Origin of the sequence: Azospirillum melinis, from assembly GCF_013340935.1 — a bacterium.
GTDB lineage: Bacteria > Pseudomonadota > Alphaproteobacteria > Azospirillales > Azospirillaceae > Azospirillum > Azospirillum melinis.
The window spans coordinates 55,769-111,294 of the sequence record NZ_WHOS01000002.1 but is presented as its reverse complement, the minus strand read 5'-3'; the positions used below and the strand labels follow the sequence as shown (position 1 = coordinate 111,294).

The window sequence follows — 55,526 nt, the reverse complement described above, 5'->3', positions numbered from 1 at the left end:
CATGGAGCTTCGCCATTTCGTTGTCGCTCATGTCCAGAACCGGGCAGTCCAGACCGCGCAGAAGATCGATGATCAGGCGCTTTTCCGCATCGCCCTCGGTCAGCTGGACGCCGACGAAGATCTGCGCCTCGCGGTCGTCGGCATAGCGGTAGTTGAACTCGGTGATCGAGCGCTTGCCGAGCGCCTGGATGAATTGCCGGTAGGCGCCCGGCCGTTCCGGGATGGTGACGGCCAGCAACGCCTCGCGCCGCTCGCCGATCTCCGCCCGTTCGGCGATGTGGCGCAGCCGGTCGAAGTTCATGTTGGCGCCGCTGCCGATGGCCACCAGACCCTTGCCTTGGAGCCTTTCGCGCTCGGCATATTTCTTCAGGCCGGCCAGACCGACGGCACCCGACGGTTCGGTGATGGCGCGGGTGTCTTCGAAGATGTCCTTGACGGCGGCGCAGATCTCGTCGGTGTTGACGGTGATGACCTCGTCCAGCAGCTCGCTGCACAGCCGGAAGGTTTCGCTGCCGACCTGACGGACGGCGACGCCGTCGGCGAACAGCCCGACCTGATCCAGCTGCACGCGCTTTCCGGCAGCGATGGCGGCGCCCATGCTGGCCGCGTCGTCGGGCTCGACGCCGATCACCTTCACGTCAGGGCGCAGGAACTTGACGTAGGCGGCGATCCCGGCGGCCAGCCCGCCGCCGCCGATCTGCACGAAGATGGCGTCCAGCGGGTGCGGGTGCTGGCGCAGGATCTCCATGCCGACGGTGCCCTGGCCGGCGATCACGTCGGGATCGTCATAGGGGTGGATGAAGGTCAGTCCCTTCTCCGCCTCGATCTGACGGGCGTGGAGATAGGCGTCGTCGAAGACGTCGCCGTGCAGCACGACCTTGCCGCCGCGGCTCTTGACCGCCTGGACCTTGATGGCCGGCGTCGTCCGCGGCATGACGATCACTGCCTTGATGCCCAGCTTCTGCGCCGACAGCGCCACGCCCTGGGCATGGTTGCCGGCCGACGCGCAGACCACACCGCGCTCCCGCGCTTCCGGCGGAAGCCCGACCATCTTGTTGTAGGCGCCGCGCAGCTTGAAGGAGAAGACGGGTTGCAGATCCTCGCGCTTCAGCAGGGCGATGTTGTTCAGGCGCTGCGACAGCCGCGGCATCGGATCGAGCGGGCTTTCGATCGCCACGTCGTAGACGCGGGCGGTGAGGATTTTGCGGACATACTCGTGCATGAACATCGGCCTTCCTGAACAAGTCGCGGACACCATAGCAAAGCCGTGGCGAAGCCGCCGCCTTTTGACGCTATGGCGCCTGCACCGCGCGGAAGGCGAGGGGCACGGCGACGCGCATCACCTCGATGAAGCGGCGCAGGCGGGCCGGCTGGTGGCGGGCGGGATGATAGACCAAGCTGACGGGCAGGGTGGGCGCCTGCCAGTCCGGCGCCAGCTGCACCAGCCGGCCTGCCGCCAGATCGTCCACCAGCGCCCATTGCGAGGCGATGGCTGCCCCCAGCCCCAGGATCGCCGCGTTGCGGATTGCCTGCAGCCCGTCGGTGGACAGGCGCGGGCGGATGGGGAAGCCGACCGTCTCGCCGGTCCCGGCATGGGTCAGCGTCACCTCGCCCCGGTAGAAGGTGCGCAGGGCCAGCCAGGGCAGGTCCGCCAACTCGTCCGGATGCTGCGGCACCGGCCGCCCGCCGAGCAGGGTGGGGGAGGCGACGGCGATCCGCGGCACTTCCGCCAACCGCAGGGCGACCACCGACGGATCGGCGATCTCGCCGACGCGGATGGCGCAGTCGATGCCCTCGGCGATGAAATCCGGCATGCGGTCGTGCAGGAGCCATTCCACCGTCATCCGCGGATAGCGGCGCAGATAGTCCGCCACTGGCCCGATCAACTGCTGCTGTCCGAAGGCATGCGGCGCCAGCACCCGCAAATGTCCGGTCGGCTGGTCGTCGGCGCCCCGGACATCGCTTTCCAGCATCTGCCAGCCGGCCAGCAGATCCTTGGCCCGCTCGTAACAGAGGGTGCCGTCCTCCGTCAGGTTCATCCGGTGGGTCGAGCGGTGCAGCAGCCGGACGCCAAGCGTCCGCTCCAGCAGTTGCAGGCGGCGGCTGACCGTCGGCTGGGTGCTGCCCAGCTGTGCGGCCGCGGCCGACAGATTCCCCGCCTCCACGATGCGGACGAAGGTCTCCAGCAGGGCGATGCGGTCGCTGCCGACCGCCGAGAGGTCATTGCTCATACGTGAAGCGTATAGCAAATCTACACCCGGTCCGGCTACCGTGACCTGCGACCCGCAGTCATATTCCCCCTCAACCAAGCCACTGTCTGCCCTTGAGGGGATCGAACGATGACAACCATTCAAACCGCGCATGCAACGCCGCTGGCAAGTCCAATGCCGCTTGCTCCTGCGCATGACAGCGGGATGAGCCGGCCGCTGGTGTTCCTGATGGCCGCTGGCGCCGGTCTGGCGGCGGCGACTCTCTATTACAGCCAGCCGATGCTGGGCGTGCTCGGCACCGACATCGGGGCGGCGGACCGGACGGTCGGTTGGGTGCCGACGCTGACGCAACTGGGATATGCTTTCGGCATCCTGCTGCTGGCTCCGCTGGGCGACCGCTTCGACCGCCGCCGCATCATCCTGGCGAAGGTGTCGGTGCTGGTCGCGGCCCTGCTGGCGGCGGGCTTCGCGCCTTCCATCGGCGGATTGCTGGCGGCGAGCCTGGTGATGGGTCTTTCGGCCACGCTGGCGCAGGACATCGTCCCCGCCGCCGCGACCCTGGCCCCGGCGGAGCATCGCGGCCGGGTGGTCGGCACGGTGATGACCGGCCTGCTGCTGGGCATCCTGCTCTCTCGGGTGGTCAGCGGCGTCATCGCCGAACAGTTCGGCTGGCGCGCCGTGTTCGTCGTCGCCGCCGGCAGCATCGCCCTGCTGGGTGCCGCGCTGTGGCGCGGGCTGCCGCGCTTCAAGCCGACGACCGACCTCGGCTACGGCGAACTGCTGGGTTCGATGGTCACGCTGTGGGGCCGTCATCCCGGACTGCGCCGGGCGGCGATGGCGCAGGGGTTGCTGTCGCTGGGCTTCAGCGCCTTCTGGTCGACCCTGGCGGTGATGCTGCATGGCGCGCCGTTCCATCTGGGCGCCGCCGCAGCGGGCGCCTTCGGTCTGGCCGGTGCGGCCGGTGCGCTGGTGGCGCCGATTGCCGGCCGCATCGCCGACAGCCGCGGTCCGGCGCTGATGACCCGGTTGGGTGCCGGTCTGGCCGTGCTGTCCTTCGCCGCCATGGCGCTGTCGCCGCTGCTGCCCGAAGGTGGCCGCCTGTGGCTGCTGGTTGCGAGCGCCGTCGGCTTCGACCTGGGCGTCCAGGCATCGCTGATCGCCCATCAGACCATCGTCTACGGCATCGATCCGGCCGCCCGCAGCCGCCTGAACGCGGTGCTGATGGTCGGCATGTTCATCGGCATGGCTGCCGGCGCCACGCTGGGCAGCCAGGCCCTGGCCGCCTGGGGCTGGAACGGTGTGGTCGCCGTCGCCACCGCCGCCTCGGCTGGAGCATTGATCCTGCGGCTCCTCACCCGGTCGGACCGCTGAACCATCCCTTTTCCTAAGATGACCGCAAGCCCCCCGGAGCCATGCCGAAACGCATGGCTCCGGGGGGCTTTTCGTTGCGATTTCGTCGATTGGCGGACCCAAGGAGCATGGGTCCGCCCCCAATTGGCCATCGCCCGCATCGTCAGCGCGGATTAGGCTGAGCGATCCCGCATTTTGAAATGGGGGGCGACATGGCTGACGTGGACAAGGCATTCGCGGGGGCGATTCCGGCGCTCTACGACCGTTATCTCGGCCCCCTCCTGTTCGAACCCTATGCCGGCGATATGGCACGACGGCTTACGGGCGTGGAAGGACGGATTCTGGAAACGGCGGCCGGAACCGGGATCGTGACGCGCGCCCTGGTCCAGACCCTGCCGGCAAGCGTCGAACTCGTTGCGACGGACCTCAATCAGCCGATGCTCGACCATGCGGCGCAGAAGCTGGATGCGTCACGCGAGACCCCACGAGTTATTTGGCAGCAGGCGAACGCCCTGAGCCTGCCTTTCGAGAGCGACAGCTTCGATGCGCTCGTCTGTCAGTTCGGCGTGATGTTCTTCCCGGACAAGTCCGCGGGGTTTGCCGAAGCCCGCCGGGTGCTGAAGCCGGGAGGCCGCTTCCTGTTCAGTGTGTGGGACCGGATCGAGGACAATGAGATCGCCGCGGTCGTCAGCGCCGCCGTCGCCGCGGCCTTTCCCGACGATCCGCCCGGCTTCATGGCACGGACGCCGCACGGCTACCATGACACCGGGCGCATCCGCGACGACCTCCACGGAGTCGGCTTCACCGACATCGGGATCGAGACCGTGACGTTGCGCAGCCGGGCGGCGACGGCCGCCGATCCGGCGACCGGCTTCTGCCAGGGAACGCCCATGCGCCTGGAGATCGAGGCGCGGGATGCAGGCCGTCTCGACGAGGTGACGGACCTCGCCACCCAGGCCATCGCCCGGCATTTCGCCGACGGCCCCATCGACGGCAGGATTCAGGCGCATGTGATAACGGCGGTGGCCTGAGCCGGGGACACAATGGTCAGTGCCGGGGGCAGTGCCGGGCCGCCACGACCTTGCCCGGATTCATCACTCCCAGCGGGTCGAACAGCTGCTTGATGCCGTGCATCAGCGCCATCTCCGCCGGTCCCTTGAAGGCGGCAAGCGCGTCGCGCATGCTCTGGCCAATGCCATGCTCGGCGCTGATGGTGCCGCCGAGCGCGATTGCCTGCTCATGGACCGCGGCGCTGATCGTCTGGGCGATGCGGTCCAGCGGCTCGCCCGATGTGCGGAGGCTTTCCGGCAGAATGGCGACCAGATGGATGTTGCCGTCGCCGATGTGCCCCACGGCCACGACGCGGGCATCGGGCCGCACCGCCGCGACCGCCGCGGTAGCGCGGGCGACGAAGTCGGGGATGCGGGCGACCGGCACCGCGGTGTCGTGGCCGACGACGATGCCGCTCTTGCGATTGGCCTCCGACACGCTGTGGCGCAGCTTCCACATCCCATTCGCCTGGGCCTGGCTGCGGGCGACCGCCGCGTCGGCGATGCGTCCGTCCTCCAGCCCGGTTGCCAGCAGATCCTCCAGCCGCGCGGCCAGATCCAGCCCCTGCATCGGGTCGGTGACCTCGACCAGCAGATACCAGGGCATGATTGTGCCGAGCGGCCTGACCGTGCCCGGCACATGGGCCAGCACCGACGCCAGTTGCGCCTCCGACAGGATTTCCGCCGTGGTCACCCGGTCACCCAGCGCACCGCGCAGTTGGGCGAACACTTGCAGGGCCGCGTCCAGCGAGGGCAGGGCGAGGAAGCCGGTGGCAACACTTTGCGGCCTTGGGAACAGCTTCAGCGTCGCCGCGGTGACGATGCCCAGCGTGCCCTCCGCCCCGATGAACAGGTGCTTCAGGGCGTAGCCGGTGTTGTCCTTGCGCAGCGCCCGCAGCCCGTTCCACAGCGTGCCGTCGGGCAGCACCACCTCCAAACCAAGCACGAGGTCGCGCATCGGGCCATAGCGCAGGACGGCGGTTCCGCCGGCGTTGGTGGCGATGGTGCCGCCGATCTGGCAGCTGCCCTCGCTGCCCAGACTCATCGGGAACAGCCGCCCGGCCTCCTCCGCGGCGGCCTGGACCGCGGCCAGGGTGCAGCCGGCCTCCACCGTCAGGCTGTCGCCGATGGGATCGACCTCGCGGACCCGGTTCAGGCGCGACAGGCACAGGACGAGGCTCCGTCCGCTGTCGTCGGGAATGGCGCCGCCGACCACCCCGGTGTTGCCGCCCTGCGGAACCAGCGGCGTGCCGGTCTCCGCGCACAGCCGGACGATGGCCGCCACCTGAGCCGCATCGGCCGGACGGACCACGCCCAGCGCTGCACCGCGGTAGCGCCCGCGCCAATCCGCCAGGAAGGGGGCGGTGTCGGCCGGATCGGACAAGACATGCGCCGGCCCGAGGATCGCCCGCGCCCGCTCCACCACCTCTGTACCGGACATGCCCGTCACAGCCCGAGATAGGCGGTCTTGATGCGCGGATCGGCCAGCAGGGTCTGGGCCGAATCCTCCATCACCACCCGCCCGGTCTCCAGCACATAGGCGCGGTCGGCCAGACGCAGGGCCAGATCCACCCGCTGCTCGACCAGCAGGATGGTGATGCCGGTACCATGCAGGTTCTTGATGGTGTCGGCCAGCGTGTCGACGATGATCGGCGCCAGCCCCAGCGTCGGCTCGTCCAGCATCAGGCATTTCGGGTTGGCCATCAGGCCGCGGCCGAAAGCGACAAGCTGCTGCTGCCCGCCGCTCATCGTGCCGGCCTTCTGGGTGCGGCGTTCGGCCAGGATGGGGAACAGCTCGTAGACCCAGCGCAGCCGTTCGGCGAAGCCCATGCTGCCGGGCCGGCCGCGGAGCGCGCCCAGCTCCAGATGCTCCAGCACCGTCATCTCGGGGAAAAGCTGGCGGCCCTCCGGTACATGGACCAGCCCGCGCTCGATCACCTGATGGGGCGCCAGCCGGTCGATGCGCTCGCCGTCGAAGGTGATCGTCCCGCCGCTCGGCCGCAGCAGGGCGGAGATCGCCTTCAGCGTCGTCGTCTTGCCGGCGCCGTTGGAGCCGACCAGCGTGACCAGCTCGCCGTCCTCGACGGTCAGGGAGACGTCGTGCACCGCCTCGCGGTGGCCGTAGCGGACCTTCAGACCTTCGACCTTAAGCATCGACCGGCTCCCGTCCCAGATACACGCGGATCACTTCCGGATCGTTCAGCACCTTGGCCGGCGGTCCCTCGGCGATCTTCACCCCATGGTCCAGCACCACCAGCCGGTCGCAGACGCTGGCGACCACGCGCATGTGGTGCTCCACCAGCAGCACTGTGACGCCGCGGGCGCGGATGCGGCGGATCATTTCGACCAACCGCTGGCCCTCCTCCGGGTTCATGCCGGCGGCCGGCTCGTCGAGGAGGAGCAGGCGCGGCTCGGCGGCCAGCGCGATGGCGATCTCCAGCCGGCGCTGCTCGCCGTAGGACATGGCGTCGGCCAGCGTGTCGGCGCGGTGGTCGAGGTCGCAGAAGGCCAGGATCTCCAGCGCCTTGCGCCGCAGCTCCGCCTCTTCCCGCCGATAGGCGGGGCTGCGCAGGATGGCGGCCCCCCAGCCCGCCCGCGTCGTGCGGTAGGCGGCGCTGCGCACATTGTCGAGCGCGGTCAGGCTGGGGAACAGGCTGGTGATCTGGAAAGTGCGCGACACGCCGCGCTGGCCCATGACGTGCGACGGCGCGCCGGTGCAGTCGGTGCCGGCGAAGCGGATGCTGCCGGATGAGGGCGGCAGCGAACCGCCCAGCATGTTGAACAGCGTCGTCTTGCCGGCGCCGTTCGGTCCGATCAGCCCGACCACCTCGCCGGCCTGAACCGTCATGGTGACGTCGCGCACCGCGGTCAGGCCGCCGAAGATGCGGGTCAGGTTGCTGACGGCGAGGATTTCCTGAGCGGCGGGGTTCATTTCGCACCTCCCTCGGTGCTGGGCAAGCCGGTGGGCGTGGCCGGCTGGGTGTTCTCCGACCTGTGGGCATTCCGCCAGCGCTGCCACAGGCTGATCAGCCCGCCCGGCAGGAAGACGACGGTTCCGGTCAGCAGGGCCGCGAAGATGACCATGCGCAGCGGGCCGGCGACGCGCAGCGATTCCAGGAGGCCGATATAGACCAGCGCCCCCAGGATCGGCCCCAGGATGGTGCCGCGCCCGCCGATGATGACGACGATGATGAGGGCGGCGACATTGTGGACGCCCATGATGTCCGGGGTGATGACCCGGATGTAGTGGGCATAGATGGCGCCGCCGATGCCGGCGATGGCGGTGGCGGCAACGAAACCCATCAGCTTGGTGTGGAAGACGTTGATGCCGAGCGAGGCGGCGAGCGGCGCATTCTCCCGCACCGCCAGGAAGGCGCGGCCGGTGCGGCTGCCCACCAGAGCGTGGCAGAGATAGGCGGTCGCCAGCACCAGCGCCAGCACCAGATAATAGGTCGGGCGGGCGCTGTCGAAGGCCAGCGGGCCGATCGCCATCGGCGGGATGTCGGTGATGCCCATGGGCCCGCGCGTCAGATCGACCCAATGGTTGGTGATGGTGAACAGGATGGCGCCGAAGCCCAGCGTCAGGATGGCGAACTGCGGCCCGACCACGCGCAATGCGGCATAGCCGATGACCAGACCGAAGGCCGCGGCCACCAGCCCGGCCAGCGGCAGGCCCAGCAGCGGCGGCAGGCCGAGCTGCGTCGAGAGGATCGCCGAGGTGTAGGCGCCGACGCCGACGAAGGCAGCATGGCCGAAGGTGAGTTCGCCGAGATAGCCGATGACGATGTTGAGGCTGAGCGCCAGCAGCGCATACAGCATCCACAGAACCAGCAGATGTTCCAGATAGGCGTTGCCGGCCAGGAAGGGCAGGACGGCCAGCGCGGCGACGCCGCCGGCGATTGCCAGGGGCTGGCCGTGAGAGTTGGTGTTCATCGCAGACCCCGCGCCGTGCTGAACAGGCCGTTGGGGCGCCACAGCAGGACCGCGATGATCATCGCGTAGCCGATCGCCTCCATGAAGCCGAGGGAGATGTAGCCGCCGCCCAGCGATTCGATGACGCCGAGCAGCAGGCCGGCGAAGAGGGCGCCGGTGACGCTGCCCAGACCGCCCATGATGACGACGATGAAGCCCTTCAGCACCGCCCAGTTGCCGATGGTCGGGAAGATCATCACGGTGGGGCCGACCAAGGCGCCCGACAGCGCCGCCAGCCCGCAGGCGAGCGCGAAGGTGTAGGTGTGGACCAGCCCGATGTTGATGCCGGTCAGCGCCGCGCCGTCCGGGTTCTGCGCTGTCGCCCGCATCATCTTGCCGAAGCGCGAATAGCGGATGAACAGGTAGACGGCGATCAGCGTCACCACCGCGGCGGCGAAGACTAGCACGCGCTGCTGGGTCAGCGTCACCGTGCCGATGTCCAGCACCTCGTCGGCGAAGGGGCTCTCGACATATTTCGGATCGGCGCCGAACAGCAGTTCGCCGCCGTTGGCGATCAGCAGGGCAAGGCCCAGGCTGGACAGCAGGATGGTGAATTCATGGTCGCGGCGCAGCGGCCAGAAGATCAGCTTGTTGGCGGCGACGCCGAGCCCCGCCACCACCACGGCCGAGATCGCCGCCGCCGCGATGTAGTCGAGCCCGAACAGGGTGCCGACGAAATAGGTGATGTAGGCGCCGAGCATGTAGAACTCGCCATGGGCGAAATTCACGATGCGCAGCACCCCGAAGACCAACGTCAGCCCGGTGGCGATGAGCACATAGGCCATCCCGTTGACCAGGCCGTTCGCGATCTGCTGGGCGAAGACGGTGAAATCCATGTCGAATCTTCCTGTCGGGAGTCCCCCTCTCCCGCCCCGGGAGAGGGAAGGGGCCCGCCGCGAAGCGGTGGGAAGGGTGAGGGGTGATCCAAGGAACCAGGCGGTCCGGGATTCTTGGCCGCCCCCTCACCCTCCCCACTTCGTGGGTCCCCTCCCTCTCCCGGGACGGGAGAGGGCTTCTTGCTACCGGTCATTAATCCCGGACGCTGACGATCTGCTTCTTCTGAACCTGCACCAGATGGATCGCCTGGCTCGCCTGACCCTTGTCGGAGAAGCGCAGCTCCCCCATCACGGTCGGGACCGCCTGCGACTTCAGGGCCGCGGCGATCTTGTCGTAGGCGCGCGGGTCACCGCCGGCGGCATCGACGCCGAAGGCCAGGGTCTGCACCGCCTGGGCGCCGAGCGCGGCGATGAAGGACGGGTCGTTCTTGTAGTCCTTGCGGTACTGCTCCAGCCACGGCTTCAGCGACGGGGCGGCGCCGTCCTCGGTGAAGGGCGAGGCGGAATAAACCTGCTCCAGCGAGTTGCCGGACAGCTCGACCAGCTTCGGGTTCATGTTGCCGGCCGACGCGATGACCTTGCCGCGATAGCCGGTTTGCTTGATCTGCCGGTAGATCGTCGCGCCCTGCGAGGTGTTGATCGCCGCGACATAGATGGCGTCGGCGTTCAGCGACTTCAGCTTGGTCAGCGCGGTGGTGAAGTCCGTGTCGGTGCGGTTGTAGAACTCGTGCCCCTTCACCTCGATGCCGCAGCCGGTCAGCAGCTTGGTGTAGTTGTCCAGCTCCAGCCGGCCCCAGTCGTCGTTGACGTTCATGAATGCGATGGACTTGGGCTTGATCCGCTCGCAGATCGCCTTCGAATAGAACTCCGACATCATCGCCGAGGTGGCGTTCAGGCGGAACAGGTACTTGTGTCCCTCCTCCGTCACCTTGGGATGCTGGGAGCTGGTCATGACGGTGATGATCTTGTCGCGCGTCACTTCCTTCATCGACAGGGCGACGGCGCTGAACCAGCCGCCGATGATCATGTCGACGTTGTCCTGCTCCATCGCCCGTTTGGCGGCGCTGACGCCATCCTCGGGGGAACCCTTGTCGTCGTAGGTCAGCAGCTCGATCTTGCGGCCGCCGGCCACACCGCCCTTGGCGTTGATCACCGCGGCCATCGCCTGCGCGCCTTCCAGGCCGAGTTGGCCTTCGAAGGCGCCGGTGCCGCTCATCGGCCCGATGAGGGCGATGCGGACCGGGGGCTGCTGCGCCTGTGCGCCGGTGGTGCCGGCGACGGGAATGGTCAGGGCCAGGGCCGCCGCGGCGGCAAGGAGAGTGCGCCTACCGAACATGGGGTTCCTCCGTGGATTGGTCGTCTTTTGCGTTGCCCTTGGCCCCGGCGGGTGGTGCCCGCCGGCAAAGGATCGTCAGGCGGTCTTCAGGTAGCGCTTCTGCAATTCCTCGATCTGCGGGAAGCCGATGAAGTCGATGAAGCTGTTGTGGTCGGTCACCGGGCGCGGCAGGTCGCGGGTGGAGCGGCGTTCCGCCAGTGCGGCCAGATTCTCTTTCAGCGCCGAGGCGACGGTCATCAGCGGCACCAGCGCGTAGGTCGCCATGCCGGCCACCTCCTCGACCTCGTCGGCCGACAGCTTCTCCAGCCAGCCGAGCAGCTGCAGCGACAGCGGCGCGCCGACCGCCTCGCGCATGGCGCGCAGTCCGTCGATGTCCTTGAAGCACTTGCTGATCGGCTGGATCATGTCGGCGCCGGCGGCGACATAGGCGCGCCCGCGCTCCATGGCGGCGGCCGGATCGACCACATCGGTGCGGGCGATGATCAGCATGTTGGGATCGCGCCGGGCCTCGACCGCCGCCTGGATCTTGGCGACGCCCTCGTCCATCGGGATCACCTCGACCCCGCCGACGCAGATCGGGCAGCGCTTGGGTGCCACCTGATCCTCCATGATGACGGCCGACACGCCCGACGCCTCGAACTCGCGGATCGTGCGCATCACGTTGATGGCGTTGCCGTATCCGGTGTCGATGTCGGCGATGACCGGGACATTGACCGCCGACACCACGTTGCGGACCACCGTCAGGTTTTCCGACATGGTGTAGAGCTCGGCATCCGGCTGGCCGAGGAAGGAGGCCGAGACGCCGAAGCCCGAGGTCATCAGCGCGTCGAAGCCGGCCGCCTCAATGAAACGGGCGGACAGGGCGTCATAGGCGCCGGCCGACCAGACGGTCTTCTGCGCCAGCACACGGTTGCGGAATTCAGATCCCCGGGACATGCGCATGATCCTTTTGTTCGCGTTGCTGGGCCGCCTGCCGCTTCAGGAAGGGGACGAGGCCGCCGGCCTCGATCATCTCGGCATCCGCCTGCGGCAGCGGCTCGAAGGGAATTTCGGTGCCTTGCGTGTGGTTGCGGACCACGCCCGCCGCCCAGTCGACCTCAATCTCGTCCCAGCGCTGGACGAAGCCGAGGATTCCGGGACAGCTGACCTGCGGGAAGCCCATGCTGACCTCGCCGCGCCAGTAGCCGGGCGAGAAGGACTCCGCGATCACCCCGGTGACGCCGAGATGGCGCATCGCCTTCATCGGCGGGTAGTGCGGGTGGCCGTAGCCGAAATTGTCGGCGCCGACCAGCAGGTCGCCCGGCCGCACCGACTTGGCGAAATCCGGGTCGTAGGCCTGCATGGCGACCTGCGCCAGTTCGGCCACGTCGGTGATCTTGATGTTCTTGACGCCGACGATCTGGTCGACGTCGAAATTCACCTCGTCGAAGATGAAGGCGACGCGGCCCTTCATCGGCGGCATATTGAGCGTGGGTTCGGTCATGGCCGGCCTCACAGGTACGGGCGCGGATCGGCGATCCGGCCTTCGATGGCGGAGGCGGCAACCACCGCGGCGTTGCAGAGGTAGATTTCCGAATCCGGGCTGCCCATCCGGCCGCGGACGTTCAGCGTGCCGGTGGACACCGCGCGCTGGCCCGCCGTCATCGTCGCGATGCGGCCGAAGCAATAGTCGCAGCTGGGGGAGGAGACGAAGGCGCCGGCCTCCACCAGGGTGGACACCAGACCCTCGCGCGCCGCCGCCGCCATCAGCTCCTGGCTGGTCGGCACGATGTGCAGCGACACGCCGGTCTTGACCCGCCGGCCCTCCAGCACCTTGGCCGCCGCCCGCAGATCCTCCAGCCGGCCCGAGGCGCAGGAGCCGAGATAGCCGGCATTGATCTCCAGTCCGAGGAATTCGGTCAGGTCGCGGGTGTCCGCCGGGGTCGGCGGGACGACGACGATGGGTTCCAGATCCGACAGGTCGATGTCGTGGACCGCTGAATACTGCGCGTCCGGATCGCTCGACACCGGCTCCAGTTTCTTGCGGGCGCGCGGCAGGGCGTAGTCCAGCCGCACCGGGTCGGGATTGACGATGGCGGTCAGGGCGCCGGTGAACATGGCGAGCCCGGTGATGGTCTGCAGCCCCTCCGTCGACATCGCCGCCACCGACGGTCCGCCCAGCTCCAGCACCTGGAAGCGGCAGGAACTCGGCCCCAGCCGGCGCACCAGATGATGGAAGACGTCACGCGCCATCACGCCGGGCCGCAGGGAGCCGCGCAGATTCACCCGCACCGTATCGGGCACGCGGATCGACACCGTGTCGCTGACGAAGGCTTCCATCACGTTGCGGCGCAGCCCGATGGCGAGCGTGCCGAAAGTGCCGAGCTGGCTGACATGGCCGTCGAAATGGACGACGAAGGCGCCCGGCGTCGCATAGCCGACCTCGGCCGCCACCTGATGGCCGATGCCGTGGCGTTCGAACAGCGGCACATCGTTCTCCGCGCACCAGTTGCGCGTGTTGATGTGCAGTTCCTCCTCCTTGGCGGTGGCGGTCGGCACCATGTGGTCGATGAAGATGCCGAAGCGTTCCGGCTCGGCCACCCGCTCGATGCCGAAATCCTCCTTCATCGTCTTGAAATAGACGTCGGTGTAGCCGGGGAAGTCGTAGGCCAGCACGAAGTCCGGCTTCGCCTTGATGTCCTGTCCGGCGCGCACCGCGGGCAGCCCCGCCGCGCGTGCCAGGATCTTCTCGGTGATGGTGTAGCCCATGGCGTGGATGTCTCCGCTCCCGCCCCTCAGCGGCCGAGGCCGAGGGAGCCGGGATTCATCAGCCCCTGCGGATCGACGGCGCGCTTGACGCCCTCCAGCAGCGACCAGGTTTCGGGGGTCACGATCTCGCGGAACGGATAGTCGCGGGCGACCTGCCAGCTGACGCCGCCGAGGCTGCAATACAGCTCCTGCGTCGCACGGCGCAGTTCCGCCACCGCATTGCGCGCCGCGGGGTTGGCCGGACGGTCGCGCCAGGGCTTCACCACCTCGTCGCCCAGGCTGGCGGCGTGCAGCGGCGTGATCTCGTCGTTCCAGTAGAAGGCCGGCTCCAGGAAGAAGTCGTTGCCAACCGTCATGGTCATCACCGAATAGATGATGCCGTGCTTCTCCATGAAGCCGCGTTTCTCCGCAAAGAAGGCGTCGTTGGCGGCGACCACCTTGTCGGCGTCGCCCAGCGGGAAGATGGCGTGGATCGGGACCCAGCGCTGGCCCTCGCGCCCCAGCATGCCGCGCACCGGCCCGAAGGGCTTGGAGCGCATGACCTTGGGCACGCTGTTCTCGATCTCCTTGCCGTGGCGGGCGCCAATCTCGCGCACCGTCTGCATCGCCTCGCGCAGCTGGGTCTCGCTACGCCCCTCCACCACCAGATGGAGGGTGAAGTTGTGGTCCTTGAGGAAGGCGGTGCCGGCGGTGGCGACGCTCAGCGCCTCCTTGGCGCCCTGGAACAGCGACTTGCCGGCCTTGGCGACGTTGCCCAGCGTCTTCAGTCCGTCCGACAGCTTGTTGACGCTGGCCGAATGCTCGACCTTGGTGCGGTCGATGCCGAAGCCTTCCGACACGCAGCGCGCCCGCGCCATCTCCACCTGGGCAGCAGCCATCGCCTGCATGGTGGTGAAGCCGAAGGACAGGAAATCGGTGTGCTCCGGCCGGCGGTGCAGCCGCAGCGTCGCCGCCACCTTGAAGCCCATGGCGCCGTTGTCGCCCAGGAACAGGCCGGTTAGGTCGGGACCGCCCGAGCGGGTGAAGGGCTTGGTGCCGACGCGCCCGCCCGACCCGGTGGTGACGATGCGCCCGTCGGCCAGCACCACGGTGACGCCCAGCACGCTTTCCGCCACGGTGCCGTGCAGGGCGGAGCCGAAGAAGGCACTGTTCTGCGACAGGGCGCCGCCGATGGTGGCGTTGATGCCAGACAGCGGCCCCCAATAGCCGGTGCGCAGGCCGGTTCCCTCCAGCGCCTCGTTCAGCGCCGCCCAGGTGCAGCCGGTCTCAACCGTCACATAGAGGCTGTCGGTGTTCAGGTCGATGATGCGGTTCAGCCGGCGGCTGTCGATGACGACCGAATTCGGGCCTTCGGGCAGATAGCCCTTGGTGTAGGACATGCCGCCGCCGCGCGGCACCACCGCCACGCCGGCGTCATGGGCGGCGCGCACGGTGGCGGCAACCGCGTCGCGGTCGCGCGGCAGGGCGATGGCGAGCGGCGCGATGCCCGGCTGCCAGAACACGTCGTTGGCGTAGAAGGTCCGGCTCTTCTCGTCATCCAGCAGGCCGTCGGGCCCAAGCGCCGTGCGCAGGGTGTCGATCAGAGTGGCCGGGCCGTCGAGGGTGGCGATGCTCATGGGGATGTCCCTTTCGGGTATGATCGGGCTGAATGATCAGGCCGCGAGCGGCTCGAACCGGAAAGTCTCGGCCGTCCGGCGGACATAGCCGGTGTGGGGAGCGCCGAAATGGGCGGGGAAGACCAGGGCGCCGCGGTCGGCGGCATGGTCCAGCAGCCGGCGGCGGGTCGCCACCGCCTGCGCCTGATCCTCGCAGAAGCGGCTGTTCCAGTCGGGGCGCGCCACCTGCATCGGTTGGTGCAGGCAGTCGCCGGTGAAGTAGGCGGCGTGCCGGTCCGACTCCAGCCGGACGAACATCTGGCCGGCGGTGTGGCCGGGGGCCAGTTCCACCGACAGCCCGTCGAGGATGCGGTCGCCGTCCTCGATCAGTTCCACCTGCCCGGCTTCCCAGACCGGCAGGACGCTGTCCTCCATCACCGGGCCGTTGCCCGGCATGCCGACCAACCCACCTTCGGGGCTGCGCCAGTGCTTGAATTCCTGCGCACCGTAGATGTAGCGGGCGTTGGGGAAGGTCGGCACCCAGCGCCCGTCGACAAGCTGGGTGTTCCAGCCGACATGGTCGATGTGCAGATGGGTGTTGATGACCAGGGTCACGTCCTCCGGCTGCACGCCCGCTGCCGCGAGGTTTCGCAGATAGGGCTTGTCCAGCATGTGGAAGCGCTCGAAGCCGGGGGTGTGGCGTTCCTTGTGGTTGCCGCAGCCGGTGTCGACCAGGATCACATGGCTGTCGGTGCGGATCAGCCAGGAATGCATGCTCGACATCAGGCGCTTTGATGCCGGGTCGAGGAAGTTCGGTTCGGCCAGTTCGGGGTTCCGGGTCAGGATCGCCTCGTCGTAGGCCGGAAACAGGAAGCCGGGGTCGAAGCCCGGCGTCAGCATTTCCTCGATCCGCGTGACCGTGAACGCACCAAGGGCGATGGTGTGCATAGTCCTCCCCTCGTGCAGGATGCCGGCGGCCGGTCCGGGAAATCAGGGGACAGCGGCGTGCCGGAGCATGGGGCGCCCGCCATCCGCAAAGGCGGTGGGGCGCGCTTGTTCTGTTTGTTTGGCAAGGAAACCATTTGCGCTTGATCGTGTCAACAGGCAAAATTGGTGTCACTGTTTGACACGGACGGCGCATCGCGTTAGGGACGGTGGAAAGGGGTTGCGGAACCCCGTGCCGGCCATCAATGCTAGCCGGCGCTGCTACCGCGGCGGGATGATGGCGGTTCCGCCGTCTTCCGCCGGCTGTGCCGGACAGCGGCGTTTCCGCCTGGACTCGACACGCGGGACATCCATAAGGGGCTTGATCGTATGGACACCGAACAGGACGACAACCAGGGCGCGGACAATCAGGGCGCAGAGCTAGGTACGGAAAAGAGCGGTCTCAGCGTCCGCGCGGTGTCGCGGGCCCTGGCCGTGCTGCGCAGCTTCTATCAGGAAGGCCCGACGCTGACCCTGACGGAGGTCGCCAGCGCTGCGAAGCTCGACAAGGGGACGGCGCGGCGCATCCTGCTGACTCTGGTGCAGGACGGCTTCGCCGCCTTCGACGCACAGAGCCAGAAATACAGCCTGGGGCTCGAGATCCTGAAGCTGGCCGGGGCGGTGCCGGAACGCCGAGACCTGCGCCAGATCGCCTCCACAATCCTGTCGCGGCTGGCGAAGACGACCGGCAGCACCGTGTTCCTGTCGGTCTATCACGACGGATCGGCCGTCTGCCTGGACCAGTTCCACAGCGACCGCTCGGTCGAGGTGCGCTGGTGGATCGTCGGCGGGCAGCTGCCGATGAATTGCGGTGCGGCACCGCGGGTGCTGCTGGCCTATCTGCCGGAGGCGGAGGTCGACCGCGTGTTGTCGCGCGGGACCACGCGCCTCACCCCCCACACCACCACCGACCCCCGCCAACTGGCGAAGGAGCTGGAGGAGGTGCGGCAGCGCGGATGGTCGGTGGCGGTCGATGACGTGATCGAGGGGCTGGCCGCCATCGCCATGCCGCTGTTCGAGCCGGACGGCCGGCTGATCGCCGCCGTCAGCCTGACCGGCCTGACCCCCCACATCGTCCGCAACGGCCAGCCCAATTTCCTCGACGACATGCGCGACGCGGTGCGGGAGATCTCGGCCAACCTCTATTCCCTGTCGGCGCCGCCGCTGCACCGCGCCGCCCGCGCCCAGTCCGCCATCGGCGGCTGAGATGGGACGGCGGCAGTATCGCCTTATGACACAGGGTGCGAAACTTATGCTTCGGACTTTCCGTTGAGGAAGGCAGCGTAGCAGTCGATGGTTTCCTGTACCGCCTGGGCGCCCTGACCGGGATACCAGACGGTGGCAGGGGTCGGCGTGACCTCCGTTCCGGGCGGGGCGAGCGTCTTCGCCTCCGCCAGCCCTTCGACCAGCATGTCGGCCGGACCGGCGCAGATCAGGGCCGGACGGGTCAGGCGCACCAGGGCCGCCCGCGTGTCGTAGCGGAAGGCGGCGCGGTAGGAGCGGTCGTAATGGCTGCCGCTCGCCAGCAGTCCCATGGTCCAGTCATGCAGCACCGCCGCGGTGGGGACGCCGATATCGCGGACGGCGGCGCGCTCCTGCCGGTACCATGGCCAGAACAGGAACATGTCGCGCCGCATGTTCCAGGCCTGGAGCAGATGCAGCCCCCAGCGGTCGGCGGCCAGCGGCGGGAAGTAATGGTCGAGGATGTCGGCGCTGAAGTCTGCCGGGATCAGCACCGGCGCCTCCAGCACCGCGCGGCCGATCCGCTCGGGGTGGCGAACCGTCAGGTCGAGGGCCACCAGCGCGCCGGTATGGGTTCCCCACAGGTCGAACCCGTCCAGACCGAGCGCGTCGGCCAGCGCCAGCATGTCGTCGGCCAGCGCGCCGATGTCCACCGCACGCTCCGGCTTGTCGGACTCGCCGTTGCCGAGATAATCGGGGGCGATGACCTCCCGTTCCGCCGCCAGCCCATGCAGCAGCGGCAGCAGCGGTGCCGACGAGCCCGGTGCCGACTGGAAAGCCAGCAGCGGCCGGCCGCGCCCGGCGCGGCGCAGATGGATGCGGCCATGGGGCGTGTCGGCGTAGTCGTGCCAGACCCGCAGTGGGTCGGCGAAAGGCCGGGCTGGCGGCAGCGCAGCGGCGGCCTTCCGGCCGGCGGCCATCGGCGCGAGACGGTTGGCGACCTCCGCCAGCCCATCGATGCGACTCTCCCCGGCGGCAGAGCCGGTCTCCGCGCGCATGGCGTCCAGGCACAGCGACCACAGCGCCCCATACCGGTCCGGTGCGACGGCGGCGCTGCGCAGCATCGCATCCAGCTCAGGCGGAGCGGGCAGGGGAGCGCCGCTCCTGGCCGGATGGCTGGCATCACGCGGTTCCAGAACATGGGCGTCGCGCAGATGCGCCCACAGCACTGCCAGATGGGTGCCATCCGCACGGGGAGTCAGCGAAGCGGGGCGCAAGTCCCGTTCGCTCCACCCCTCCGCCATGGCGGTGTCGACCAGCAGCACGCCGTCCGGCTGCCACCCCGTTGTCGGCAGAGCGCGTGCCAGAGGGGCCGCAAGGTCGAAGGCCAGCAGCGGGCAGGCGGTCAGGCCGAGACGGCGGGCGGCATTGGCGATCAGGCGGGCCAGTCCGGCGACGTCGTTCGCCCAGCTCGTGACCGACCCGCCGGTTCCCGGCAGGTCGAGCGCGGTGACGGTCCAACCCGGCAGGGCACCTGCCAGCCGGTCGGCACAGACAGAGGCCGCTTCGATCAGACCGGGAAGGACCAGCAGATCCGGGCCCGATCCGCTGCGCCAGACACGCATCTGGCTGTCGGCGAGGGTCACGTAATGGGGTGTCGACATCAGTTTCCTCCCGATTGGCTGGCATCAGGCGCCTGCTCTTCGATGATGTGCGGATGTAGGGGATGGGGGCGCGAAGCGCCGGCCCTGGTCACTTCGGGCCTTATGTTCGCCATACTGACGGTGTCGCTATTTGACACTCAGTTCATAGGATGACATAGTTTCCGCAACACCGACAAGTGCGGTGCCGGTGGGGCTGCAAAGCATCGTGCCCCGGCACCGCCCGGATGCAGAAACTCCACCGTAAATTCTAATTGAATCGTCAGGGAGGAACGGCATGGCCTGGCCGGACGGGATCGGCGTTTCCAAACGGCGCGAGCTGCTTTTCGGCACGCGCCTCGTACCGTGCTACAGCGAGCGTCCAGCCACCATCGACGCCATGTTCCGCGCCGCCGTCGCGCGCCGGCCGGACGGCGAGGCGCTGGTGGATGGGGAGCGGCGTTACAGCTATGGGCGGCTGGACGCGCTGGTGACGCGCGCCGCCGCGTCCCTGCTGGCGCAAGGCGCCCGGCCGGGAGACCGCATGGCGCTTGTCCTGTCCAACCGTGCGGAATTCCTCATCGCCCTGCTGGCGGCGGCCCGCGCCGGCATCGTCGCGGTGCCGGTCAGCGCGCGGGAACAGCGGCCGGGCATCGCCGGCATCCTGAGCGACTGCGGCGCCTCCATCCTGATCCATGACTCGGGCCTCGCCGACCGGATGCCCGACGCCGCGGAGGTGCCGTCGCTCGTCTCGCGCTTCTCCGCCGGCGGAGCGGTGGACGGCTGCCGCCCCTTCGAGGAGTTGCTGGAAACCGCCGCCGACCTTCCACAGTCCGCGGAACCGCAGCGGGAGGAGGACACCGCCGTCATCCTCTACACTTCCGGCACCACCGGAAAGCCGAAGGGCGCGCTGCTGGCCCATGTGAACATCATCCACTCCGCCATGCATTTCGAGGAATGCTGGGACTATCGCGAGGGCGAGCGGGCGGTGCTGGCGGTTCCGGCCTCCCACGTCACCGGTCTGGTCGCCGTCGTCATGGCGATGATCCGCGTCGCCGGCTGCACCGTGATGATGCCCGCCTTCGAGGTCGCCGGGTTCCTGGAACTGGCGAGCCGGGAGCGCATGACCACCACCGTGCTGGTGCCGGCCATGTACAATCTCTGCCTGCTGCGCGCCGATTTCAGCCGCTACGACCTGTCGTCCTGGCGGATCGGCGGCTTCGGCGGCGCCCCGATGCCGGAAGCGACGGTGGAGGCGATGGCGGAACGGCTGCCCGACCTGCATCTGTTGAACGCCTACGGTTCGACGGAATGCGCCACCATCATCAGCGTCGTTCCCATCGGCCACACCCGCGCCTGCCTGGATTCGGTCGGCATGTGCGTGCCCTGCGGCGACCTGCGCATCGTCGACGATCAGGGCCGCGAATGCCCGCCGGGGGTGAGCGGCGAGGTGTGGATCCGCGGCCCCATGACCATCCGCGGCTATTGGAATCGCGAGGACGCCACCCGCGACAGCTTCGTCGACGGCTATTGGCGCTCCGGCGACATCGGCACGCTGGACGGGCGCGGCTATCTCCGGCTCCACGACCGCAAGAACGACGTCATCAACCGCGGCGGCCACAAGATTTACAGCGTGGAGGTCGAAAATCTGCTGGTCCGCCATGCGGATGTGGTGGAGGCGGCGGTGGTCGCTCATCCCGATCCGGTGCTGGGCGAGAAGATCCACGTCTTCGTCATTTCGAAGTCGGGCAGCCTGACCGAAGAGGACGTGCGCGACTTCTGCCGGGCCAGCCTCGCCGAGTACAAGGTGCCCGATTACGTCACGCTGCTGGGCGACGCGCTGCCGCGCAACGCCAACGGCAAGGTGACCAAGCGGGTGCTGCGCGATCAGGTGTCCGCGACCTAGGCCCGCCTCAGCCCCACCGCCGCCTCGACGAAGGCGATCAACTGCTCGGCATAGAGGTCGGGCGTGATGCCGCGGCGGCGGTGCTTGGCGCGCTTCACGTACCAGTCCTGCAGCATCGGCTTGATCAGCGCCGCCGTCATCGTCACGTCGGGCATGGCGAACAGGCCGCGGGCGACGCCGTCGGCCAGCGCGTCGGCGATCATGCTCTCCGTCAGCATCTCGCTGGTGACGGCAAGGTCGCGCCCGTCCTTGGGGAAGGACTTTGCCTCCATATAGGCGAAGACGAACCAGGGATGCATGGTCTCGGTCAGGAACAGGTGGGTGCTGAGCAGCCAGCGCAGCCGGGCGGCCGGGTCGTTCGCCAGCCCGTCGGGCGGGTGGCCCAGCACCTCCTCCACCACGCTGACGACCTGGCCCAGGATCATCATCAGCAGCGTGTCCTTGCTGTCGAAATAGGCGTAGAGCGCCCCCATGCTCAGCCCCGACTGCTCGGTCAGGTCACGCAGGCTGGTGGAGTGGAAGCCCTTGCGGTTCGCCAGCATCAGCGTGGTTTCGACGATGCGCGCCAGATTGCCGATGGCGACCGCCGGCTTCTTCACCCGGATGGTCGCGGCATGCCGCTCCAGGATGCGGGCGCACAACGCCTCCATCGACAGATCGTGCCGTGCCTGGAAGTCGCGCAAGCTGTTCATACCGGCTGTCCTATCGTTTGCGATGCTGATCGTTCTTGCACATCATCGGCGCCAAGGATATAAAGCGAGCGCTCGCTCGATTTTTAAGAGTGCCGATCGGGGCCGTGCCCCGCCGCCTCGCCAAACGATCCCGACCATGGGAGGAAGCATGAGCGTCTCCATCGATCTGACCGGCAGGACGGCACTGGTCACCGGCGCCTCCAGCGGCCTGGGCCGCCACTTCGCCGGTGTCCTGGCGAAGGCGGGCGCCCGCGTGGCGCTGGCCGCGCGGCGGACCGAGGCGCTGGCCGAAACGCGGTCCGCCATCGAGGCCGCCGGCGGCAGCGCCGTCGTCGTCGCCATGGACGTCACCAACCCCGTCTCCGTCATCGCCGCGGTCGGCGAGGCATGGGGGGCGCTGGGCCGCATCGACATCCTCGTCAACAATGCCGGCGTCACCGCCACCCGCCCCTTCCTCGACATGAGCGAGGAGGAGTGGGACCGGGTGATCGACACCAACCTGACCGGCTGCGCCCGCGTGGCGCGCGCGGTGGCGCAGCGCATGCGTGACGATAAAGCAGGCGGGGCCATCGTCAACATCGCCTCCATCCTCGGCATGCGGGTGGCGGGGCAGGTCTCGTCCTACATCGCCGCCAAGGGCGGGCTGGTGCATCTGACCAAGGCGATGGCGCTGGAACTGGCGCGCCACAACATCCGCGTCAATGCGCTGTGCCCCGGCTATGTCGAGACCGAGCTGAACGCCGATTTCTTCGCCAGCGATGCCGGCAAGGCGCTGGTCAAGCGCATCCCGCAGCGCCGGCTAGGCCGGTTGGCCGATCTCGACGGGCCGCTGCTTCTGCTGGCGTCGGATGCCGGCGCCTACATGACCGGATCGGTTCTGGCCGTCGATGGCGGCCATCTGGTTTCCTCCCTCTGAACGAACGGAGCGGTTCAATGGATTTCACCCTTCCCGCGGAGTTGGAAGATTATCGCCGCCGTGTCCGCGCCTTCGTCGAGGACGAGATCCTTCCCGTCGAGGCCGACCGCGCCAACTGGGACGAGCACGAGAACATCGCCGAAGCGCCGCTGGAGGCGCTGCGCGCCAAGGTGAAGGCGGCCGGGCTGTGGACCCTGCAACTGTCGAAGGAGGTCGGCGGCCACGGCCTGCCGATGGTCGGCGTCGCCGCCTGCTATGAGGAGATGAACCGCTCCATCTTCGGTCCCGTCTGCTTCAACGCCGCCGCACCAGACGACGGTAACATGCGGCTATTGAGCATGGTCGGCACGCCGGCCCAGAAGGAGCGCTGGCTCGCCCCGATTGTCGAAGGCCGCGTGCGCAGCGCCTTCGCCATGACCGAACCGCATCCGGGTGGCGGCTCCGACCCGTCGATGATGAAGACCAGGGCGGAGCGCAAGGGCGACCGCTGGGTGGTGACGGGTCGTAAATGGTTCATCACCGGAGCCGACGCGGCGCAGCACTTCATCCTGATGGCGCGCACGTCGGACGATCCGCGCAAGGGGCTGACCGCCTTCCTGTTCGACAAGGACCAGCCCGGCTGGCGCATCGAGCGCCGCATCCCGATCATGGGGCCGGAGGAGCATGGCGGCCATTGCGAGCTGATCTTCGACGGGCTGGAAATCCCGGACGAGAATGTGGTGATGAAGGTCGGCGACGGGCTGAAGGTGACGCAGATCCGGCTCGGCCCGGCTCGGCTGACCCACTGCATGCGCTGGACCGGCCTTGCCAAGCGCTGCCTGGAGATCGCCGGAGCTTACGTCAAGGAGCGCGAGAGCTTCGGCATGCCGTTGGCCGAGCATGAAGGCGTGCAGTGGATGCTGGGCGAGACGGCCATGCAGATCGAGATCGGCCGGCTGCTGACCATGAAGGCGGCGCACGCGCTGGACAGCGGCAGCTTCGCCCGCAAGGAGGTGTCGATGGCCAAGGTCCAGGTTGCCGACACGCTGTTCAAGGCGGCGGACACGGCGATCCAGCTTTGCGGTGCGCGCGGCTATTCGAAGGACACGGTGCTGGAATGGATCTACCGCTACGCCCGGCAGGCCAAGCTGGTCGACGGCGCGTCTGAGGTCCATAAGATGGTGCTGAGCCGCAGCTACCTCGCCGAGGGCGACGATTTCTGGGGCTGGCGGTGAGCGGCGGCGGCAAGGCCGGTCTTGCCCCCGATCAAAAGGCCGCTCTTGAAAGCTGGCTGACCGGACAGGCCGGGGCGCGGTCGGTCAGCGTGATCGACGAGGGGCGGCTCAGCGGCGGCGCCATCTCGCTCAACCTCGCGGTGACGCTGGAGATCGACGGCGGGCCGCTATCCGGTCGCCATCCTTGCGTGCTGCGCACCGGATCGGCGTCCGGCGTCTCGGCCAGCCTGGGCAAGGCGGAGGAGGCCGCGGTCCTGCGCGCCGTTTTCGCCGCCGGCGCCACTGTGCCGGAGCCGCTGTTCGTGGGCGCCGATCCGGCCATGCTGGGGGCACCCTTCTACATCATGCGGCGGGCGACGGGCGTCGCCGCCGGCTTCCGCATCGTCAAGAGCGAGGAACCGCGGCGCGAGTTGGCCCATGAACTCGGCCGGCAGCTCGGTTTGATCCACCGGGTGCGGCCGGGCCAGACGGAGTTGGCGGCAGGGCTGGAGTTTCTGGAGCTGCCGGAACCGACAGCGGCCTTGCAGGCGGTGGCGGATTTCCGCCGCTGGGCCGGGCGCTATGCCGCCAGCGATCCGGTGCTAGCCTACGGCCTGCGTTGGCTGGAGCGGAACGCACCGGCGGCCGGCGATCTCGTGCTGTGCCATCGCGACTACCGCACCGGCAACTACATGGTCGATGCTGACAGGCTGACCGCGATCATCGATTGGGAGTTCGCCGGCTGGTCGGATCCCATGGAGGATCTGGGCTGGTTCTGCGCCGCCTGCTGGCGGTTCGGCCGCAACGACCGTGAGGCCGGCGGCATCGCCGACCGCGCCGACCTCTATGCCGGCTACGAGGAAACCGCCGGACGCAGGGTGGACCCGGCCGCTGTCGCCTATTGGGAGGCCGCGGCTTGCATGCGCTGGGCGGTCATCGCCATCCAGCAGGCCGACCGCCACATCTCCGGCACCGAGCCGTCGCTGGAACTGGCGCTGACCGGCCGGATGCTGCCGGAGATCGAAATGGACCTGCTGCGCCACCTCGATGCCGTCGAGGCCGCGCCATGATCGGAGATGGGGCATGATCAACGACGATCCCGGCGCCCGCGATCTGGTCGCCATCGCACTGCGCAGCTTTCGCGAGGCGATCCTTCCGGTGGTGCCGGCCGACCAGCGCTTCACCGCACTGATGATCGCCAACGCGCTGGGGACGGCCGAGCGGGAGCTTGCCGCCGGCACCGGTGCCGAGCCCGCCCTGGCAGCCGCCGTCGGCGATCTGCTGGGCGAAACCGGCGATCTGCCGGTCCTGCTGCCGCGGCTCTGCGCCGCCATCGATTCCGGGCGCTTCGACGCACCGGACCGGCAGTTGGCCTTGCGGGCTGTCCTGACGGACATCACGCTGGCAAGGCTGGCGGTCAGCAACCCCAAGCGGCTGTCCGCGGAACGGCGGGAGCCCGGCCGATGAGCCTGTTTCCACCCCTGGAAGGAACGGTCGCCCGCCGTCGCCTCTACCTGCTGCGCCACGGTCATGTCGCCTATTACGATGCCGACGGCAAGCCGCTGAATCCGAAGCTTGCCGCACTGACCGACCGCGGACGGGAGGAGGCGCGGACGGCGGGCGCCTTGCTGGCCGGTGCGCCGCTGGACCGCGTGCTGTGTTCCGGCCTCGCCCGCACGCGGCAGACGGCCGAACTGGTGGCCGCTCCGCATGGGCTGCCGGTGGAGGATATCCCCGACTTTCTGGAAATCCGCGCCGGCCGCCTGTCGGAAGTGCCGAAGGAGCGGCGCGAGGCCGCCTATGTCTATGGCTTCGAAGCGGCGGCGGAGGATGGACGTTTCGCCGGTGGCGACGGCTTCGCTGCCGTGCGCGACCGGGTGGTGTCCGCCATCGAGGCGCTGGTGCGGCAACCGGACTGGACCCATCTGGCGCTGGTCGCCCATGACGGGGTGAACCGCATGCTGCTGTCCTGGGCCTGCGGCGCCGGTCTGTCCGCCCTGTCGGCCTTTGAGCAGGATTACGGCTGCATCAACATCATCGACATTGATGTAACGGCCGACCGGGTGGTCCGCCGCCTGATCCGCGCGGTCAACCTGACGCCCGGCAATCCCGCAAAGATCGGGCTGCACCGCAGCAGCCTGGAGGAGGCGTTCGGCCCGTTGCTGGCTCTGGATTGATGGCCCAGACCGTTATTCCTCCGGCTTCATGCCGTCGATCTGACGCCGCCAGACCGGGTCAGACAGCCGCTCGATCAGGAAATCGGCCAGCACGCCGACCTTGGCCGGCCGTGTGCGGGCCGACGGCGTTATGAAGTAGAGGCCGCCCTTGGGCAGCGACCAGTCGGTCAGGATGGCGGTCAGTGTTCCGTTGGCCAGATGCTCCGCCGCCATGAACTCCGGCAGTTCGGCAATGGCCAGCCCGTCCAGCAGCATCGGCACCAGCGCGTCGGCATTGGTGACGCGCAGTGGGCCGGTCGGGGTGACGCTTTCCTCCTCGCCGGCGCTGTTGGTGAAATGCCAGATATCCTGCCGCCGGCGATAGGCATAGCCCAGGCAATGGTGGCCGTTCAGGTCGCGCGGGTGCCGCGGCTCGCCATGGCGGGCGAGATAGCCGGGGGCGGCGAGCACCACCGGCGATACCCCGCACAGCCGCCGCGCCACCAGCGAGCTGTCCGGTAGCACCGCGACGCGCAGGGCCGCGTCGAAACCGTCCCCAACCAGATCGACGACGGCGTCGCTCAGGTGCAGGTCGATGGAAATCTCCGGATAGAGGCGGAAGAAGTCCGGCAGCAGCGGCGCCACCCAGCGCAGCCCGAAGGACATTGGCACCGCGAAGCGGATCAGGCCGCGCGGACGGCTGGACATCTCGCGCACCGCATTCTCCGCCGCCTCCGCCTCGTCATAGAGGCGGGTCGCCCGCTCCGCCAGGGAATGGCCGAAATCGGTCAGGGCCAGCCGGCGGGAGGTGCGGTTGAACAGCCGCGCCCCCAGCCGCTCCTCCAGCCGGCTGACCGCGCGCGACACAGTGGCGACCGAAACCCCCATGGCGCGGGCCGCACCGGCGAAGGAACGCTCCTCCACCACCTTGGCGAACATCGCCAGCCCTTCGAAATCCGGCAGCTTCGACATCGCCAATCCTGCAACGATGGTTTTCAGTCATTTCTATTTCGATAAGACCGTGCCGTCGATAGCTTTGTCTCCAGCGAGCAACCCAATTCCAAGGAGACTTCAAATGTCAGGCAAGCTTGACGGCAAGATCGCCCTCGTCACCGGTGCCAACAGCGGCATCGGCCTCGCCGCGGCCAAGCGGTTCGCCGCCGAAGGCGCCACCGTCTATCTCACCGGTCGCCGCCAGACCGAACTGGAGGCTGCTGTCGCGGCGATCGTCGCGGCCGGCGGCAAGGCGACCGGAGTGCAGGCGGACTCTTCCAACCTCGCCGACCTCGACCGGCTCTATGCCCAAATCCAGAGCGAGGCCGGCCGGCTCGACGTGCTCTATGCCAATGCCGGCGGCGGCGGCATGCTGCCGCTGGGTGCCATCACCGAGGAGCAGTATGAGGACACCTTCAACCGCAATGTGAAAGGCGTGCTGTTCACCGTGCAGAAGGCGCTGCCGCTGCTCGGAAAGGGGGCTTCGGTGATCCTCGCCGGCTCGACCGCCGGCAGCATGGGCACGGCGGCCTTCAGCGTCTACAGCGCCAGCAAGGCGGCGGTGCGCAACTTCGCCCGCAGCTGGATCCTGGACCTGAAGGACCGCGGCATCCGCATCAACACGCTGAGCCCCGGCCCGGTCCGCACGCCGGGGCTGGTCGAACTGGCCGGTCCGGACGCGGCGCAGCAGCAGGGGCTGGTCGATTATCTGGCCGCCCAGGTGCCGCTTGGCCGCGTCGGCGACCCTGACGAGATCGCCAAGGCCGCCGTCTTCCTGGCCTCCGACGACAGCAGCTTCGTCAACGGCATCGAACTGTTCGCCGACGGCGGCATGGCGCAGGTGTGATCGACTGGTGGTGATCGAAGTCTGAGGTTTCGTCGCGTCCGCTCCGTTGCCGGCCACCATGCGCCGGCTGCGGAGCGGACCAGTCGGTCAAGTCCCTTCTCTCGGCATGGGTAAGGTGTCATCCTTGGCATTGGGATCTCCTCAGGGAGGCAGATCGCATGCCACCGCTGGCAGACACAGACCCAGGCGTCTGCGCACCGCCGGGCAAGCCGCCCGAAGCGTCCTGGCACGCGCTGGACGCCGCCGAGGTCGCGACATGGCTGGACAGTCCGGCAGACGGGCTCGACAGCGCGGAGGCGACGGCGCGGCTGGCCCGTTTCGGCCCCAACCGCCTGACCCCACCGAAGCGGCGGCCGGGCTGGATGCGGTTCGCGGCGCAGTTCCACAATTTGCTGATCTATGTGCTGCTGGCGTCCGGCACCGTGGCGCTGCTGCTGCGGCATTGGACGGACGCCGGGGTGATCTTCGGCGTCGTGCTGGTCAACGCGCTGATCGGCTACATCCAGGAGGATAGGGCCGAACAGGCGCTGGAAGCCATCCGCACCCTGCTGTCGCCCCAAGCTGTTGTGCTGCGCGACGGTCATGCCGTGACCCTGGCGGCGGAGACGCTGGTGCCGGGGGACCGCGTGTTCCTGGTCTCCGGCGACCGGGTGCCGGCCGACCTGCGGCTCGACCGGACCAAGGGCCTGCTGGTGCAGGAGGCTGCGCTGACCGGCGAATCCGTGCCTTCATCCAAATCTGCCGCCGCGGTCGCCGCCGATGCGGCCCTGGGCGACCGTGGCGGCATGGCCTATGCCGGCACGATGGTGGTGCAGGGGCAGGGCACCGGCATCGTGGTGGCGACCGGCGATGCGACGGAGGTCGGGCGCATCGGCCATCTCCTGGCCTCGGTGACGACGGTGGCGACGCCGCTGCTGGTGTCGATGGCGCGGTTCGGCCGCTGGCTGACCGGCGGCATCCTGCTGCTGGCGCTGGTCACCATCCTGTTCGGCATGCTGGTGTATGGCGAGCCGTGGCAGGACATGGTGCTGACCGCGGTCGGGCTGGCGGTGGCGGCGATCCCGGAAGGGCTGCCGGCGGTGATGACCATCACCATGGCGGTGGGTGTCACCCGCATGGCGCGGCGCAACGCCATCATCCGCCATCTGCCGGCGGTCGAGATGCTGGGCAGCGTCCGCACCATCTGCACCGACAAGACCGGCACGCTGACGCGCAACGAACTGCTGGTGACCAGCATCGTCACCGTCGACGCCAGCTATCGTGCCGGCGGCAGCGGCTATGCGCCGGAGGGGGAGATCGGCCGCGGCGGGAATGGGGATTGGCGGCTGGTCGATCCGGCCGGGGAGCCGTTGCTGCTGGACTTGGCGCGTGCCGCCCTGCTGTGCAACGACGCCACCCTCCACCGCGACCCCGGCGGCGAGTGGCAACTGGCCGGCGATCCGACCGACGGCGCGCTACTGGCGCTGGCGATGAAGGCGGGGCTGGACCCGGCCGGCGAGGCGACGCGCTTTCCGCGCCGCGACGCCTTGCCTTTCGAATCCGAACGCCAATACATGGCGACCCTGCATCACGACCATGCCGGCTACGGCATCCTGGTGGTGAAGGGTGCGCCGGAGCGGGTGCTGGCGCTGTGCGGGCGGGAGCGGCGCGGCGCTGGCACGGCGCCATTGGACCGGGAGCACTGGTCCGCCGTGACCGCCGAACTGGCCGGACAGGGCCAGCGTGTCCTGGCGCTGGCGATGCGCCGCACATCGGTGGAGTTGCCGGAACTGATCGCCGAGGATCCGATCACCGAGGATCTGATCGTCAAGGATCTGGGGGAGGAGGGGCTGGAACTGCTCGGACTCTGCGGCCTGATCGATCCTCCGCGGGAAGAGGCTCTGGTCGCGGTCGCGGCCTGCCGGCAGGCCGGCATCACGGTGAAGATGATCACCGGCGACCATGCCGCCACCGCCGCCGCCATCGGCCGGCGCTTCGGCCTGCCGGACGGTGTCATCGGCGGGCCGGAGCTGGACAGGCTGGACGGGGCCGGCTTCGCCGCGGCGGCGCAGGCCAACAGCGTCTTCGCCCGCACCACCCCGGAACATAAGCTGCGCCTGATCGCAGCACTCCAGGCGGCGGGCGACACGGTCGCCATGACCGGCGACGGCGTCAACGACGCCCCGGCGCTGAAGCGGGCCGACATCGGCGTCGCCATGGGTCGCAACGGCACCGAGGCGGCGAAGGAGGTGGCGGCGATGGTGCTGGCCGACGACAATTTCGCCTCCATCGTCCATGCGGTGGAGGAGGGGCGCACCGTCTACGACAATCTGCGCAAGACCATCCTGTTCATGCTGCCGACCAACGGAGCGCAGGCGGTGGTGATCCTGCTGGCGGTGCTGTCGGGCAGCATCCTGCCGATCACGCCGGTGCAGATCCTGTGGGTTAACATGGTGACCGCGGTGACGCTGGGGCTGGCGCTGGCCTTCGAGGCGCCGGAACCCGGCGTCATGGCCTGCCCGCCGCGCCCGCGCGACGAACCGATCCTGACCGGCCGGCTGGTGCGGCGGATGGTGGTGGTGCTGGCCCTGCTGGTGGCCTCCAGCTTCGGCTTCTTCCACTTCCACCGTTTGCAGGGCGACGGCATCGAGGAGGCGCGGACCATCGCCGTCAACGCCCTGGTGGTGGGCGAGATCTTCTTCCTGCTCAGCGCCCGCGACCTGCATGGCCGGGCCGGGCTGGGGTCCGCCCTGGCCGGCAGCCGGCCGGTCTGGCTGTCCATCGCGGTGATGACCCTGCTGCAACTGGCCTTCACCTATGCGCCGCCCATGCAGGCCCTGTTCGGAACCGCTCCGGTCGGCGTCACCGCCTGGGCGGCGATGGCCGCCGTCGGCGCCGCGCTGTTCGTGCTGATGGAGCTGGAAAAGCGGCTGACCGCTGCGCCTACTCCTCCTTCGCCTCGAAGCGATAGCGGAAATCGCAATGGTCGGCGCCCTGCATGATGGTCTGCGTGCGCTCCATCTTGATGCGCGGGTCGTAGCCGGTGCAGAAGGCGGCGTCGCGGTTGCAGGACAGCAGGTGCCCGATCGAGCCCAGCCCCATCTCCCGGTACATCTCGGCGTAGCGGCAGCGGGTGACATTGTAGTCGAAATGCGTGTCGTCCTGCCGCTTCACATCCAGCCGCAGCGCGTCGTCCTTGGTCCACAGCGGCTGAAGATCGGCGAAGCTCTTCAGGCTGGTGCCCTCCGGCTCGGTCTCGGCGAAGGACTTGGCGGCGGCCAGGGCCGCCTTGGTGATCGCCGCGCCCAGGATCTCCTGCGCGGTGGCTTCGCCCAGCCGGGCGGCCATCTCCTCATAGACCGGCTTCAGGATTTCCGCCTCGATGCGGCGGCGTTCGAGGATGCCCATGGTCTGGGTCATGACTGGCTTCCTTCCATGAGGTGGCGTCAATAAGCTTTCAATGGGCGTGGCCGCCGAGATAGGCCTCGGCGATGCGCGGGTCGTCCCGCAGCTGGTCGGCCGGGCCGGACAGCACGATCCGGCCATCCTCCAGCACCGCGGCATGGTCGGCGATGCGCAGTGCCGCGCGGGCGTTCTGTTCGACCAGCAATATCGACACACCTTCGGCCCGGATGCGGCCGATCAGGTCGAAGATCTGCGCCACGATCTTCGGCGCCAGCCCCAGCGACGGCTCGTCGAGCAGAAGTAGGCTCGGCCGGCGCATCAGGGCGCGGGCGATGCACAGCATCTGCTGCTCGCCGCCGGACAGCGATCCGGCATTCTGGCGCAGGCGCTCGCTCAGGATCGGGAACATCGCCAGCACGCGGTCCAGCTCGCCCAGCCCGACATCGCCGCCGCCCAGCACGAGGTTCTCTCGGACATTCATGTTGGAGAAGATCTGCCGCCCTTCCGGCGCCTGGGACAGGCCGAGCTGGACGATGCGGTGGGCCGGCATGTTGGCAATCGGCTGGCCGCGGAAGGTGATGGTTCCTTGGCGAGCCCGGTAGATGCCGGAAACCGTGCGCATCAACGTGGTCTTGCCGACGCCGTTGGAGCCGAGCACGGCGACGATGGCGCCCTGGGCCACGTCCAGGCGGACGCCGTGCAGGATCTCCTGCGGCCCCATGGCGACATGCAGGTCCGCGATGGAAAGCAGCGGCGCGGTCATTCATCCACCCCAAGATAGGCTTCGAGGACGGCGGCATCGGTGCGGATGGCGTCCGGCGTGCCGTCGGCGATCTTGCGGCCGGAGGCCAGCACCAGGATGCGTTGGCAGATGCCCATGACCAGCGTCATGTCGTGTTCGACCAGCATGACGGTCAGGCCCTGTCCGTGCAGCCGCTTGATGAAGGCGGCCAGATCGCGCGTCTCGGTGTCGTTCAGCCCGGCCGCCGGCTCGTCCAGGATCAGGAAGCGCGGCCGCATGGCGAGGGCGCGGGCGATCTCCAGATATTTGCGCTGGCCGTAGGGCAGATTGGCGGCCAGTTCCGCCGCCACATGGGTCAGTCCGACCGCCTCCAACGCTTCCCAGGTGCGGCGGCTGATCTCGGCGGAGCGGTCCCGGCCGCTCCGGTGGAGCCCGCCGAACAGCGCGCCGAACGCGCCCTGCGGCAGCGCGCCGACGGCGCCGACCGACACGTTGTCGAAAACCGACATGTTGGGGAAGACGCGCAGGTTCTGGAAGGTGCGGCTGATGCCCAGCCGCGCCACCTGATTGGGCTTGAGCCCGCTGATGGTCCTGCCGGCGAAGGCGACGGTGCCGCCCGACAGCGGGGTGAAGCCGGAGATCAGATTGAACAGCGTGGTCTTGCCGGCACCGTTCGGTCCGATCAGCCCGACCAGTTCGCCCTCGTTCACATGGGCGGTGACGTCGCCGACCGCCTGCACGCCGCCGAAGCGGCGGCTGACGTTGCGGATTTCAAGAAGATGGGTCATCGCCAGCCGATCCCTTCGCCCTTCCCATTTGCCGGGCCGGTGTTGCGCCACGCCGCCCCCAACTGCCGACGAACGAGACGCAGGGCGGAGACCTCGCCCAGCAGGCCCTTCGGCAGCAGCAGGATGGAGAGGAACATCACCAGACCGACCATGATGTTGCGGAAATCGCCCAGGGCCCGCAGCCCTTCCGGCAGCAGGATCAGCAGCAGGGCGCCGATGACCGCTCCCGGCAGGCTGCCCAGCCCCCCGACCACCACCATCGCCAGGATCAGGATGGATTCGGAGAATTTGAAGTCGCCCGGCGAGATGTAGCCGGTCATGTGCGCCCACAGACTGCCGGCGATCCCGGCGAAGAAGGCCGACAGGGTGAAGGCCTCCATCTTCAGCCGCACGGTGCTGACGCCCATGGCGTCGGCGCACTGGTCGTCCTCGCGGATCGAGCGCAGGGCGTTGCCGTAATAGGAATGGCTGAGCCGGCCGATGGCGATGACCGACAGCGTCACCACCGCTGCCACCGTGTAGTAGGCGCCAAGGCGGCCGGACAGGCTGAAGCCGAACAGCTCGAACCCCTTGGAGACGATGACGCCGTTGGGGCCCTTGGTGAAGTCCACCCAGTTCAGCATGACCAGATACAGCATCTGCCCGATGGCGAGCGTCGCCACGGCGAAATAGATGCTGACCAGCCGCATAGTCGGCAGCGCCACCAGGAAGGCGACCAGCGCCGCCACCAGACCGGACAGCGGCAGCGTGACGGTGAAGCCAAGCCCCAGCTTGGATGTCAGCAGCGCCGCGGTGTAGGCGCCGACGCCGTAGAAGGCGGCATGTCCCAGATGCAGCAGGCCTGCCACCCCCGTCACCAGATGCATGGAGGCCGACAGCAGGACGAAGATCAGCGCCAGATTGGCGATCTGGTAGAAATAGCCCTTGTCGAAGCCGGCCAGCAGCGCCGGAAGCGCTGCGAAGACCAGCAGCAGGATCAGCGCCGGGACCAGCAGCCCCCGGCGCCGGGTCAGGCCATCGGCAGGTGCCGCATTCTCAAACGCGTTCACGGCGCGCTCCGAACAAGCCGTTGGGGAAGAAGATCAGGGTCAGGATCAGGAAGCCGTAGGCCACCATGTCCGACCAGCCCGACGAGACGAAGGTCGTCGCCATGCTTTCCGAAATGCCGAGGATCAGCGCGCAGATCACGGCACCGGGGATGGAGGACAGGCCGCCCATCACCATGGCGACGAAGGCCTTGATGCCGGGGGTGAAGCCCATGGCCGGGAAGACCGCGCCATAGTACAGCCCCATCAGGATGCCGGCCGCCGCGCCCATCATCGATCCGACGACAAAGGTGGTGATGATGGTGCGGTCGGTGTCGATGCCCACATATTTGGCGCCGAGCGGGTTGTTGGAAACCGCGCGGATCGCCAGCCCGACGCGGGTGCGCGTCAGCAGATATTGCAGGCCGATCAGCATGGCGGCGGCGACGCCGAAGATGATGAAGTCGCCGGTCACCAGGATCACCGGCCCGACGCGCACCGGCGTGTTGATCAGGTACTCGAAGGGGACGGAGCGCATCTGCGACCCGAAGACGATCTCCAGCGCCTCGCGCACCACGATGGACACCGCCAGCGAGGAGAGCAGGGTCGATTCCCGCATCGCCCGCGATTTCAGCGACGCCTCGTCGGTGAAGCGGCGGAACGGCTTGAAGGCGATCCGCTCCAGCGAGAAGCCCGCAAGCGCCCCGATTGCCAGCGCGCCCAGGATCACCGCCACGATGGGCGGCGCCGTTGCCGAGATCAGCACGAGCCCGGCGAAGGCACCCAGCGTGTAGATCTCGCCATGGGCGAAGTTGACGACGTTCAGCACGCCGAAGATCAGCGTGAAGCCGATTGCCATCAGCGCGTAGGTCATGCCCAGCGACAGGCCGATGGCCAGCTGCTGGAGATAATAGGGATCGAACATGCGGGCTCTGTCGCTGCGAAGGGGGCGCTGGGGATCGTTGGCCGGGGGAGGCGTCAGTCGGCGACCGGAACGAAGGCGCCGCCCTTGACCTCGACCTTCACCAGTTCCTTCTCGGCTTCGCGGTCGGCGCTGAAGCTGGTCTTGCCGGTGACGCCGGGGAAGTCCTTGGTCTGGGCCAGCGCGTCGCGCACCTTCTCGCGGGTCGGGTTGGGCGAAGCCTTCTCCACCGCCGCCAGCATGATGCGGACCGCGTCATAGGCCTGGGCCGGGAACTGGCCGGGCACCGCGCCGTCGGAGCGCTTCTTCCACTCGTCGACGAAATGCTGGACGTTGGGCGACGGGTCGGTCGGCAGGAAGTTGGAGGTCAGATGCACGCCCTCCGCCGCTCCACCGGCCAGCTCGATCAGCTTCGGGCTGTAGGCCGCCGAGGTCGAATAAACCGGCGTCTTGATGCCCAGCTGCTGCAGCTGCTTCAGGAACTGCGCGCCGTCCTCATAGAAGAACCCGGTGTAGATCGCGTCGGGCTTGGCACGCTCGATCTTGCTGATCAGCGAGCGGTAGTCCTTCAGGCCGCGGTTGAAGAATTCCGAGAAGGCGACGGTGCCGCCGTTGGCCTTGACCGCGTCGGAAAAGCCGCTGACCACCGACTGGCCCCAGTCGGTCTGCTCCGCGATCACCGCGACGTTCTTGAAGCCCTTGGTCGCCATCCATTTGGCGTTGTAGGGGCCTTCCTGCGCCTGGGTGGCGATGTTGCGGAACTGGTACTTGGAGATCTTGGTGTAGTCGGGGTGCGAGGCAGTCTGCGACAGCTGCGGCATTCCGGCGTCCTTGTAGACCTGCGCCGCCGCCATCGACACGCCGGAGGTGAAGTCGCCCAGAACGCCGACGATCTCCTTGTCGTCCACGAACTTGCGGGCGATGTTGGTGCCCTCCTTGGCGTCGGAGCGGCTGTCCTCGAAGACGATCTCGACCTTGAACGGCTTGCCGGCGGCGTTGAACTCGGTCAGCGCGATCTCGGCGGCCTTGCGGAAGTCCTGGCCGTACTGCGCGGTGTCGCCGGTCAGCGGCAGCTGGTAGCCGAGCTTGACCGTGTCGGCGGCGAAAGCCGAACCGGCAATCCCGGCGGCGGTGAGGGTCGTCAGCGTGAGGAGACGGAAATTCATGGCGATGGCACCCTCTTATTGTCTGTCTTTGCAGGCTTTGCGGCGATGCGCATTTATTCGGCGGCTCTGGCGCCGGGCAGAACCTTCAGGCGGCAACAGCCCTCGTCGCCCGGCTTCCAGGTTTCACCTTTGAAAACGAACCCGGCGGCCTCGAACAGACCGCCGTCGATGGCGCCGGCCATCTTGCAGAGCAGTTCCAGATCGGCATCTGACCGGCCCTGCGCCTGCCAGGCTTCCTTCAGCGGGCAGCGGTGGAAATGGATTTCCAGCGCCTCGCCGTCGCAGCGCTTGATCTCCGGCGCGAACATGCTGTCGCGGTTGGGAATGCCGTCGAGGAAGGCATGGCACAGGCCGGTCAGGTCGTCGGGACCGTGCCCGGCAAACTTCACGCCCATCGCCTCGCCGAGGCGGCGGGTGGATTCCTGCCCCACCTCCAGCGCCGTTTCGGTGCCGAAACGCTCGCGCAGCACGTCGAACATGTGGGCGTAGGACGCCGCGCGCATCGCGTAGGCATTGCGGAGAAGGGTGGGGTAGTCGGGGCTGTCGGACATGCTGGCGGTCTCCTTGATCAGACTTCGCGGGCGTCGTTCCAGCGGTATTGCAGGATCTTCAGCGGCCCGATGCGTTGCAGCAGGGCGTTGAAGGGCAGGGGCGTCGGTGCGGTGAAGGGCAGGGCAAGATCCTTCGGGTCCTGGCCGATGGCGGCGCGGGCCAGTTCCCGCCCCAGCGAGACTGACAGCGCGACGCCGCGCCCGTTGCAGCCGGCCCAGGCGAAGCCGTTCAGCCCCAGCCGGTGGACACGGGGAAAGTAATCGGTGGTCATGGCGATGCGGCCATTCCACACATGATCGAAGGTAACGCCGTTCAGTGCCTGGAACATCCCGGCCAGACGGGCGCCGACGATGCGCTTCAACCGCTCCGCCCCATTCACCGGGTTCAGCAGCGCGCCGCCGGTCACCAGCCGATTGTCGGCGGTGTAGCGCATGAAACGCAGGTCGCCATGCGTGTCGGACATCGCCTGCCGGCCCGGCAGGACGGTTTTGCGGACAGTGTCGCCCAGGGGAGCGGTCGCCATCTGCCAGGACAGGACCGGCACGACCTCCGTCCGGATTTCCGGGAAGATGGCGGCGGCATAGCCGTTGGTGCCCAGCACCAGGGAGTCGGCGGTCACCATGCCCTGCGGGGTGCGGGCGACCCAGGAGTCGCCGCGGCGCTGCACCGACAAGGCGGGGGAGTTGACGTAGACCGCCGCCCCGGCCGCGACCACCTTGGCGGCGAGCCCGCGCACCAGCGCCAGCGGGTTGATGTGCCCGCCGGTCCGGTTCATCCAGCCGCCGAAATAGGCATCCGTGCCGAGAATGGCGGAGACGGCGGCGCGGTCGAGCAACTCGACATCGGCGCCGAACTTGCCCCATTGCGTTGCCCGGCGCTCGGCGATCTTGATGCGGCCCGGCGAATGGACCGGCTGAATCCAGCCGGTCTGTTCCGCCGCGCAGTCGATGCCGAGGCGGCGCACCAGATCGAACAGGGTGGAGGCGCTGTCCCGGATCAGCCCGACCAGGCGCTCCCCGCTCTCCCAACCGAAGCGGTCGATGAGGTCGGCGGGGTCGGGACGGGTCAGCGTCGGGATGACCTGCCCGTTGTTGCGGCCGGAGGCACCCCGCCCCAGCTCGGACGCCTCCAGCACCACGACGCGGCGCCCGGCCTCTGCCGCATGCAGACCGGCGGAAAGCCCGGTGAAGCCGCCGCCGATCACCAGCACGTCGGCCTGCACGCTGTCCTGCAACGCCGGCAGGGCGGGCGGCGGCGGGGCGGTGGCCTCCCACAGCGAGTCCGGACGCTGCCAGATGCCGCCCCGGCCCGGAATGTCCTGCGCCTGGCCCGCCGCCTGATGTGCCCCTTGGTTCGTCACGTCGCGCCCGTCCCTGTTTGGCTGAAATCCGCTGTGCCCTTATCCCCTTTTGGAATTAGGGCCATCCGTTTCCCGCCGAACTATGGGACAATGGACACACGTACGCAATTCCCAAGATTTTTCCGCGGAAATTTTTTCATGTCATGCGCCCTGATCGGGAAATCGGGGCGCATGACATGATCTGCATCATTTCGGCAGGACGGTTTCCGCCAGCCGAACCCAATAGCTGGTGCCGATCGGCAGCACCGCATCGTTGAAATCATAGTGCGGGCTGTGCAGGTTCCGGCCCTGGTCCGACGGTCCGGCACCAACCCAGACGTAGCAACCGGGGCGCTTTTGCAGCATGAAGGAGAAATCCTCGGCCCCCATGCTGGGCATCGGATCGAGGTCGAGGGCTTCTTCTCCGACCACGCGTGCCGCCGCCCGCCGGGCCAGTTCCGTCTCTGCGGCGCTGTTGGTGGTGGGCGGATAGCGCCGTTCGTAGCGCAGGCTGGCCTCGACTCCGAATCCGGCGGCGATGGCGGTGGCCACCTCGCCCATGCGGCGCTGAACCAGATCCTGAACCTCCGGCCGGAAGGTCCGGACGGTGCCGCGGAGAACGGCGGTGCCGGGCAGGACATTCCACGTATCGCCAGCGTGGAATTGCGTGACGCTGACGACGGCCGAATCGATGGGATGGACGCTGCGGCTGGCGATGGTCTGGAGGGCGGAGACGATCTGGCTGCCGACCATGATCGTGTCGGTCCCCATATGCGGCATGCCCGCATGGGTGCCCTTGCCGGTCAGGGTCAGCTCGAAGATGTCGTAGGCCGCCATCAGCGGGCCGGGGCGCAGCGCGATGCGGCCGACCTCGAGCCCCGGCCAGTTGTGCATGCCGAAGACTTTTTCGACGGGGAAGCGGTCGAACAGCCCTTCCTCCACCATCACCCGGCCACCGCCCTCATTCTCCTCCGCCGGCTGGAAGATGAAGACGATGGTGCCCCGGAACAGCTCGGGGTGTTCGGTCAGGTAGCGGGCCGCACCCAGCAGCATGGCGGTGTGCCCGTCATGACCGCAGGCATGCATGCGTCCGGGATTGCGCGAGCTGTGCGGAAGGTTGGTTTCCTCGTGGATGTGCAGCGCGTCCATGTCGGCACGGAAGCCGACCATCGGCCCCTCGCCATTGCGCAGGATCCCGACCAGACCGGTCTTGGCGAGGCCGCGATGAACCTCCAGCCCGAAGGAGGCCAGCTTTTCCGCCACGAAGTCGCTGGTCCGCTGCTCTTCGAAGGCGGTTTCCGGATGGGCGTGCAGATCGCGCCGCCAATCCGTCATGTCCGCGGTCAGCCCGTCGAGCCCCGTCACCATCCCGTCCATCGTCTTGTCCTTATGTTCCAGCAATTCTCTGTGGCAATCCTGCCCAAATTATACCGGGTCCGAAACGGCCGATTTCGCCGGTGGGCATGCATTCCATCGCATGGCACGGGCGGGGCGTGCGACAGCGGGGGCCGGAGAAGCGCAACAGTTCCAAACATCGCTACTGACGTTTTAAACATCATAGTATATGTTTCAGATAGCGACTTGCATGTATCAGCGGGGTATGCGGGATGATCACGGCTTCGCAGTTGCGCGCCGCCCGGGCGCTTCTTGGGATCGATCAGAAGACGCTGGCCGAACTGGCCGGACTGTCGGTGCCGACCATCCAGCGCATGGAGGCGAGCGACGGCAACGTGCGCGGCGTGGTGGAGAGCCTGACCAAGGTGGTGGAGGCTCTCGACCTCGCCGGAATCGAGCTGATCGGCGACAACGCGCAGAGCGTTGCCGGCGGTCGCGGCGTCCGCCTGAAGACACCGGCACCCAGGCCCTGAAACACTTGCGCCAAACGCTGGCGCCAAACCCATCGACCGCGCGACGGCGACCGCCGACCTGATGCCGACGATCCCGCCGCCTTATCCCAGAAGGCCGCCGGACAGATGACAGTACCGATTTCCCATCAACCGAGCTTTGCCGAGCTGTTCACGCCGAAGCTCGTCACCATCCTGCGCGAGGGCTACGGGCTTTCGAACCTCCGCGCCGACGCCATCGCCGGATTGACGGTGGCCATCGTGGCGCTTCCGCTGTCGATGGCGATTGCCATCGCGTCGGGCGCTTCGCCGGCCCAGGGGCTCTACACGGCGATCTTCGGCGGTTTTTTCGTTTCCGCCCTGGGCGGCAGCCGGTTCCAGATCGGCGGGCCTGCCGGCGCCTTCATCGTGCTGGTCGCCGCCACGGTGCAGGCGCATGGCATGGACGGGCTGATCCTCGCCACCCTGCTGTCCGGCCTGATGCTGGCGGCCATCGGCCTTCTGCAGTTGGGAACCTACATCAAATTCATGCCCTATCCGGTGACAGTCGGTTTCACCGCCGGCATCGCCGTGATCATCTTCGCCAGCCAGATCAAGGATCTCCTCGGCCTGACCCTGAGCGGGCCGGAACCCGGGCCTCTGCTTGAAAAGCTGCCGGTGCTGTGGTCGGGCCTGCCGACGGCCGATCCGGCGTCGGTCGGGTTGGCGCTGGCGTCCGTCGGCATCATCGTCGGGTTGAAGGCGGTGCGGCCCCACTGGCCGGGCATGCTGATCGCGGTCGCCGGCAGCGCCATCGTGACCGCCGCCTTCGGCCTCGACGTCGCGACCATCGGCACCAAGTTCGGCGGCATTCCGTCTGGCCTGCCGATGCCGGCCCTGCCGGCGATCACGCTCGAAAAGATTCAGGCGGTCCTGCCGAGCGCCGTGTCGTTCGCGCTGCTCGGCTCCATCGAATCGCTGCTCTCGGCGGTGGTCGCCGACGGCATGACCGGGCGCCGCCATCGCTCCAACTGCGAACTGGTCGGGCAGGGCGTCGCCAACATCGCGTCCGGCCTGTTCGGCGGCATCTGCGTCACCGGCACCATCGCCCGCACGGCGACCAACGTGCGCGCCGGTGCCCATGGGCCGGTCGCCGGCATGCTGCACGCCGTGTTCCTGCTGGTCTTCATCCTGGTCGCGGCACCGCTCGCCAGCTTCATTCCGCTCGCCAGCCTTGCCGGCGTCCTGGCCGTCGTGTCCTGGAACATGGTGGAGAAACCGGCCATCGCCGCCCTGCTGCGCGCCTCGCGCGGGGATGCCGCGGTGCTGCTGACCACCTTCCTGCTGACGATCTTCACCGGCCTGACCGAAGCCATCGTCATTGGCTTCGCGCTCGGCTCGGTGCTGTTCATCCACCGCATGTCGACGATCACCGCCATCGAGAGCCAGACGCCCTTCGTTGCGGAGGACAGCGCCGACGGCGCTCTGGTCGCCCGCAAGCCCTACGATCAGGGGGCGGCCGATCCCGAGGTGGTGATCTACCGGATTTCCGGCGTGTTCTTCTTCGGAGCGGCGGCGTCCATCGGTTCGGTGCTCGACCGCATCGCCGACACCCACCGGGTTCTGATCGTCGATTTCAGCGCCGTGCCGTTTCTCGATTCGACCGCGGCCAACACGATCGAGGGGCTTGCGCACAAGGCGGCGCGGCGCGGCGTGAAGCTGATCCTGACCGGGACCAGCCACGCCTCGCGGCAGGCGCTGTTCAGCCACGGGCTGAAGCCGCCCCTGGTCAGCTATGAGCGGACCATCGACGTCGCCCTGCACAAGCTGCGGCGGGACGAGGACGCGTCGAATGCCGGGGATGGAGCGGTGACCCAGGACGCCGTGTAGCGGCGCCGGGCGATCCCGATCACCCCAGCAGCGCCGCCACCTCCGCCAGCGTCGGGGCCGAGTCCGCAGCACCGGCGCGGGTGGTGGCGAGCGCCCCGCAGGCGGCGGCGAAGCGCACCGCGCCAGCCAGATCGTCGCCGCGGGCGAGCGCGAAGGCGAGCCCGCCGTTGAAGCAGTCGCCGGCCGCGACCGTGTCGACCGCTGTCACCGGGAAGGGCGGGATGAAGCCTTGCCGCTCCGGGCCGCGGAAATAGACGCCCTTGGCGCCCATCTTGACGATGGCGATGGACAGGCCGCGCTCGGCCAGCCGCTCCGCCGCCGCGGCGGCCTCGTCCGCGGTCGTCGGCCGCAGCCCGACCAGGGATTCGGTCTCCGTCTCGTTCGGGGTCATGGCGTCGACGGCCCGGAAGATGTCGGCGGTCAGCCCGCCATGCGGGGCCGGCGCCGGGTCCAGGATGATGCGGCCGCCGCCGGCGCGCACCGCGCTTGCCGCAGCCAGACCGGCGGCGAGCGGGATTTCCAGCTGGAGCAGCAGCACGGACGCGTCGGCGAACAGCGGGGCGGCCTGCGCCACGTCCTGTTCGCTCACCGCCATGTTGGCGCCGCCGATCACGGTGATGCAGTTCTCGCCGGAGGATTCGACGCCGATCACCGCGATCCCGGTCGGATGGGCCGGATCCGTCGACAGATGGTCGGTCCGCACGCCAAAGCCGGCCAGCCGGCTGCGCGCCATCTCGCCGAAGGCATCGCCGCCGGTCCGGCCGACCATCTCGACCGATCCGCCCAGCCGGGCGGATGCCGCGGCCTGATTGGCGCCCTTGCCGCCCAGCCCCATGGCATAGCCGGTGCCATGCACGGTCTCGCCGGGACGGGGAAGCCGGTCGGAATAGGCGCAGACGTCGATGTTGACGCTGCCGAAGACGACGATAGGGCGGTTTGACGTCATGAGAGCCTCGCACAGGGCCAGCCGACCGAGGCGCGGAGCACGAGGTCGGGCGGCAGGGTCAACAGGTCGGGCAGGGGCCGGCCGTCTTCGAGATGGTCGATCAGCAGCTCCGCCGCGCGGGCGCCCAGCAGGCCCGCTGATTGGCGGATGGTGGACAAGGGTGGGGTGAGGTAGGCGGCCAGTTCGATGTCGTCGTACCCCAGCACCGACAGGCGGTCCGGCACGGCCAACCCACGTTCGGCCGCGGCGCGCAGCACGCCGGCCGCCATCAGATCGTTGAAGGCGAAGACCGCCTCCGGCGGCTCCCCCCCGTCGAGCAGCGATGCCGCTGCCGCGTAGCCGCCGGCAATGGTCAGGTCGGCCTCGCGCAGCAGCCCCGGCTCCAACGCCAGGCCTGCCTTGCCCAATTCCTCGACGAGGCCGGCCAGCCGGGCGCGGGAGCGGGGATGGCGCCCCGGACCGGTGATGCAGGCGACGCGGCGGAAGCCGCGTTCCGCCAGCAGCCGTGCCGCCAGCCGTCCGCCCATCACCGAATCGTCGGTCACCGTGCAGGCGCCCGGATGCGGATCGGTGTCGAGCAGCAGGAGCGGCAGGTCGGGTGCCCGCGTCTGCACATTGTCGAGAAAGCCGGGATCGGCATTGCTGGTCAGCACCGCAAGACCGTCGATCCGCCGGTTGTGCAGGGCCTCGAAGGCGCGGAGCTGCTTGTCCGGCTCATCGTCGGTGTTGCACAGGATCAGGCTGTAGCCGCGGTCGGAACTGACCGTCTCCAGCCCGTGGATCACATGGGCGAAGAAGGGGTTGGAGCTGGCGGTGACGATCATCCCGAGCGTGCGGGTGCGGTTGCCTTTCAGCGCCCGCGCGATGCCGTTCGGCGTGTAGCCCAGCCGGTCGATGGCGGCGCGCACCAGCTGTTCGGTTTCCGGCGCCACGAAGCGGGTGGCGTTGATGACGTGGGAGACGGTGCTCATCGACACGCCGGCCTCGCGGGCCACATCCCTGATCGTCACCATGCCGCCGCTCTCCTCAACACGTTCCGCCCCCTCCGGCGCCAGCCTCGTCGGCCGCACCGGCAGAGGCGGGCTCGTGCTTTACTTCGTCACCATCTTCAACTCAACCGGTGTGAAGGCAGGGACCTTCTCGCCCTTCAGGACCTTGTCGGCGGTCTCGACACCCTTCTCACCGATCAGGCCGGCCTGCTGGGCGACCGTCGCCGTCAGGGTGCCGGCATTGACCGCCGCGACGCCCTCGTCGGTGCCGTCGAAGCCGACCACCGGGATCTTGCGGCCCGACGCCTGGATCGCCTTGGCGGCACCCAGCGCCATCTCGTCATTGTGAGCGAACACCACGTCGATCTTCTGCTGGGCCTGAAGGATGTTCTCCATGACGTTCAGCGCCTTGGTGCGGTCGAAGTCGGCCGGCTGGCTCGCCACCACCTTCAGGCCGCTGGCCTTGTCCACCGCCTCGTGGAAGCCCTTGCCGCGGTCGCGGGCGGCCGAAGCACCCGGCAGGCCCTGCAGCTCGACGACCGCGCCCTGGCCCTTCAGCATGTCGACCACCAGCTGGCCGGCCATCCGGCCGCCGGCGACGTTGTCCGACGCGATGTGCGACGCGACCTCGCCGCCATTGGCCGAGCGGTCGAGCGTCACCACCGGGATCTTGGCGCGGTTGGCCGAACGGACGGCCGAGCGGACGGCGTCGGAGTCGGTCGGATTCACCAGCAGAAGCTTGACCTTCTTGTTCACCACATCCTCGACATTGGCTAGCTCCTTGGCCGGGTCGTTCTGGGAATCGAGGACCAGCAGGTTGTAGCCCAGCGCCTTGGCCTTGGTTTCCGCGCCGTTCTTCAGCGTGACGAAGAACGGGTTGTTGAGGGTCGAGACGACCAGGGCGATGGTGTCGGCCGCCTGAGCGGTGGTGGCGGCGTTGGCCGAGGCGAGCAGGGCGGTGGCGGCGACGGTGGCCGCGGTCAGAAGCTTACGCATGGTTGGATTCCTTCCTCATCGTTCTTGTTCGTCTGATTGGAGCAAGCAACAGGTCCAAGAGGGCCGATCCGGGGAAGCGGTCGCCTTACGGCGACTTGCGGCTGTCGGCGAGCACCGCGAGCAGGATGACCGCGCCCTTGGCGATCATCTGGTAATAGGAGGAGACGTCCATCAGGTTCAGCGCGTTGTTCAGCACGCCGATGATGAGGGCGCCGACCAGCGTGCCGAACAGGGTGCCCTTGCCGCCGGACAGGCTGGTGCCGCCGACCACGACGGCGGCGATGGCATCCAGTTCGTACCCGGCGCCGGCGGTCGGCTGCGCGCTTTCCAGCCGGGCGGTCAAAATGACGCCGGCCAGCGCCGCCAGCAGGCCCGACAGGGCGTAGATCGTCGTCTTTTCCAGATTAACGCGGATGCCGGACAACCGCGCCACCACCTCGTTGCCGCCGACCGCATAGGTGTAGCGGCCGAAGCGGGTGCGCGTCAGGACAAGGCCGCAGACGGCGAAGACCGCTGCCGCCACGACCACCGGCACCGGAATGCCGAGCAGATAGCCGCCGCCGACGCTCCAGAAGGCGTCGGCCGCCGCACCGGTCCCGGTGGTGATCGGCCGGCCGTCGGTGAAGACCAGCGTGGCGCCGCGCAGCATCGTCATGGCGACCAGCGTGGCGACGAAGGGCTGCACGCCGCCGGTGCCGATCACGACGCCGTTGATGGCGCCCAGACCGGCGCCCAGCAGCAGGCTGAGCGGGATCGCCAGCCAGATCGACAGGTCGCCGGCCACCAGCCAGGCGCAGACGGCGCCGCAGAAGGCCAGCACCGATCCGACCGACAGGTCTATGCCGCCCGACAGGATGACGTAGGTCATGCCCACCGCGATCACCGCGTTGATCGAGGTCTGCCGCAGGATGTTCAACAGATTGTCGACGGTCATGAAGCTGGGGCTCATGACCGCGACGGCGGCCATCAGCACGATCAGGCCGACCAGCGGCTTGTTGCGGGACAGGAAGCGTTTCAGCGTGGTCATCGTCGTCTCTCTTCCTGCCCGTCAGCCGATCGCGCAGGCCATGATCTTTTCCTGGGTCGCCTCGTCCCGGCCGAAGCGGCCGGTGATCCGACCGCCCGCCATCACCAGGATGCGGTCCGACAGGCCCAACAACTCCGGCATGTCCGAGGACATCAGCAGGATGCACAGGCCCTTGGCCTTCAGATCGTTGATCAGGCCGTAGATCTCGCGCCGTGCGCCGACATCGACGCCGCGCGTCGGCTCGTCGAGGATCACGATTTTGGGCGACAGCATCAGCGCCTTGGCCAGCGAGATCTTCTGCTGGTTGCCGCCGGACAGCGTCCGCACCTCCGCCCCGATGCCATGCGCCTTGACGGCGAAGGCGGCCATGAAGCGGTCGACGGCCGTCCGCTCGTCGGCCTGGCGGACGACACCGCCGGGGCCGCAGAGCTGCTTGAGCGCCGCCAGCGACATGTTGGTGCGGATCGAATGGCCCTGGATCAGCCCCTCTGCCTTGCGGTCTTCCGGAACATAGGCGATGCCGGCGGCGACGCCGTCGCGGGGATGGCGCAGCCGCACCTCGGCGCCATCGACGCGGACGCTGCCGGCGCGCAGCCGGCTGGCGCCGAAGATCGCCTTGCCCAGTTCGGTCCGCCCGGCGCCCATCAGCCCGGCGAATCCCAGAATCTCGCCACCGGCGGCACTGAAGCTGACATCGTTCACGCCGTCGGCGCTCAATCCCTCCACCGTCAGCCGCTCGGCCCCGGCAGGACAGGGCAGATAGGGATACTGGTCGGTGATCGAGCGGCCCACCATGTGGCGGATCAGGGCCGCCTCGTCGAGATCGGCGACCGCTCCGCGATGGACCATGTGGCCGTCGCGCAGGACCGTGACGCTGTCGCACAGCGCGAAGATTTCGCCCAGCCGGTGCGAGATGTAGACGATGCCCTTGCCGTCGGCCTTCAGGCCGCGGATCACTTCGAACAGGACGGCGGTCTCGACGTCGGTCAGCGCGTCGGTCGGCTCGTCCATGACGATCAGTTCGGCGTTCAGCGACAGGGCGCGGGCGATCTCCACCATCTGCTGCTGCCCGACGCTGAGGCTTCCGACCGGACAGTCCGGATCGATGGTCTGGCGCAGCCGCTCCAGCAGGGCCTTTGCTTCGCGCCGCATGCGGCCGCGGTCGATCAGGCCCAGCCGGTTGCGCGGTTCGCGCCCCAGCCAGATGTTGTCGGCCACCGACAGGTGGGGGAGCAGGTTCAGTTCCTGATGGATCATCGCGATGCCGGCGTCGATGGCCTGCCGCGGCGCGGTGAAGCGCACCGGCTGGCCGCGGAACATCATCGCGCTGGAGCTGTCCGGCTGGAGGATGCCGGTGACGATCCGCATCAGCGTCGATTTGCCGGCGCCATTCTCCCCGATCAGGGCCATGACCTCGCCGGCACGCAGGCGGAAATCCACCCCGTCCAGCACCGTCACGCCGTTAAAGCCTTTGCCGACCCCCTGGAGGTCGAGCAGGAATCCGGATCGGGAATCCATCACGCCCTCTGCGCTCAGAAGGTTACGCCGGAATAGAGAAGGATGTTGGCGTAGGGGCTGCACTCGCCCGTGCGCACGACAGCGGCGGAGGACACGGTCAGCCGCTTGAACTCTTCATGGGGGACTTCCTCCACCGCGATCTGCCGGCCCTGCGCCGCGGCCATGCGGTCCAGCCGCACCGACAGCTGGGCGCGCAGCGACGGATTCACGATAGCCATTTCGCCCGCGATCACCACGCGCTCCACCATCATCTCGTCCGCCACCGCGTCGAGGATCTCGAGGAAGGACGGCAGGCCCGGCGTCACCGCAAGGTCGATCCGCTCCGGTCCGGCCGGAATCGGCAGCCCCGCATCGGCGATGACCAACGCCTGCGTATGGCCAAGCGAGGCGATCGCATGGCTGAGCGGGGCATTGAGAAGGCCAATCCGTTTCATCGCAAAGCGGCTCCAACTGGGCGGGACAGGCCGAAGCTAGCGCCATCGAAACGTTTGCGCAAACGTTTGCGTTGCTGCGCCGCACCAATTCCGCGCGCTTTCGCCGACGGCGCAATGCTGTGCCGTCGTTCCAGGGCATCAAGAAATGCCGGGCTTCAGTGATTTATGCGCCGGGCTTGCCTGCGCGTGTCCGGCCGCCGCTCAGACGGCGTAGGTGCCGTCGAACAGGTCGCCGAGGGCGAAGCGCGTGAGGGCCCGCAGTCGCGCCACCCGTCGATGTTCCTCGCGACCGGTCACGAGGTGGCAGCGACGGCAGAGCCGGTGACTGACCTCAGCGGCCATCCTTGCCGCTGCCGACTGACGGTAGAGACCGACAACGGCACGCGAGTGACGCAGACGGGCGTAGTCGACGACATCCGGCCAGGACGCCTGGTCGCCGTTGGCGTCGATCCACCCGTTGTCGGGCGACAGCCAACGGCCGTCGGGCAGGCAACGAAGCATCTGCCCATGTGGCCGGCCGCAATGGTCACAGCGGAGATCGATGGACGGGCTGGAGTTGTCAGCGCTGTTGACCATGGGATCGAAGACCGTGGATGGCGGGACCGGGCTCGATTCTAGCGAAGGTTCGGGCTCGTGGGAATCCCCTCCGTGCTTGCCGGCGTTTCCCTGATCGGAACCTCCGTCTGGAACACCCGCTTGTCGAAATCGTCGATCAGCACCTCAAGGCGCAACGACCATTGCCCGGCCAGCGGCAGCGTCGTGTCGTCGGCTCCGAAGAAGCCGGGACCGAAGCTCGTCAGGGCATGCCGCAGCGGAGCCACACCCGCCGAAGGAAGCTCCCAATTCATCGTCACCTCACGGGCGGCAACCGGTTTGCCGTCCTCGTTCTGAAGGTGAAGCCGGACGCCGTTGCGCCCAGGACTGGCCGGGCCGACGTCGATGAGGGCGATGAGCCCGCCTTTCACCGTGACGGCGGAAAAGCCGGCCGGCGGCTTCTCCTCGTTTGCATGGAGTGCGCGCGGCGGCGGCGTCAGGGCGAAGGCCGCCGTCAGCAGTAGGGCGGTTCCTGCCGCCGCCATCTCCAGGCCGATGCTCCGCCGCAGGGACCTGACGGCGCGGTCGCCACTCCGGTCACCGTTCCTGTCCAGGGCAGGAGTCAGGAATTGCCGGTTCCACGCTGCCAGTGCGAGCAGCAGCAGGACTGCCAGCATCTTACCCAGCCATAGCCAACCATAGCCGCTGGACAGCACGGCCTGCACCGACTGGAGTTGGATCGCGGACAGAACCATGCCGGCTCCGGCCAGAGCGGCCACGGCACCGATGGCGATGCGCGAGAAGCGGCGCGTCAGCCTCGCGGCCTCGGCCGGGGATTCCAGGCGCAGTGCCATGGACAACGGCCAGAAGGCGCCGACCCAGAAGGCCGCCATCAGCCCGTGCAGGCCGACAAGCGGTGCACTCAGCCAGCGGGGAGGAGCCGTGGCGGCGTGGCCGGTGGCGGCCAGTGAGGCAGCCCCCAGCAACGCCCCCACCACCAGCAGCGCCGGTCCCATCGCAGAGCGGGCCTCGATGGTCAAGCCGCAAGCCGAGCAGAGCAGGGCCAGCAGAGCGATGCCGGCGCTGAGGCCGACGCTGCTCCCCGCCCCGATGCTCCAGGGTGCTGCTGTCGCCAGGGCGGCCAGCGGCTGGCCGGCCAGAGTCGCCCCGGTCACTCCCACCAGCCCCGCCGCCGACAGGCCGGCCACCAGCAGCATCAGGCACAGCGCGGGTTTCAGGCGGTCGTTGAGCGGTGCCCAGCGCCCGGTCACCAGCACCAGGAACAGGCCACCCCCGGTCCCCGCCAGCAGGGCGGCATAGTGCATCGCCCGCAGCAGCAGCCCGGCGAAGGCGGCAGCCCGGGACGGATCGTCCACCGGGGGCGTGCCGGTCGTCGGTGCCGGCGTCACACCGATTCCGAACGTGAATGAACCTGCGACGGGATGGCCGTCCGCGGAGGTGACGCGATAGCTGGCGACGTACAGGCCCTTCGACAGACCCGGCGGCAGGGCGAGGCGGACGCGGTTGTTCTCCGCCAGCGCACCCTGCGGATCGGCCATGTCCTGCCCCTGCCCGTCGAGTAGTTGGATGCGGACCGGAGTGACAGGTTCATTGAACTCCAGCGACAGGGCTGCCGGCGCGGCGTCGAGGCTGGCGCCGTCGGCCGGCACGGACTCCATCAGGACGGCATGGGCCCAGCCGGTCCGCGGCAGGGCAGCGAGGAGCAGCAGGGCGAAGAAGAGGACGGACAGACCCGTAAGCCTGCGACGCGGGCTGGGATGCATGAAGATGCCTCGCTATCGGGAAGGGCGAGGGCCGGAAGAGATGTGGCCAAGGGGGAGGCGGCCAAGGGGCTGCATGCCGCTCAGCCGTCGCGGCAGCCGGCATGCAGCCCGATCTTCCGGCCGGTGCCGGGGCGCCGTCAGTGCTGCTTGGGTTCGGTCAGCTTGAGGCCCGGTGCCGGCTCCCGATAATCGTCCGCCGGTTTGCCGGCTTCGGGGATCTCGATCCAGCGGTGGACGCCCTTCTCGCACTCCTGCACCACCGGGATGTAAAGCATGGTGCCGGCGGGCTGTTTGGGCAGCACGACCTGAAAGACGAACTCGTCGTACCAAGCGTCGGGCAGGCTGCCGCCGGTCCAGGCGATTTCGGTGACGCCCTGGGTGATGCTGCGGCCGTGCGACTCATAAGGCTGGGCGTAGGGGCCTTCCTTGGTCGCCAGGGTCCAGCCCGGCTTCGGCATCGGCTTGGCCAGCACCGCCCCGTCGGGCAGGCGGACGCGGATGGCAGTGGTCGGCGAGCCGTCGCAGCCGTGGCCGACCTTGAGCACCGCCTTGTAATAGCTGCCGGCCGGCGCTTCGCGGGTTTCCAGCGTGACATGCGCAGCGGCGCTGCCGGCGGACAGGGCAAGGCAAAGGGTCCCGGCGGCGAGCGCCAGGGAAATGATGCGGGTCATGGTGCGCTCCTGAACGGAATGATGGTCCGGTGATGACGGGGGAACAGGCCGTCACACCGGCGGAGCGCGGGGATTGAGGCAGGTCAGGAAATGGTCGTCCGGGCGAATGCCGGCGGCAACCGGTGCGGCGACCGGCACGCGATGGACAGCCTGTGGCCGGACGACCGCGGAACCGGGGAGCAGGCCATGGATGCTGAGCACAAGGCAGAAGGCGCAGAGGCTGTCATGATCCATGACGGGATGGCTGGAACCGTCATGGTCTCCGCCAGCCAGCCCTTCGCTGTCCTGTGCATCGGACGGGGTGGTGCCGCAATGGTCGGCCGCCGTCGGAGCGGTCAGGAACCCGGCGGGCAATCCCGCCTGTGCCCGTGCCGCCATGGCCAGATCGGGAACCGCCACCTGGATCAGCAGAGCCAGGACGGCAAGCCAGCCAACCAGCGCGCGGCGCAGCCCGACCGTGCCGGCGGGGGCGCCGATCCGGAGGGAGGCATGCGGGTTGCGCGCGGTCTGGCGGCGGGCCATACGGGGGAGCCGGCTGTTGCGGAAAGCCGTAACCAACCTTCACGCGCAGCCGGGTCCAGTCAAGCCATTCGGCGGTGGCGGGACGATTTGACCACCCTCTCCGATGGTGTGCGGGCGGTCGCCGGCAGCCCGTGCCCTGGGTTGTGCTGTCTCCGCGTGGTCTCGCACCACTCGCGAGACGCCACTCACACAATCAGCTTATCCCATTGTCGCATTCCGCTTCTTCCTGGCCTGTGCTCAGATCGAGCGTGCCTTGCGCAACCCAAGGGAGGAAAAATCATGAAACGGAACAGCCTTATCCCCATTCTGCTGCTGTGCGTGGGATCGTTCGTCACGACAGCGCAGGCCCAGACGGCGCAGACGCTGAAGTTCTGGAACCTGACCACCGAAACCATCACCGAGCTGAAACTCGCCGAACCCGGCACGAACAAGTGGGGCAAGAACCAGACGCTGAACGACAAGGACAAGACGGTCGAGGCCGATGAGCGGCTGAAGCTCAGCGACGTCAAGCCGGGAACCTGGGATGTCAGAATGAAGGACAAGAAGGGACGCACCTGCGTCCTGCGCAATGTCGCCCTGTCGGGGACCGAGGCCTATGCCTTCTCGATCAGCGAAGACGATGTGAAGACATGCGCCCGCAAATGATTGGCCGCCATCCCTGACTGCGGACAGCACCGGGACGATGCCGGACCGGACAGCCGACGGGAAGCGTCGGTGCCGATCCGGCTTCCGCTGAATTGACGGGGCCGGCTCCTGTGAACGGCTCCGTCCGTCCGTTCAGTCCGCGTCCTCGAACGCGAAGGTCTCGGTCTCGTCATCGTAGGTGAACAGCTCGGCATAGCGTGCCCAGCTGGTGACCGCCTTCAGCGTCTCCTCGGCATAGCCCTCGCTCATGAAAGGCGTCAGGTCGGCGCGGATGCGGTTGCTCGGCACGCGCTGCGTCACCGATTCCTTCAGCAGGCCGTGGATGTGGGCAGCAAGCGGCACGTAGCGGATCAGATGCTCCGCGAACAGCCGCTTGCGGTCCTCCAGGCCGGATTCGGCGAACAGCCGGCCGGGCTCGGTCAGGTGGATGTCGCCCTCCGCCACCTCCGCCAGTCCCAGCATCTGCAACGTCTCGGCGATCGGGAACAGGTCGTCGATCTCATGCTGGAGCGCCGCGGCCAGATGCGGCAGGTCCGCCTTGCCATGGTAGGCCGGCGAAGCCAGCGTCTCCAGCAGGCCGGCCAGCAGGTTGGTCGACACATGCTCGAGCGGCACGGCATGGGCCGGCGGCTGCTTGGCCGCCGGCGACGATGCCACCAGGGGCTTGCGCGCGGTCATCCGGCCATAGATGTCGTCCACCATGGCGCGGAACTGCGGGTCCAGACGGTTGCGCGGGTGGGGGATGTCCACCCGGATCTCCGCCGCCACCCTGCCGGGGTTGGAGGAGAAGACCAGGATGCGGTCGCACATCAGCACCGCCTCCTCGATGTTGTGGGTCACCATCAGGATCGACTTGATCGGCAGCCGCCGCTCCATCCACAGGTCGAGCAGGTCGGTGCGCAGAGTCTCCGCCGTCAGCACGTCCAGTGCCGAGAAGGGCTCGTCCATCAGCAGGATTTCCGGATGGACCACCAGCGCGCGGGCGAATCCCACCCGCTGGCGCATGCCGCCGGACAGCTCCTTGGGATAGGCGGATTCGAAGCCGGACAGGCCGATCAGGTCGATGGCCTCCTCGGTCCGTGCCTCGGCCTCCCGAACCGGCACGCCCTTGGCCTTCAGACCGGCCATGACGTTCTCCCACACCGTCAGCCAGGGGAACAGTGCGAAGGTCTGGAAGACCATCGCCACCCCGTCGGCCGGGCCGGCGACCGGTTCGCCATGATGGCGGACGGAGCCGCCGGTCGGCTTGACCAGCCCGGCGACGATGCGCAGCAGAGTCGATTTGCCCGAGCCGGAGCGGCCGAGCAGCCCGACGATCTCGCCGTCGCGCAAGGTCAAATCGACGTTGTCGAGCACGACGTAATCCTGCCCCGACGGCTTGGCATAGGCCTGACGGACGCCGCTCAGTTCGAAGATGGTGGTGTTGCGGGTGTTCAGCATGGCGGGGTCCTCCTCAGGCGAGGCGCAGGCGGCGTTCGGCGAACGCATAGAGCGGACGCCACAGCAGACGGTTGAACAGGATGACGAACAGCGACATGACGGCGATGCCCAGCACGATGCGGGGGTAGTCGCCGGCCTCGGTGGCCTGGGCGATGTAGCTGCCCAAGCCATGGGCGGTCAGCCGGGTGTCGCCCCAGTTCACCGCCTCCGCCACGATGCTGGCGTTCCACGACCCGCCGGACGCGGTGACCGCCCCGGTGACATAGTAGGGGAAGACGCCCGGCAGCATGACGTCGCGCCACCATTGCCAGCCGCGGATGCGGAAATTGGCCGCCGCCTCCTTCAGGTCGCCGGGAAAGGCGGTGGCCCCGGCGATGACGTTGAACAGGATGTACCACTGGGTGCCGAGGATCATCAGCGGGCTGAGCCAGACATCCGGGTTCAGGTCGAAGCGGACGATGGCGATCACCGCCACCGGGAACAGCAGGTTGGCCGGAAAGGCGGCGAGGAACTGGGCCGCCGGCTGGACCTTCTCCGCCAGCCGGGGCCGCAGCCCGATCAGCACGCCCAGCGGTACCCAGACCAGCGTCGCCACCGCGATCAGCACGATCACCCGCAGCAGCGTGGCACCACCGAGCAGAAGCACGGTGCCGACATCGCCCAATTCGACGCCGGAGGAGACGAAGGCGATCATCGACCAGCCGGCCCACAGGCCCGCCACCGCCAGGAGCAGATACCAGACCACGTCGACGGCCTGCGCCGGCACCCGGTCGAGCAGCCCGCCGACCGTCCGCAGGCCGCCCGCCGCACCGCGGCTCGCACCGCCCACCGGCAGGCGAAGCCAGACCAACTGGCCGAGCATCCGCTCGAACGGTGCGAAGACGGCGCGGAAGAAGCGGGTGCGCTGGAACAGGGTGAGCAGCCAGGACTCCGGGACCTCCTGCGCCCCGGTCAGTTCGACCCGGAACTTGTCGGCCCAGGCGACCAGCGGGCGGAACAGCAGCTGGTCATAGGCCAGGATCACCAGCAGCATTGCCAGCACCGCCCAGCCGACGGCGTCCAGCCGCTGCCCGTCGATGGCCTTGGCGAGGTAGGAGCCGATGCCGGGCAGGGTGATGGTGTGGTCGCCGACGGTGATCGCCTCCGACGCGACGACGAAGAACCAGCCGCCGGACATCGACATCATCATGTTCCACACCAGTCCGGGTGCGGCATAGGGCGCTTCCAGCGTCCAGAAGCGCTGCCAGCCGGAAAAGCCGAAGCCGGTCGCCGCCTCGTCCAAGTCGCGCGGGACGGTGCGCAGCGACTGGTAGAAGCTGAAGGCCATGTTCCAGGCCTGGCTGGTGAAGATGGCGAAGATCGCCGCGCATTCGGCTCCCAGCACGCTGCCCGGGAAAAGCCCCAGGAAGAAGACGACGGTGAAGGAGATGTATCCCAGCACCGGCACCGACTGGAGCACGTCCAGCACCGGGATCAGCAGCATGCCGGCCCGCCGGCTCTTGGCCGCCAGCGTGGCATAGGTGAAGGTGAACAGCAGCGAAGCCGCCATCGCCGCCAGCATCCGCAGTGTCGAGCGCAGGGCGTATTCCGGCAGCATCCAGGGGTCCAGCGTGACCGGCACCTCTTCGACGCTGTCGAGCGGCAGGGCCATCTGATGGCCGCCGATGGCGAGCAGGGCCAGCAGGCCGATGACCAGCGGCAGGGCGACGACGTCCCACCGGTTCGGCGCGGCGTCGGCCGCCTTCACCGAGACATTCGTGTTGATCCAGACCATGACTATCCATCCTGCGGTCCCGTCGTGGGACCGGCCGGCAAGGAAAACGGTGGCGGCGCGGCAGAGGCGCCGATGCGGATTTTCAGGAGGAGTGGCGTGGGGTCAGCGACTTGGCGGGCGCAGGTCGCCCGTCACGGAAAAGCACCCGCGCCCATCGGAGCGGCGGCGCATGGAAACCGGGATGGTGAGGAGCTTCACCATGGTCCACCTCTGATCGGCCCGAAGACGACGGGCCGCGGGTGAACCCCTTCAAGAGGTCAGCCCGCGAACGGTGTCGTCAGGGGAATGTGAGTAGATCGACTACTGGGGCTGTCCATCTCTTGCCTTTTCGATCCGGCCGCCGACCCGGCGGGCAGGGCGGACAAGAACGATCATGCGGTGACGATGCCGCCCCTCTACTCCCCTGGCCGGCCAAGGTCAAGAGCGGGAATCGGCTTGCGGCCACCCGTCATCGAATCGTCATGAAACCTGTGTCGGCGGCTGTCGCGGGGCGGTCGGCGGGAAACGCGCAGTCGCTTCAATCCGGTGCGCGCAGCCGGTATCCGACCCCCGTCTCGGTCAGGATGTGATGGGGCCGCTCAGGATCGGGCTCGATCTTCTGCCGCAACTGGCGGATGTAGATCCGCAGATATTGGATGTCGGTTTCACCGCCCCACACCTCCTTGAGGATGAAGCGGTGGGTCAGCACCTTGCCGGCATGCGCCACCAGAAGCCGCAGCAGGTCGTACTCGCGCGGCGACAGCTTCACGTCCTCGCCGCGCACGGTGACGATGCGCCGGACCAGATCGACCGTCAGGTCGCCGCTGCGGAACAGCGGGCGTTCCCCCTGCTGTTGCAGCTTGTGGCGCATGGCCGTGCGGATGCGGGCCAGCAGTTCCTCGACCCCGAAGGGCTTGGTCACATAGTCGTCCGCACCTAGATCGAGCGCCTCGACCTTTCCGGCCTCGTCGACCCGGCTGGACAGCACGATGATCGGCAGGGTCGCGCCGCTTCCGCGCAGGCGGCGGATG

52 protein-coding genes (2 of these 52 running past the window's edge) are annotated in these 55,526 nt (G+C 68.4%); 14 read left to right on the top strand and 38 right to left on the bottom strand.

What is annotated here, in order from left to right; all coding sequences use genetic code 11:
* Positions 1–1,258, bottom strand: the 5' portion of a protein-coding gene (gene ilvA / locus GBZ48_RS02195; RefSeq protein WP_174469507.1) for a threonine ammonia-lyase, biosynthetic. Its footprint begins 302 nt before the window's first position; 1,258 of the gene's 1,560 nt are visible here — the first part of the coding sequence; its start codon is at positions 1,256–1,258; the stop codon falls past the left edge of the window.
* A gap of 34 nt (positions 1,259–1,292) precedes the next feature.
* On the bottom strand, positions 1,293–2,231 hold the full coding sequence (locus GBZ48_RS02190; RefSeq protein WP_174469506.1) for a LysR family transcriptional regulator: 939 nt from the start codon (positions 2,229–2,231) through the stop codon (positions 1,293–1,295).
* A 183-nt stretch (positions 2,232–2,414) separates the two neighbouring features.
* On the opposite strand from GBZ48_RS02190, the gene GBZ48_RS02185 reads away from it, so the two are divergent.
* On the top strand, positions 2,415–3,581 hold the full coding sequence (locus GBZ48_RS02185; RefSeq protein ID WP_246306936.1) for an MFS transporter: 1,167 nt from the start codon (positions 2,415–2,417) through the stop codon (positions 3,579–3,581).
* 179 nt (positions 3,582–3,760) lie between these two features.
* Complete coding sequence (locus GBZ48_RS02180) at positions 3,761–4,591, top strand: class I SAM-dependent methyltransferase (RefSeq protein ID WP_246306935.1); 831 nt, start codon at positions 3,761–3,763, stop codon at positions 4,589–4,591.
* Between the two features lie 16 nt (positions 4,592–4,607).
* Here GBZ48_RS02180 and GBZ48_RS02175 read toward each other — a convergent pair whose 3' ends face one another.
* The 11 genes from GBZ48_RS02175 to GBZ48_RS02125 all read right to left on the bottom strand — a co-directional run bounded on the left by GBZ48_RS02175 (position 4,608) and on the right by GBZ48_RS02125 (position 16,044).
* Positions 4,608–6,050 (bottom strand): FAD-binding oxidoreductase, encoded by a 1,443-nt coding sequence (locus GBZ48_RS02175; RefSeq protein WP_174469504.1) that lies wholly within the window; start codon positions 6,048–6,050, stop codon positions 4,608–4,610.
* Positions 6,051–6,055: 5 nt separating this feature from the next.
* On the bottom strand, positions 6,056–6,763 hold the full coding sequence (locus tag GBZ48_RS02170; protein WP_174469503.1) for an ABC transporter ATP-binding protein: 708 nt from the start codon (positions 6,761–6,763) through the stop codon (positions 6,056–6,058).
* Entirely contained in the window at positions 6,756–7,541 is a 786-nt protein-coding gene (locus tag GBZ48_RS02165; protein WP_174469502.1) for an ABC transporter ATP-binding protein, read from the bottom strand. Before GBZ48_RS02165 ends, GBZ48_RS02170 begins: the two co-directional genes overlap by 8 nt.
* A complete protein-coding gene (locus GBZ48_RS02160; protein ID WP_174469501.1) occupies positions 7,538–8,542 on the bottom strand; it encodes a branched-chain amino acid ABC transporter permease in 1,005 nt (334 codons plus the stop codon). Before GBZ48_RS02160 ends, GBZ48_RS02165 begins: the two co-directional genes overlap by 4 nt.
* Positions 8,539–9,417 (bottom strand): branched-chain amino acid ABC transporter permease, encoded by an 879-nt coding sequence (locus tag GBZ48_RS02155; protein ID WP_174469500.1) that lies wholly within the window; start codon positions 9,415–9,417, stop codon positions 8,539–8,541. Before GBZ48_RS02155 ends, GBZ48_RS02160 begins: the two co-directional genes overlap by 4 nt.
* A gap of 193 nt (positions 9,418–9,610) precedes the next feature.
* Positions 9,611–10,753, bottom strand: a complete 1,143-nt coding sequence (locus GBZ48_RS02150; protein WP_174469499.1) for an ABC transporter substrate-binding protein — start codon at positions 10,751–10,753, stop codon at positions 9,611–9,613.
* 75 nt (positions 10,754–10,828) lie between these two features.
* Positions 10,829–11,689, bottom strand: a complete 861-nt coding sequence (locus GBZ48_RS02145) for an isocitrate lyase/PEP mutase family protein (RefSeq protein ID WP_246306934.1) — start codon at positions 11,687–11,689, stop codon at positions 10,829–10,831.
* Entirely contained in the window at positions 11,673–12,236 is a 564-nt protein-coding gene (locus GBZ48_RS02140; protein WP_246306933.1) for a 3-isopropylmalate dehydratase small subunit, read from the bottom strand. Before GBZ48_RS02140 ends, GBZ48_RS02145 begins: the two co-directional genes overlap by 17 nt.
* Before the next feature lie 8 nt (positions 12,237–12,244).
* Positions 12,245–13,501 carry a 3-isopropylmalate dehydratase large subunit gene (locus GBZ48_RS02135; RefSeq protein WP_174469497.1) on the bottom strand — a complete coding sequence of 419 codons (1,257 nt, stop codon included), beginning with the start codon at positions 13,499–13,501 and terminating at the stop codon, positions 12,245–12,247.
* A gap of 26 nt (positions 13,502–13,527) precedes the next feature.
* Entirely contained in the window at positions 13,528–15,117 is a 1,590-nt protein-coding gene (locus GBZ48_RS02130) for an FAD-binding oxidoreductase (RefSeq protein ID WP_174469496.1), read from the bottom strand.
* Between the two features lie 36 nt (positions 15,118–15,153).
* Positions 15,154–16,044: an MBL fold metallo-hydrolase gene (locus tag GBZ48_RS02125; RefSeq protein ID WP_174469495.1), complete on the bottom strand. Its 891-nt coding sequence runs from the start codon at positions 16,042–16,044 to the stop codon at positions 15,154–15,156.
* Between the two features lie 366 nt (positions 16,045–16,410).
* On the opposite strand from GBZ48_RS02125, the gene GBZ48_RS02120 reads away from it, so the two are divergent.
* Positions 16,411–17,286 (top strand): IclR family transcriptional regulator, encoded by an 876-nt coding sequence (locus tag GBZ48_RS02120; RefSeq protein ID WP_174469494.1) that lies wholly within the window; start codon positions 16,411–16,413, stop codon positions 17,284–17,286.
* A gap of 44 nt (positions 17,287–17,330) precedes the next feature.
* Here GBZ48_RS02120 and GBZ48_RS02115 read toward each other — a convergent pair whose 3' ends face one another.
* On the bottom strand, positions 17,331–18,926 hold the full coding sequence (locus GBZ48_RS02115; protein ID WP_174469493.1) for an alpha/beta fold hydrolase: 1,596 nt from the start codon (positions 18,924–18,926) through the stop codon (positions 17,331–17,333).
* A 274-nt stretch (positions 18,927–19,200) separates the two neighbouring features.
* On the opposite strand from GBZ48_RS02115, the gene GBZ48_RS02110 reads away from it, so the two are divergent.
* Complete coding sequence (locus GBZ48_RS02110) at positions 19,201–20,808, top strand: class I adenylate-forming enzyme family protein (protein ID WP_174469492.1); 1,608 nt, start codon at positions 19,201–19,203, stop codon at positions 20,806–20,808.
* Here the strand turns inward: GBZ48_RS02110 and GBZ48_RS02105 are convergent.
* Positions 20,805–21,500 (bottom strand): TetR/AcrR family transcriptional regulator, encoded by a 696-nt coding sequence (locus GBZ48_RS02105; protein WP_098736486.1) that lies wholly within the window; start codon positions 21,498–21,500, stop codon positions 20,805–20,807. The genes GBZ48_RS02110 and GBZ48_RS02105 overlap by 4 nt on opposite strands.
* A gap of 148 nt (positions 21,501–21,648) precedes the next feature.
* On the opposite strand from GBZ48_RS02105, the gene GBZ48_RS02100 reads away from it, so the two are divergent.
* Genes GBZ48_RS02100 through GBZ48_RS02080 form a run of 5 tightly spaced genes read left to right on the top strand, consistent with a single transcriptional unit; the run spans position 21,649 to position 25,786 of the window.
* The gene (locus GBZ48_RS02100) at positions 21,649–22,416 is read left to right on the top strand and encodes an SDR family NAD(P)-dependent oxidoreductase (protein ID WP_174469491.1); all 768 of its coding nucleotides are present in this window, start codon (positions 21,649–21,651) and stop codon (positions 22,414–22,416) included.
* Between the two features lie 17 nt (positions 22,417–22,433).
* Positions 22,434–23,630 carry an acyl-CoA dehydrogenase family protein gene (locus tag GBZ48_RS02095; RefSeq protein WP_174469490.1) on the top strand — a complete coding sequence of 399 codons (1,197 nt, stop codon included), beginning with the start codon at positions 22,434–22,436 and terminating at the stop codon, positions 23,628–23,630.
* A complete protein-coding gene (locus GBZ48_RS02090) occupies positions 23,627–24,679 on the top strand; it encodes a phosphotransferase (protein ID WP_174469489.1) in 1,053 nt (350 codons plus the stop codon). Before GBZ48_RS02095 ends, GBZ48_RS02090 begins: the two co-directional genes overlap by 4 nt.
* A 13-nt stretch (positions 24,680–24,692) precedes the next feature.
* Positions 24,693–25,076, top strand: a complete 384-nt coding sequence (locus GBZ48_RS02085) for a DUF6285 domain-containing protein (RefSeq protein ID WP_174469488.1) — start codon at positions 24,693–24,695, stop codon at positions 25,074–25,076.
* Entirely contained in the window at positions 25,073–25,786 is a 714-nt protein-coding gene (locus tag GBZ48_RS02080; RefSeq protein WP_174469487.1) for a histidine phosphatase family protein, read from the top strand. Before GBZ48_RS02085 ends, GBZ48_RS02080 begins: the two co-directional genes overlap by 4 nt.
* Positions 25,787–25,798: 12 nt before the next feature.
* On the opposite strand, the gene GBZ48_RS02075 is transcribed toward GBZ48_RS02080, so the two are convergent.
* Positions 25,799–26,737, bottom strand: a complete 939-nt coding sequence (locus tag GBZ48_RS02075; RefSeq protein ID WP_174469486.1) for a LysR family transcriptional regulator — start codon at positions 26,735–26,737, stop codon at positions 25,799–25,801.
* 103 nt (positions 26,738–26,840) lie between these two features.
* On the opposite strand from GBZ48_RS02075, the gene GBZ48_RS02070 reads away from it, so the two are divergent.
* Together GBZ48_RS02070 and GBZ48_RS02065 are read left to right on the top strand one after the other, a co-directional pair.
* Positions 26,841–27,605: an SDR family NAD(P)-dependent oxidoreductase gene (locus GBZ48_RS02070; protein ID WP_174469485.1), complete on the top strand. Its 765-nt coding sequence runs from the start codon at positions 26,841–26,843 to the stop codon at positions 27,603–27,605.
* 158 nt (positions 27,606–27,763) lie between these two features.
* Positions 27,764–30,586: an HAD-IC family P-type ATPase gene (locus GBZ48_RS02065; RefSeq protein ID WP_174469484.1), complete on the top strand. Its 2,823-nt coding sequence runs from the start codon at positions 27,764–27,766 to the stop codon at positions 30,584–30,586.
* Here the strand turns inward: GBZ48_RS02065 and GBZ48_RS02060 are convergent.
* From GBZ48_RS02060 to GBZ48_RS02020, 9 genes are all read right to left on the bottom strand, one after another.
* Positions 30,528–31,004 carry an L-2-amino-thiazoline-4-carboxylic acid hydrolase gene (locus GBZ48_RS02060; protein WP_174469483.1) on the bottom strand — a complete coding sequence of 159 codons (477 nt, stop codon included), beginning with the start codon at positions 31,002–31,004 and terminating at the stop codon, positions 30,528–30,530. The two genes, GBZ48_RS02065 and GBZ48_RS02060, sit on opposite strands and share 59 nt — an antisense overlap.
* A 37-nt stretch (positions 31,005–31,041) precedes the next feature.
* Positions 31,042–31,752, bottom strand: a complete 711-nt coding sequence (locus GBZ48_RS02055) for an ABC transporter ATP-binding protein (RefSeq protein WP_174469482.1) — start codon at positions 31,750–31,752, stop codon at positions 31,042–31,044.
* A complete protein-coding gene (locus tag GBZ48_RS02050) occupies positions 31,749–32,519 on the bottom strand; it encodes an ABC transporter ATP-binding protein (RefSeq protein WP_174469481.1) in 771 nt (256 codons plus the stop codon). Before GBZ48_RS02050 ends, GBZ48_RS02055 begins: the two co-directional genes overlap by 4 nt.
* Entirely contained in the window at positions 32,516–33,568 is a 1,053-nt protein-coding gene (locus GBZ48_RS02045; protein WP_209798256.1) for a branched-chain amino acid ABC transporter permease, read from the bottom strand. Before GBZ48_RS02045 ends, GBZ48_RS02050 begins: the two co-directional genes overlap by 4 nt.
* Entirely contained in the window at positions 33,555–34,469 is a 915-nt protein-coding gene (locus GBZ48_RS02040; protein WP_098736474.1) for a branched-chain amino acid ABC transporter permease, read from the bottom strand. The genes GBZ48_RS02045 and GBZ48_RS02040 overlap by 14 nt, the downstream gene beginning before the upstream one ends.
* 53 nt (positions 34,470–34,522) lie before the next feature.
* Positions 34,523–35,632, bottom strand: a complete 1,110-nt coding sequence (locus tag GBZ48_RS02035) for an ABC transporter substrate-binding protein (protein WP_174469480.1) — start codon at positions 35,630–35,632, stop codon at positions 34,523–34,525.
* Between the two features lie 53 nt (positions 35,633–35,685).
* Positions 35,686–36,183, bottom strand: coding sequence for an L-2-amino-thiazoline-4-carboxylic acid hydrolase (locus GBZ48_RS02030; protein ID WP_109050963.1), 498 nt, complete (start codon positions 36,181–36,183; stop codon positions 35,686–35,688).
* Between the two features lie 17 nt (positions 36,184–36,200).
* On the bottom strand, positions 36,201–37,544 hold the full coding sequence (locus tag GBZ48_RS02025) for an NAD(P)/FAD-dependent oxidoreductase (protein WP_343049115.1): 1,344 nt from the start codon (positions 37,542–37,544) through the stop codon (positions 36,201–36,203).
* Positions 37,545–37,730: 186 nt separating this feature from the next.
* Positions 37,731–38,891: a M20 aminoacylase family protein gene (locus tag GBZ48_RS02020; protein ID WP_425485968.1), complete on the bottom strand. Its 1,161-nt coding sequence runs from the start codon at positions 38,889–38,891 to the stop codon at positions 37,731–37,733.
* A 239-nt stretch (positions 38,892–39,130) separates the two neighbouring features.
* On the opposite strand from GBZ48_RS02020, the gene GBZ48_RS02015 reads away from it, so the two are divergent.
* Complete coding sequence (locus tag GBZ48_RS02015) at positions 39,131–39,391, top strand: helix-turn-helix domain-containing protein (protein ID WP_109050962.1); 261 nt, start codon at positions 39,131–39,133, stop codon at positions 39,389–39,391.
* A 105-nt stretch (positions 39,392–39,496) separates the two neighbouring features.
* Positions 39,497–41,236, top strand: coding sequence for a SulP family inorganic anion transporter (locus GBZ48_RS02010; protein ID WP_174469479.1), 1,740 nt, complete (start codon positions 39,497–39,499; stop codon positions 41,234–41,236).
* 19 nt (positions 41,237–41,255) lie between these two features.
* On the opposite strand, the gene rbsK is transcribed toward GBZ48_RS02010, so the two are convergent.
* The 10 genes from rbsK to GBZ48_RS01960 all read right to left on the bottom strand — a co-directional run bounded on the left by rbsK (position 41,256) and on the right by GBZ48_RS01960 (position 50,657).
* Positions 41,256–42,182: a ribokinase gene (gene rbsK, locus GBZ48_RS02005; RefSeq protein WP_174469478.1), complete on the bottom strand. Its 927-nt coding sequence runs from the start codon at positions 42,180–42,182 to the stop codon at positions 41,256–41,258.
* On the bottom strand, positions 42,179–43,195 hold the full coding sequence (locus tag GBZ48_RS02000) for a LacI family DNA-binding transcriptional regulator (protein WP_174469477.1): 1,017 nt from the start codon (positions 43,193–43,195) through the stop codon (positions 42,179–42,181). Before GBZ48_RS02000 ends, rbsK begins: the two co-directional genes overlap by 4 nt.
* Before the next feature lie 78 nt (positions 43,196–43,273).
* Positions 43,274–44,167, bottom strand: a complete 894-nt coding sequence (rbsB, locus tag GBZ48_RS01995) for a ribose ABC transporter substrate-binding protein RbsB (protein WP_174469476.1) — start codon at positions 44,165–44,167, stop codon at positions 43,274–43,276.
* Between the two features lie 85 nt (positions 44,168–44,252).
* Positions 44,253–45,194: a ribose ABC transporter permease gene (gene rbsC / locus GBZ48_RS01990; protein ID WP_098736466.1), complete on the bottom strand. Its 942-nt coding sequence runs from the start codon at positions 45,192–45,194 to the stop codon at positions 44,253–44,255.
* Positions 45,195–45,215: 21 nt separating this feature from the next.
* Complete coding sequence (locus GBZ48_RS01985; protein WP_174469475.1) at positions 45,216–46,712, bottom strand: sugar ABC transporter ATP-binding protein; 1,497 nt, start codon at positions 46,710–46,712, stop codon at positions 45,216–45,218.
* Between the two features lie 14 nt (positions 46,713–46,726).
* Positions 46,727–47,146 carry a D-ribose pyranase gene (gene rbsD, locus GBZ48_RS01980; RefSeq protein WP_174469474.1) on the bottom strand — a complete coding sequence of 140 codons (420 nt, stop codon included), beginning with the start codon at positions 47,144–47,146 and terminating at the stop codon, positions 46,727–46,729.
* Positions 47,147–47,347: 201 nt separating this feature from the next.
* The gene (locus tag GBZ48_RS01975; RefSeq protein ID WP_174469473.1) at positions 47,348–47,722 is read right to left on the bottom strand and encodes a hypothetical protein; all 375 of its coding nucleotides are present in this window, start codon (positions 47,720–47,722) and stop codon (positions 47,348–47,350) included.
* Between the two features lie 38 nt (positions 47,723–47,760).
* Positions 47,761–49,464 carry a copper resistance CopC/CopD family protein gene (locus tag GBZ48_RS01970; RefSeq protein ID WP_174469472.1) on the bottom strand — a complete coding sequence of 568 codons (1,704 nt, stop codon included), beginning with the start codon at positions 49,462–49,464 and terminating at the stop codon, positions 47,761–47,763.
* Positions 49,465–49,601: 137 nt separating this feature from the next.
* The gene (locus GBZ48_RS01965; protein ID WP_174469471.1) at positions 49,602–50,135 is read right to left on the bottom strand and encodes a YcnI family copper-binding membrane protein; all 534 of its coding nucleotides are present in this window, start codon (positions 50,133–50,135) and stop codon (positions 49,602–49,604) included.
* Positions 50,136–50,186: 51 nt separating this feature from the next.
* Positions 50,187–50,657, bottom strand: a complete 471-nt coding sequence (locus tag GBZ48_RS01960) for a DUF2946 family protein (RefSeq protein WP_174469470.1) — start codon at positions 50,655–50,657, stop codon at positions 50,187–50,189.
* Between the two features lie 279 nt (positions 50,658–50,936).
* On the opposite strand from GBZ48_RS01960, the gene GBZ48_RS01955 reads away from it, so the two are divergent.
* Complete coding sequence (locus GBZ48_RS01955; protein ID WP_174469469.1) at positions 50,937–51,302, top strand: hypothetical protein; 366 nt, start codon at positions 50,937–50,939, stop codon at positions 51,300–51,302.
* Positions 51,303–51,434: 132 nt separating this feature from the next.
* On the opposite strand, the gene GBZ48_RS01950 is transcribed toward GBZ48_RS01955, so the two are convergent.
* From GBZ48_RS01950 to GBZ48_RS01940, 3 genes are all read right to left on the bottom strand, one after another.
* Positions 51,435–52,742 carry an ABC transporter ATP-binding protein gene (locus GBZ48_RS01950; RefSeq protein WP_174469468.1) on the bottom strand — a complete coding sequence of 436 codons (1,308 nt, stop codon included), beginning with the start codon at positions 52,740–52,742 and terminating at the stop codon, positions 51,435–51,437.
* 13 nt (positions 52,743–52,755) lie between these two features.
* A complete protein-coding gene (locus tag GBZ48_RS01945; RefSeq protein ID WP_174469467.1) occupies positions 52,756–54,516 on the bottom strand; it encodes an ABC transporter permease in 1,761 nt (586 codons plus the stop codon).
* Positions 54,517–55,033: 517 nt separating this feature from the next.
* A protein-coding gene (locus GBZ48_RS01940) for a response regulator (RefSeq protein WP_174469466.1) crosses the window boundary here: on the bottom strand, positions 55,034–55,526 show its 3' portion. It continues 206 nt past the right edge of the window; the window shows 493 of its 699 coding nt (coding positions 207–699); its start codon lies beyond the right edge, outside the window — the gene reads right to left on this strand; its stop codon occupies positions 55,034–55,036.

What these genes read in the sequence shown, in the direction of transcription:
- GBZ48_RS02050 (WP_174469481.1), bottom strand. Translation starts at nt 32,519, where the DNA reads ATGACCCATCTTCTTGAAATCCGCAACGTCAGCCGCCGCTTCGGCGGC.
- GBZ48_RS02085 (WP_174469488.1), top strand. Translation starts at nt 24,693, where the DNA reads ATGATCAACGACGATCCCGGCGCCCGCGATCTGGTCGCCATCGCACTG.
- GBZ48_RS02015 (WP_109050962.1), top strand. Translation starts at nt 39,131, where the DNA reads ATGATCACGGCTTCGCAGTTGCGCGCCGCCCGGGCGCTTCTTGGGATC.
- GBZ48_RS02100 (WP_174469491.1), top strand. Translation starts at nt 21,649, where the DNA reads ATGAGCGTCTCCATCGATCTGACCGGCAGGACGGCACTGGTCACCGGC.
- GBZ48_RS02175 (WP_174469504.1), bottom strand. Translation starts at nt 6,050, where the DNA reads ATGTCCGGTACAGAGGTGGTGGAGCGGGCGCGGGCGATCCTCGGGCCG.
- GBZ48_RS02080 (WP_174469487.1), top strand. Translation starts at nt 25,073, where the DNA reads ATGAGCCTGTTTCCACCCCTGGAAGGAACGGTCGCCCGCCGTCGCCTC.
- GBZ48_RS02140 (WP_246306933.1), bottom strand. Translation starts at nt 12,236, where the DNA reads ATGACCGAACCCACGCTCAATATGCCGCCGATGAAGGGCCGCGTCGCC.
- GBZ48_RS01975 (WP_174469473.1), bottom strand. Translation starts at nt 47,722, where the DNA reads ATGGTCAACAGCGCTGACAACTCCAGCCCGTCCATCGATCTCCGCTGT.
- GBZ48_RS02035 (WP_174469480.1), bottom strand. Translation starts at nt 35,632, where the DNA reads ATGAATTTCCGTCTCCTCACGCTGACGACCCTCACCGCCGCCGGGATT.
- GBZ48_RS02155 (WP_174469500.1), bottom strand. Translation starts at nt 9,417, where the DNA reads ATGGATTTCACCGTCTTCGCCCAGCAGATCGCGAACGGCCTGGTCAAC.
- GBZ48_RS01970 (WP_174469472.1), bottom strand. Translation starts at nt 49,464, where the DNA reads ATGCATCCCAGCCCGCGTCGCAGGCTTACGGGTCTGTCCGTCCTCTTC.
- GBZ48_RS01985 (WP_174469475.1), bottom strand. Translation starts at nt 46,712, where the DNA reads ATGGATTCCCGATCCGGATTCCTGCTCGACCTCCAGGGGGTCGGCAAA.
- GBZ48_RS02075 (WP_174469486.1), bottom strand. Translation starts at nt 26,737, where the DNA reads ATGTCGAAGCTGCCGGATTTCGAAGGGCTGGCGATGTTCGCCAAGGTG.
- GBZ48_RS02040 (WP_098736474.1), bottom strand. Translation starts at nt 34,469, where the DNA reads ATGTTCGATCCCTATTATCTCCAGCAGCTGGCCATCGGCCTGTCGCTG.
- GBZ48_RS02105 (WP_098736486.1), bottom strand. Translation starts at nt 21,500, where the DNA reads ATGAACAGCTTGCGCGACTTCCAGGCACGGCACGATCTGTCGATGGAG.
- rbsC (WP_098736466.1), bottom strand. Translation starts at nt 45,194, where the DNA reads ATGACCACGCTGAAACGCTTCCTGTCCCGCAACAAGCCGCTGGTCGGC.
- GBZ48_RS01965 (WP_174469471.1), bottom strand. Translation starts at nt 50,135, where the DNA reads ATGACCCGCATCATTTCCCTGGCGCTCGCCGCCGGGACCCTTTGCCTT.
- GBZ48_RS02020 (WP_425485968.1), bottom strand. Translation starts at nt 38,891, where the DNA reads ATGGTGACGGGGCTCGACGGGCTGACCGCGGACATGACGGATTGGCGG.
- GBZ48_RS02180 (WP_246306935.1), top strand. Translation starts at nt 3,761, where the DNA reads ATGGGGGGCGACATGGCTGACGTGGACAAGGCATTCGCGGGGGCGATT.
- GBZ48_RS02135 (WP_174469497.1), bottom strand. Translation starts at nt 13,501, where the DNA reads ATGGGCTACACCATCACCGAGAAGATCCTGGCACGCGCGGCGGGGCTG.
- GBZ48_RS02165 (WP_174469502.1), bottom strand. Translation starts at nt 7,541, where the DNA reads ATGAACCCCGCCGCTCAGGAAATCCTCGCCGTCAGCAACCTGACCCGC.
- GBZ48_RS02150 (WP_174469499.1), bottom strand. Translation starts at nt 10,753, where the DNA reads ATGTTCGGTAGGCGCACTCTCCTTGCCGCCGCGGCGGCCCTGGCCCTG.
- GBZ48_RS02160 (WP_174469501.1), bottom strand. Translation starts at nt 8,542, where the DNA reads ATGAACACCAACTCTCACGGCCAGCCCCTGGCAATCGCCGGCGGCGTC.
- GBZ48_RS02120 (WP_174469494.1), top strand. Translation starts at nt 16,411, where the DNA reads ATGGACACCGAACAGGACGACAACCAGGGCGCGGACAATCAGGGCGCA.
- rbsB (WP_174469476.1), bottom strand. Translation starts at nt 44,167, where the DNA reads ATGCGTAAGCTTCTGACCGCGGCCACCGTCGCCGCCACCGCCCTGCTC.
- GBZ48_RS02030 (WP_109050963.1), bottom strand. Translation starts at nt 36,183, where the DNA reads ATGTCCGACAGCCCCGACTACCCCACCCTTCTCCGCAATGCCTACGCG.
- GBZ48_RS02095 (WP_174469490.1), top strand. Translation starts at nt 22,434, where the DNA reads ATGGATTTCACCCTTCCCGCGGAGTTGGAAGATTATCGCCGCCGTGTC.
- GBZ48_RS02055 (WP_174469482.1), bottom strand. Translation starts at nt 31,752, where the DNA reads ATGACCGCGCCGCTGCTTTCCATCGCGGACCTGCATGTCGCCATGGGG.
- GBZ48_RS02110 (WP_174469492.1), top strand. Translation starts at nt 19,201, where the DNA reads ATGGCCTGGCCGGACGGGATCGGCGTTTCCAAACGGCGCGAGCTGCTT.
- GBZ48_RS01955 (WP_174469469.1), top strand. Translation starts at nt 50,937, where the DNA reads ATGAAACGGAACAGCCTTATCCCCATTCTGCTGCTGTGCGTGGGATCG.
- GBZ48_RS02130 (WP_174469496.1), bottom strand. Translation starts at nt 15,117, where the DNA reads ATGAGCATCGCCACCCTCGACGGCCCGGCCACTCTGATCGACACCCTG.
- GBZ48_RS02185 (WP_246306936.1), top strand. Translation starts at nt 2,415, where the DNA reads ATGAGCCGGCCGCTGGTGTTCCTGATGGCCGCTGGCGCCGGTCTGGCG.
- GBZ48_RS02190 (WP_174469506.1), bottom strand. Translation starts at nt 2,231, where the DNA reads ATGAGCAATGACCTCTCGGCGGTCGGCAGCGACCGCATCGCCCTGCTG.
- GBZ48_RS02170 (WP_174469503.1), bottom strand. Translation starts at nt 6,763, where the DNA reads ATGCTTAAGGTCGAAGGTCTGAAGGTCCGCTACGGCCACCGCGAGGCG.
- GBZ48_RS02070 (WP_174469485.1), top strand. Translation starts at nt 26,841, where the DNA reads ATGTCAGGCAAGCTTGACGGCAAGATCGCCCTCGTCACCGGTGCCAAC.
- GBZ48_RS01950 (WP_174469468.1), bottom strand. Translation starts at nt 52,742, where the DNA reads ATGCTGAACACCCGCAACACCACCATCTTCGAACTGAGCGGCGTCCGT.
- GBZ48_RS01945 (WP_174469467.1), bottom strand. Translation starts at nt 54,516, where the DNA reads ATGGTCTGGATCAACACGAATGTCTCGGTGAAGGCGGCCGACGCCGCG.
- GBZ48_RS02125 (WP_174469495.1), bottom strand. Translation starts at nt 16,044, where the DNA reads ATGCACACCATCGCCCTTGGTGCGTTCACGGTCACGCGGATCGAGGAA.
- GBZ48_RS01960 (WP_174469470.1), bottom strand. Translation starts at nt 50,657, where the DNA reads ATGGCCCGCCGCCAGACCGCGCGCAACCCGCATGCCTCCCTCCGGATC.
- rbsK (WP_174469478.1), bottom strand. Translation starts at nt 42,182, where the DNA reads ATGACGTCAAACCGCCCTATCGTCGTCTTCGGCAGCGTCAACATCGAC.
- GBZ48_RS02065 (WP_174469484.1), top strand. Translation starts at nt 27,764, where the DNA reads ATGCCACCGCTGGCAGACACAGACCCAGGCGTCTGCGCACCGCCGGGC.
- GBZ48_RS02060 (WP_174469483.1), bottom strand. Translation starts at nt 31,004, where the DNA reads ATGACCCAGACCATGGGCATCCTCGAACGCCGCCGCATCGAGGCGGAA.
- GBZ48_RS02000 (WP_174469477.1), bottom strand. Translation starts at nt 43,195, where the DNA reads ATGGTGACGATCAGGGATGTGGCCCGCGAGGCCGGCGTGTCGATGAGC.
- rbsD (WP_174469474.1), bottom strand. Translation starts at nt 47,146, where the DNA reads ATGAAACGGATTGGCCTTCTCAATGCCCCGCTCAGCCATGCGATCGCC.
- GBZ48_RS02115 (WP_174469493.1), bottom strand. Translation starts at nt 18,926, where the DNA reads ATGTCGACACCCCATTACGTGACCCTCGCCGACAGCCAGATGCGTGTC.
- GBZ48_RS02145 (WP_246306934.1), bottom strand. Translation starts at nt 11,689, where the DNA reads ATGTCCCGGGGATCTGAATTCCGCAACCGTGTGCTGGCGCAGAAGACC.
- GBZ48_RS02010 (WP_174469479.1), top strand. Translation starts at nt 39,497, where the DNA reads ATGACAGTACCGATTTCCCATCAACCGAGCTTTGCCGAGCTGTTCACG.